The sequence below is a fragment of the Proteiniphilum sp. X52 genome (assembly GCF_003712195.1).
Lineage (GTDB): Bacteria > Bacteroidota > Bacteroidia > Bacteroidales > Dysgonomonadaceae > Proteiniphilum.
Map to the genome: position 1 here is coordinate 1 of NZ_RDSD01000018.1, position 57671 is coordinate 57671.

Consider the following 57671-nt stretch of genomic DNA (forward strand, 5'->3'; position numbering starts at 1 on the left):
ACAAAAGCAGCTTAAAAAATTAGGAAAAACTATCTTAACTAAAAGGAAAAATAGTCCAACTAAGTGGGAGTACTATATAGCACCGGGTTTTTCAGTGCTGCGAAAGCGGGTGAGAACTGAAGAATGATCCCCTCTAATTCCGGATAACTCTTCAGTAGTTCAGCCACCTTTGTGTCGGGTGTGATATCGATTCTATCTCTGCTCATACGATAACAAACGTTGGTCGCCTTCCAGCTTTCGCATGGTGGTGATATCCTGTGTCACCTCCACCACACCGAGGTATTCACCCTCTTTCCCGCGGACGGCGGAATATTCGATGTAAATAAAACGTCCCTGAAAATTCGACATCCAGAAAACAGCCTTGTTCTCTTTCCCGCTTTTGAAATCGGCGAGTATCTGCTCCACTACATGCACGCTGCCGGGCGGGTGGCACATCCGCACATCGCGGCCAATGATGGACCGGTTGCGTTCGAAAACGCGGTTGGGACTGTGCGAGAAGAAACGTACCTTGTCGTTCTTATCTACAAAGGTGATGTCGATCGGTAAGTGCAGGAACAGAGCCTCCAACTCGTCCAGATTGAATGCGCCTGAAGAGAGACGGATGGCATCGGCTGTCACATATTCCTGTTTTTCCACCTTCACACCGCCCGGCGCCCATTCATCCACCGGATCGATCAGGCAATAACCAAATTCCGGCGTCTCCTGATAGATTTTGTACCATTCATCTTCAGTAAGCGTATCCATAGACATCGGCAAGAGAATCTCTTCCTCTTTCATGATCATCCCGGCAATCATCTCTACCGTGTGGTCAAGCACCAACTGTATAATCGATTTTAACTCTTCCGCCCCGGAAATGGGTGATGCAAGCGCTTCATGCGAATTTTTCAGCAGTTCCCGCGTCTCATCATGCTTGCCCCACATCACTTTGGGAGGGCCGGTAATCAGATGTTTTTCCAGAAACGGGAAAAGCTGGTATTCCTTCCGTTTGTAATGCTTGTCAATATCGGAGAAGTTGTTGAAGATGGTGCGCAGTTGGAGCACATATCCGGGCACTTCCGCGTCGGAGATATTCGCAACCTTTTCCTTTACCTCCTCGTAGGCTTTGATCTGTTGCCGGATAGCCATATTCTCTTTCTTGAAAGTGTCTACCGGATGACCTGCAGGTATTTCTTTTGCCCCTTGCTGGTCAATGCTTCCGTCGAGTACGGCCGTATGCAGGTCGCAGAATTCAAGTATCTCCTGTTCAGTAAGTGCATGGCTGTTGATTAGTTCCTGCTCTACTTCCACTACTTCGTGATAGGGGATGCTTCTCAGCACTTCGATCAACCGTTGACGTAATATTTCGGGGTTGTCTCCTTCATGTAGCCTGAGAAGGAGGTGGCGCAGCATCTCTTTGCGCTGCGTTGAGTTATTGATGAATTCGCTCATATATAAAGTTTATTTTACCGGTCAGTTCTTGCCTTCTTATTCTTCTCCGCGGATCATGGTGAGTAACATCTTGAATCGCTCCGCGGCTGTCAGTGCATGCGGTATATTGGCCGGCATAATAATACAGTCCCCTTTCTTCAGGAGATGGGGGGTGCCGTCGATCCGTATTTCCGCCTCACCATCCAGTATTTGTACAAAAGCGTCGTAGTTTGCGGTATGTTCGGTCAGTCCCTGGCCTTTATCGAAAGAGAAGAGAGTGATATTCCCGACTTTGTTTTTTGTAACTTGTTTGCTGACTACCCCGCCGGAAGCGTAATCTATCGATTCTTCGAGGGCGATGACTGTTGATTTTTCGTATGTTGCCATAATTTCTGTTTTTTAGTTGTTAATTATACCGGATATTTTCAGATTGCTGTATATACCGGTAAATCCGATCTATATATGTTAGGTTTTAAAGACTACATGTTTCTTGCAAAAATACTATTTAGAACCACTATAAATTGTAACCGAAGTTACATAAACTGTGGTTTAATGTATTTTAATATGATTTATCGGGTGATTTTGATATAATCTGTCAGGTGATTTTGATTCTTTTTGACAACAATACTGCGCTAGAGGTGAAAAGTAGACTCTTTTCTGGAAGCATAATTCTCATGCTCGTTTCATCCTTGTAGGATTGTCAGTAGTTATGCCCCTATTTTCCGGATGGGAAACTATTTCCCCCTCGATCCATCTATAAATCGATATTTTGTATACATTTGCACACGATATGCATGCAAATCACACCGTATTATGAACGTTTCCGCTTCCGATCATACCAGCTTATTCACAAGATTCAAGAAAGGGGATGATAATGCATTTTCCTTTTTTTATCAATTTTATATAAATGATTTGTACGCTTACGGAATAAGCTTGGGAGGGGAAAAAGAAGTTGTAAAGGATACCATTCAGGATATATTCCTGAAAATATATTTCGAAGAAAAAGATTTTTCTTCTATCGATCACTTGAAGTATTTTTTACTGAAATCTCTTAAAAACAGGCTTTATAACATCTATAAATCTAAAGCTGTTTCGACCACTACCGATATTTCTGAAGATGTTCTCAGCTTTTCCATCACGACAACCGTATTAGATAGGATTATCGATGAAGAAGACCGCGTTATTATTAAACAGCAGATAGATGACCTCCTTTCAAAACTTACTTCCCGCCAAAAGGAAGCTATATATCTCCGTTTTATGCAGGAACTGGAATATGAGGAAATTGCCGAAATAATGGATATAACACAACATGCCGCACGGAAGCTGATTTCCCGTTCCCTGAAACGGTTGAGGGACGACGAACAACTACTATTGATCTGTTTATTTATGCTGATCTTTTCTTAATTTTCATTTTTTTTTGAGAAAATGGGTATAAAAAATTATTCCGTTTGTATATATAGAAACGAGCATGATAACTGTTCTCACACAAGAGCATGATTAAAAGCGAGTTCCATACACCGACAAGAAAAAAATAAAATAATCGTATGAAACGAGCATGATAATCATTATCACAGAAGATCATGACTAAAGCGATGTTGCCTCCGGTTTTGATATCAATGGAAGTCGGCGATTTCGCTTCGCTCAATTCCATATGACAACATTGAAAATAAATATTTTTAGTCAGATGAAAACAGACGGGATAAATGCAGGCAGATAAATATATAAACTATACGGCGACAGATTTCCTCAAAGACAAGGATTTTATCAGGTGGCAGTTCTTAAGTGGTGAAGAAGACATGCTGTTTTGGAACGATGTTGTTGAAAAATATCCGTTTCTGACATTGCCGATAGAGGAGGCTATTATCCTGTATAAGGAGAACATCCGGTTCAATGATTTCAGCATGTCCGATCCGGAAATATCGGCGTGCATCATTTCATTACAAAACCAGATTCGTCTTAAAAAGAAAAGAAGAAACTCAAAGCGTATTGTTTTGAGTATATCCGCCATAGCCGCGAGTGTTGCCATCATCCTATCCCTACCGCTTCTCTTCAACAAAAACAATAACGTGCAGGATATTTCCACCTTTGCCCGGGCATTACCTGACAGGAACGATTTCTATTCATCCGACACTAAACTGATCCTGTCGGAAAACAATACTGTCGCTTTAAATAACAAAGAATCTTCCATCCAATACGAAGAAGATGGGATAAAAGCTGACGACAACCTTATCCTAAAGGAAGAGTCGGCGCCTTATAACCAGTTGATCACACCTTATGGCAAACGCTCCGTCATAACTTTCTCCGACGGGACAAAAGCATGGGTTAATGCGGGCAGCAGGCTTGTGTATCCTGCCGAATTCAGCAAAGGAAAAAGGGAGATCCATGTGGATGGGGAGATCTATATAGAAGTTGCCGAAGACAAGAAACGCCCGTTTGTGATAAAAACGAGGCAGGTGGATATCGAGGTATTGGGTACGAAGTTCAATGTGTCGGCATATCAAGCCGATAAAACAAATAGTGTTGTACTCTTATCCGGCTCGGTAAGCATTTCCTCCAACTCCCGGAAAAATAGTATCATCCTGAAACCGGATCAGATGTATTCCGATACCGGGGGGAGCCATACCGTTGAAAACGTGGATGCCGGCATCTATGTGTTATGGACACAAGGATTATATCAATTCGAAAGCGAGAAATTGACTAATATCGTCACCCGCCTTGAGCGCTATTACGGCATACCGATCGAATGTGATGCCGCCTTGGCGGGCTTGAATTGTTCCGGAAAACTCGACCTGAAAGACGACATGAACAAATTGCTGGAGGAACTATCCCGCGCGTTACCCATAACGTGTCGGAAAAACACCGATGGGAGTTATGCGATAAGCGCGATATCCTGAATTTTAAACAACTGAATTTAAAAGGAAAATGCCTATGAAGAAAATCTGACTTGTAAAAAAGCAACCGGATGATAGGTTCAGTATCATCCGGCCAAGACTTAAATGTAAAACCAGTTAAAGTTTCAAATTTAAATCATGACAAATGTATGACAAAAATCAAACACCTTGGCTTAAAAAAAGCTAATATTAGAAGGACTTGTCGAATTATGAGAGTATTTCTTTTATTCTTTACGTTGGGTATTAGTGTTTGCTTCTCCAATAACAGTTATTCCCAGTCGACAAAGATATCCCTTAACCTAAAGAACAAGACTGTTAAACAGGTCTTCTCCGAAATAGAAAAGAACAGCGAATTTATTTTCTTTTATCAGGACGATATTCTCGACGTGAACAGGAAAGTTACGGTCAATACCGAAAACGGGACAATCGAGCAGATCCTCAACGAGGTCCTCAGCCCTACGGGGAATACATATTTTGTTTCCGACCGTTCCATTTACATTGTGAAAAAAGCCCCGGATAATATTGTGCATGAAGAAGATGTTGTCCAACAACAAAAAAAGACAATTACCGGCACCATTACCGATAAAGATGGAGCAGCCATTATCGGTGCCAATATCGTGGAAAAAGGGACCACAAATGGGACCGTTACCGATGTAGATGGTCGCTACTCGTTGCAGGTGGAAAATAACGCCATACTTCAGGTTTCTTATATCGGCTATCTTTCACAGGAAATTAATACGGAAGGAAAAACTACATTGAATATCACTTTGCGTGAAGATACCAAAGCGTTGGACGAGTTGGTGGTTGTGGGATATGGAATACAAAAAAAAGTTAATCTTACTGGTGCTGTATCATCTGTTGATTTTTCTAAAGAATCAAAATCCCGTCCATTAGTGAATGCCGCACAAGCATTGAGTGGCTTAGCTCCAGGATTGCAAGTCATGCAGGGATCAGGGAATCCTTATTCTGAAAACTTCTCTTTGAATATTCGAGGCATCGGTACACTCAATAACTCCAATCCATTGGTGTTGGTCGATGGTATGGAGCAATCCCTGGGCAATGTAAATCCCGTCGATATTGAATCTGTGTCTATTTTGAAAGATGCTGCTTCTTGTGCTATTTATGGCAATCGGGGAGCCAATGGCGTGATTTTAATAACGACAAAGGCCGGAGGAAAGAAAGATAAAGTCAATATAGATGTCTCTACCAAATTATCCATAAATTCACCAATGAGAATTCCGAGACTGGTAAGCAACTACGCCGATTACATGGAACTAATCAATGAATCCTATACGAATCTGGGACGTCCGATTGCTTTCACCGACGCTACCATCAATTTATGGCGAGAAAAAGAAAAGGACCCTTATGGCTTCGCTGACTCCGGGTATCCCAACCATGTAGCATATCCCAATACTGACTGGTACGATGTAATTTATGATAACAGTCTCATGCAAGAGCATACCATCCAGGCATCGGGAGCAACTGACAAGTCGGGTTATAACTTTTCGTTTGGATATCTTGATAACCCCGGCATTCTGAAAGATTCAGGATTCAAACGTTTCTTCGTTCGTAGTAATGTCTATACAGATATTGCAAAGCGGCTGCGCGTAGGTAGTCGCATATGGGGTTATAACACCGATCGAGATCGTATTGGTACGGGCTCTTTGACCGGTATTGACATGACAAAAGTTGTACCGGGTACCTATCCCTATTACGATGGAAAGTATGGAGCCCCTGAAGCCAACGAAGAAGACCCGCAATCGCATAATCCGCTGTGGGATATGAATTTTGAGCATGGAGACATGAAGTATACTCAAATATTTACCAACTTCTACACTTCTTTGAAATTCCTCAAACATTTCAGCTATGATTTTGGATTCTGGTACAAACATTACATTTATGATGGAAAATATGCTTCAAATGCATTTCCGAAATGGAGTTTTGGCTTGAACGAAATCACAGCGAATCCCATCGACCTGAAAATCGCAACCACCGGTCAGACCTATAATCGTGAGAATTATTGGAAATTAAATCATGTCCTTAATTATGCACAAAGTTTCGGAAAACACGATATTACAGCTATGGCCGGTGTCGAACAAGAACGGTTTTGGAGCCGGACAGCAAACGTTACGCTGCAAGGATTGATCGATCCTGAAATAGATGACCTTGATGTAGGAACAGAGTACAAATCATCCTATGGGGCTAGTAACGAATATACTGCGCAGTCTTACTTCGGCAGAGCAACTTATGCATATGCCAGCCGCTACTTATTTGAAGTGAATATGCGTAATGACGGTTCCTCGAAATTTGCTCCGAATAATCGATGGGGTTTTTTCCCCGCAGTATCTGCCGGATGGAGAGTTTCCGAAGAGTCATTTATGAGCGGTAGTAGAAACTGGTTGGACAATTTCAAGATACGCGTTTCTTGGGGTAAACTTGGCAATAACAGCATTGGTAATTATGAGTGGCAACAGACATATGGTCTGGTGAACTATCCTTTTAATAGCAGTACAAACCTGGGCCTTGCTCCCACAGCACAGGCAAATACTCATTTGCAATGGGAGAGGTCAACGACTACGGACATTGGTTTTGATTTTGGTGTATTAAATAATCGACTATTCGGTACACTCGATTATTATAACAGGGAAACTTCCGGTATCCTTTATCGCCCCTCTATCATGTTGATAAATGGTAATATAACGGCTGCTCGTCAAAATATTGCAGAAGTTACAAACCAGGGGATGGAATTACAACTGACATGGAATGACCGTATTCATGATTTTCATTACAGCATCAGCGGTAACGTTTCATACAATAGGAATCTGGTGAGTAAATATAAAGGAAAACTTGTGCGTGGTTGGCAAACAAATGAGAAAGGGGAGGAAGTATATGTGACGAATCTGGGGGATGTGTCAACAGGAACCACCAACCGTGTATTGGAAGGTCATATGATTAACGAATATTATATGCTGCAACCTTATCATGGCAATCAGAATTATTTCAACCAGGACGGCTCGGTTGATCCAAACGGAGGCCCCTCAACAGGGATGATTCGCACAGAAGATGATATGAAATGGTTGAATGCGATGGCCAATGCCGGTTATACATTTTATCCGAACCAAAAAATAGGTAAAGATGGGATCTGGTATGGTGATTATATTTATGCAGATACCAATGGTGATGGTATTTATGGTAATACCCATGATAACGATTTTGTTGGAAGTTCATCCATGCCCAAATGGAATTTCGGCACACAATTGACAGCGAGCTGGAAAGGGTTCGATATGTCAATGAATTGGTTTGGAGTGGCAGGAAACAAGCTTTATTTTTACCGTAATGGGCACAATGCCAGTACAACGATCAAGGGTTATGCCATAGGGAAAGGTGTCGCTGAGAATCACTACTTCTATGATCCGGAAAATCCTTCAGATCCCCGGACCAATCTGTATTCAGACAACCCTCGTCTGACCAATAATTCCGGTAGCAGCCAAAGTGAATTGACAAATACCAGGTGGTTGTATAAAGGAGATTTCTTGAAACTCAAAAATTTAACATTCGGATATACACTTCCGAAAAGCCTGGTACAAAAGATTTACATACAAAACATGCGTGTCTTCTTATCGGGGGAAAATCTATGGACAATTACCAGTTATCCCGGTATTGACCCCGAGATGCGTGCTTCTATAGGTTATTTGACTTACCGCCAACTCTCATTTGGCGCAAATATTACATTTTAAAAATAAGAGTTATGAAGATTATAAGATATTTTTTATTGGGATTACTTTATACGCTTGCGCTAGTGGGATGTGATTCCAGTTTTTTGGATACAGCTCCCCGTAATGCGGTTAGCGACTCAAATATATGGACAAGTTCCATTTTGGCGAGACAAGCAGTAGCAGGTGTTTACAACTCTTTAGTCGGTTGGTATGCCGCGGGCTATGTCAACAATGCCGGCCGCGTGTGGGATGGCTATTCCTCTGTTATGGACATTGACTTGAACTGGATATCCCAGAATTCTCTCGTCAGAGGGACTGCCACTCCATCCAACAGTCAATTCAGTAATTTATATAAGGCTGGTTATACAATGATTAACCGAGCCAACGATGTAATAACAAATATAAACAATGTACCCGACATGACCGATGCCGAGAAAGCTCGCTATATTGCAGAGTGCAAATTCCTGCGTGGTTGGGCATATAATCGTCTCAATATCCTATTCAAAGGAATACCCCTTATTTTAAAACCAATATATAACGAGGATGAAGCCAAAGTTCCGAGGGCAACTGAAGCGGAAATTTGGGATCAAATTGTGAAAGACCTGACCGATGCAATCAATGAGCCCAATTTACCCAGTAAATATAAAGCGTCGGATGCCAATTATGGTCATGTTACGAAGGGTGCCGCACACGCTTTTCGAGGACAAGTCTACCTTTGGTTGGAGAAATGGGAAAATGCTGCCGACGACTTTAAAGCTGTCGAGGATTGTGGTTACTCACTTTTTACAACCGGGGGATCAATTGCATTTAAGAATCTGTTGAAAATAGCGAATGAGCAATGTGATGAAATGATTTTTTCAGTGCAATGCGAACAATATTCTGTAGCAAACCCTTTGAATGTAAATTACGGAAACCGGAATACAGGAGGTTCTATGTGGAACAACTATTTACCCAATCCTTATTTTGTTGAATCTTTTGAAACTAAGGATGGCACTCCGTTCAATTGGGATGATTATTGCCCCGGATACAGTTCTATGACGCCATTGCAACGTTCCGTGTTTTTCCTTCGGGATGGTATGACCAATGCCGAAATTACTAAAATGGCTACTTACGGAGCTGATATGAGCAAGTATTTACCGAATGGGAATGAAACCCGTATCCGTAAAGCTTATGAAGATAGGGATCCAAGACTCATGATGTCTATAATTACCCCTTATTCCACCTACTTGGGATCTTCAGGAGGCGTAGAGAATACTTACACATTGCGTTGGCCCTATCGTGGCTTTGACGGGCGTGAACCTTTTGATATTCGTACAGATGCAAATAATTATTTTTATTACTTATGGCGTAAATTTGTTCCGGAAGGAAATGAATGGCCATACCGGGATACTTATGGTCTGGATGTAAATTTAATACGTTATGGACAAGTTCTGCTTGGATATGCCGAGGCTTTGAATGAAATGGGACAAACAGACAAAGCCATCCAACAAATCAACAAATTACGCACACGCTGTGGGGCGCAATTACTGAACAGTAATGAGCCGACAACAGTGAAAGGTCAAGCAGATATGCGCGAACGAATCCGTAATGAGTATTATTGGGAGCTTGCAGGTGAAAACGTAATGTATTGGAATGAACTTCGATGGAAAACTTGGAAAGAAAAGAAATTCAGGGATAACAAGAATGGCTTGATGCAAATTTGGGGCACAACTACTTATACTTGGTCTTGGCTAGGTGAACAATGCTGGGTTTGGCCCATTCCCTCTTCCGAGAGAGAAAAAAATCCGAATTTGACACAAAACCAAGGATGGAACGATTAATTTCTTCGGATAATGATATGTGGAACAAGTCGGAAAACATTTTACCGGCTCATATTTTCAGTAAAACAGATCATTAATCAGGAGATATGTATAATATTAGAGAAATAGTTGGAGATAAAGCAAACTTATGGACGGATTAAACTGCCGATTCTTTTAAATGACTAAATATGAAAAAAAACAAGCTTTTAATTTTTTTAATGCTGTTTGTGCTGGCAGCATGCGGCAATATTGATGACGAAAGGAAGAAAGGTTCTGATGGCGACGGAAATTCAGCCACCATTCTTACTTATAAGAATCCCATTATCAATGCGAACTGTCCTGATCCTTCGATCATTAAAGCAAACGATGGTTATTTCTATGTCTATAGTACACAGGACAATTTACCGGGCAATACTCGTTATATTCCCATACACAGGTCTAAAGATCTGGTTAACTGGGATGATGTGGGAACTGTCTTTGATGAGAGTAATCGTCCGACCTGGGTTTCCAATGCGAGATTATGGGCTCCCGATGTGAATTACATTAATGGGAAATATGTGCTCTATTTCTCTATGGGGGTATGGGGTGGAACTTACGACTCAGCTATTGGGGTGGCCACGGCGGATAAACCTGAAGGGCCCTTTACTGACCAAGGCAAAATATTGGATTATGCATCCCATGGAGTGAACAACTCTATTGATCAATTTTATATTGAAGAGAATGGTCATAAGTATTTAGTGTGGGGCAGTTTTTATGGTATTTATGCGATTGAACTGACCAGTGATGGATTAGCGGTAAAGGAGGGGACCGAAAAAGTGAAGCTTGCTGGCAATCAAATGGAAGGATCCTATATTGTACAACGTGACAAATATTTTTACCTGATTGGTTCATCTGGAACCTGCTGTGAAGGAAAAAAAAGCACTTATCATTTGATTTTCGGGAGATCGGAGAATGTATTGGGACCTTATGTGACACAAGAAGGCAAGCGTATGCTTGATGGAGCTGGAGATTTATTATTACAAGGGAATGATGCGTGGGCTGGTCCGGGGCATAATGCCGAATTTGTACAAGACGATGAAGGAAATGATTGGATTATCTATCATGCTTATAAGAAATCTGATGATTCGATGGGGCGTTTACTGATGCTTGATAGGATTTATTGGAATGATTGGGGCCCATACATACAAGGCAATACTCCCTCCATCACAGCCAAATCTCCCGTATTCAAATAAAAAGAAACGGACTCTTACCGGATGGTAAAACAATCAAAGTTAAAACGTACTCCCCTCTATTCGGGATTTCTCCGTCTACTCGCCATTTGGCACACCGCACGGAGCCATATGATCAGTTTGATATCGAATTGAAATAGATTACCCGGGTGAGGAAACAGTTGAGGAAGTGCGCCCTTTTCCCGGATATGTCTCATATACTTAGGCGTTTGAGAGAGAAAGTCGCGATGAGGCGCTGGGTTCTCAGGTGCGAGGTAATCCAGGAAGTCATAAATTCATGAAGGTTTATTGCCGGATTAAGAAGAATTTATAACTTGCCAAAACGTCATTGATCTTAATTTTGGATTTTCTACATTCAAATTCTTTCCGTCCTGTTTTGAGGGTAACTCTATCTCCTGTAAATGGACTTGCTTCTATATTCTGTCTTTCTACTCGCCCGTTTTCAAACAATAAACTCCTTCTTTGGGGAAAGTTGATCCGGTTCTCTTACTCTGGGTTTATTTATCCGGGCAATGCGTAACATATCAAGATCGTATTGCACTTGAAAACGAAACCAATATTCGGCGGAAATGCCAAATATTTCTTCTAATCCGAGGGCTAAAGAGGCATTGATGGCACGTTTCCCATTAATCACCTCGCTCAAATAAGATGGAGTGACACCTAAAGATGAGGCGAGTTCTTTTTGTGTAGTATCACCCATTTCAATGAGTTCATCTTTAATGAGTGTTCCTGGATGGGTGGGATATTTTGGAATATTGTGTTCATAATGTAAACTCCTGATAATGAATAGATCTTCGATTCGATTAGCGGCACGAAGTTTATCCACAGTCTCGATGTATTTACGGACCACTTCAGGCGGAAAACTATATTTTTTCGATTTTGCTTTTCCTGTAGTGTACAACTCTTCCAGATACCCCTTTTCGAAAATAATCTTCACTTTTTGCTCTTTAATGATGCAAAGTTAAAAGGACGATTTCTATTCGCCTGGGCGGTTTTAAAAAGAAAATCATGTAAATTTGTATCAAAACGATGAAACTGTTATGGCTGATTACGACATATCTTCCTGCCCCCTTTTCTCTCGTCTCGCCGAAGAGGAGATAGATGAAATTCTGGAACGCTCCGTATCTGAGGTGCGTGAGGTGGATAAAGGCAATTATGTAGTGAGGAAGGGCGATACCGTCCGCTCCCTTTATCTGTTGATGGATGGCTTGGTGCGTACCGAGATGGTGACGAAAGAGGGCAATGTGCTGGAGATTGAGTTTATCGAGCCGGTGAGACCGCTGGCCCCCGCTTTCCTGGTTGCTACGGAAAATCGCTATCCGGTAGATGTGATCACTGTTGAAAAAAGCACCTTTTATGTGATTCCCAAATCGATGTGGATGAGGGAAATGATGCGGAACGAGACGCTGATGACGAATTTTATGAAGGTCAACTCCAATATGACCGTCTTCCTTTCAAAAAAGGTGCAGATGATGTCTATCAAAAGCCTGAAAGGAAAATTATCCCTCTATATACTGGAAAACACGACCCCGCAGCACGATTCTTTTCTGTTAAGACGCACACAAACCCAACTGGCGGAATATTTCGGTGTACAGCGCCCCTCCTTGGCACGCACCCTCGGAGAGATGATCAGGGAAGGGATGATCTCTCTTTATAAAAGGGAGCTGAAAGTATTGAACAGGAAAAAACTGGAAGAATGGATTTGATTTTTTATTTTTACAATTTTTTCCGTTAAAAATAAGGGATTTGGCAATAAAAGCATATATTTGCACCAGAAAACAACTATTTCGGTAAGCGAATACAGAGGCAAAACTTGTTTTGACTCTGTTGAGTGTGGAAATAGTCTGATGAAATCAAACTATTATCATATTATCTAAAAGTCATGAGTAATCAATTAACAAGAAGGAAGTTTTTGAAAACGGCGGCAATCGGTGCTGTGGGGGTGGCCGTATTCCCGCAGTTCGTAACGTCGTGTCAGAGCAAGAAAGCCGGTGAGGTTGCCGACGGGATTATCCGTCTGGGATTTATCGGCCTGGGACAGCAGGCCATGTATCTGTTGAATGGCTTTATGGGAATGCCGGGTGTGGAAGTGATAGCCGGAAGCGATGTGTACGGTGTCAAAAGGGAGCGTTTTCTGCAACGTGTGAATAAGCATTACGCGGATGCTCAGCTGGAAGTGGCGGTGGAGGTATATGAGAACTACAAGGACCTGATCGCCCGTGAGGATATCGATGCCGTGGTGATTGCCACGCCTGACCATTGGCACGCTTTTATGGCAATTGAGGCGTGCAGGGCCGGGAAAAACGTTTACCTGGAGAAACCGTTGACATTCACCATCAAGGAAGGTCAGGAACTGGTGAAAGCAGTAAGAAACAACGGTGTAATTCTTGCTGTTGGCAGTCAGCAGCGCTCAGATCCCAATTTCCAACATGCCGTGAAGATGGTGCAGGAAGGGAAAATAGGTAAAATCGAGCGGGTGAATGCTTATGTGGGAGCCCCGCCGACACCGTACGACCTGCCTGAAGAACCCGTGCCGGCCGATCTGAACTGGCCGCTGTGGCTGGGTCCTTCCGAATACGTGCATTACAACGCGCAGTTGAATCCTCCCGTTTCCCTTGATCCCGAGCAGAACGAGCAGTTCTGGGGCGCATGGCGCTGGTACAAGGAACTGGGAGGCGGTTTCACCACCGACTGGGGCGCCCACATGTTCGACATTGCCCAATGGGCCTTGGGCATGGATAACAGCGGTCCGGTTGAGATTATTCCCGCCGGATATCAGGACACTCAATATCTCACCTATAAATATGATAACGGCGTGGTAATGACCGAGGAACCTTTTGACGAAAAACTGACGAAGGGGGTGAAGTTCTGGGGCGACAAAGGTTGGATCGAGATCTCGAGAGGACATTTTCTCGCTTCGGACGACAGTCTGCTGCCTCCCACGGTGGAAGCGACGGAAGGTGCCTATGAAACGAAAATACCGCACCTCGAAAATTTCATCCATGCCGTGAAAACGAAGACCGATCCGGTGGTTCCCGTGGAAATAGGACACCGTTCCTGCACGGTTTGTACGCTGGGAAATATTGCGTACGACTTGGGACGTCCAGTTAAATGGGATCCTGCCGCAGAAAAGTTTGTGGATGACCCCGATGCGGAGGCAAACCGCCTGTTCAATAAGACTTACAGTGAAGGATATATCCTTTAAAGTAAAGAGGATTGGACCAAAAAGCTGCTTCCGGGCAGCTTTTTTTATGACAGGGCAATGCCTAACTCTTCCAATTGTCCCTGTTCCACACGAGACGGAGCGTCGATCATCACATCGCGTCCGCTGGTGTTCTTCGGGAAGGCGATGCAATCGCGGATGCTATCCAGTCCCGCGAAGACGGAGACAAACCGGTCCAGCCCGAAGGCGATCCCGCCGTGGGGAGGCGCCCCGTATTGGAAGGCATCCATCAGAAAACCGAATTGCTCCTGCGCCCGCTCCTCGGTGAAACCGAGTACGGAGAACATCTTCTTCTGCAGCCCGCTGTCGTGGATACGGATGGAACCGCCGCCTATTTCCACGCCGTTGATCACCATGTCGTAGGCGTTGGCGCGAACGGCGCCGGGATTGGTGTCGAGCAGCGGGATATCTTCCGGCTTGGGTGAGGTGAAAGGGTGGTGTTTTGCGAAAAAGCGGTTCAACTCTTCATCTTTCTCCAATAATGGGAAATCTGTCACCCACAGGCATTTGTAGTTGTTCTTGTCTCTCAATCCCAGGCGTGTGCCCATTTCCAGTCGCAGTTCACACAATTGTTTTTGTGTCTTTTCCGTTTCGCCGCCCAGTATCAGTATCAGGTCGCCCGGCCGGGCATCGCATCGTTCCGCCCATTTTTTGAGATCCTCTTCACGGTAGAATTTGTCGACGGACGATTTCAACGAGCCGTCTTCATTATATCGCAGGTAGATCAGCCCTTTCGCCCCGATCTGGGGGCGTTTCACGAAATCCGTCAATTCGTCGAGTTGCTTGCGGGTGTAAGAAGCGCATCCCCTCGCGCGGATGGCCCCTACATATTCTGCCGAATCGAATACCCCGAAACCGTGTCCGGCGGTAATATCTTTTATCTCCGTAAGCGTCATTTCGAATCGGGTATCCGGTTTGTCCGACCCGTACAGCCGCATGGCGTCAGCATAACTTATCCGGGGGAAATCGGGTATTTCGATGTCCTTGATCGATTTGAACAGGTGTTTGGTCAATCCTTCAAAGGTTTGCAATACATCTTCCTGGTTGACGAATGACATTTCACAGTCGATCTGGGTGAATTCCGGCTGGCGGTCGGCCCTCAGGTCCTCGTCACGGAAGCATTTCACGATCTGGAAATAGCGGTCGAATCCCGATACCATCAGCAACTGCTTGAACAATTGTGGGGATTGCGGCAGCGCGTAGAATTCGCCCGGATTCATGCGGGAAGGAACAATAAAGTCGCGTGCTCCTTCGGGGGTGGATCCGATCAGTACCGGTGTTTCCACTTCCAGGAATCCTCGCTGGTCGAGGTACCGGCGTGTCTCGAAAGCCATCTTGTGACGTAGTTCCAGGTTCTGCCTCACCACATTACGGCGCAGGTCGAGGTAACGGTATTTCATCCGCAATTCGTCCCCCCCGTCGGTGTCGGTCTCGATGGTGAAGGGAGGTGTCCTGGAAGCGTTTAGTACGGTCAGGGTGGAGACGATGATCTCGATGTCGCCGGTGGGGATATGAGGGTTTTTGCTACTGCGTTCCCTGACGCCACCCGTGATCCGGATCACCCATTCACGTCCCAGCTTGTTGGCCCGATCGCACAGGTCCGGATCCACTTCCTGGTTGAATGACAATTGTGTGATGCCATACCGGTCGCGCAGGTCGATGAAGGTCATCCCCCCCATCTTGCGGATTTTGGACACCCATCCGGCCAAAGTAACCTCTTTCTCTACGTCGGCCAACCGCAGTTCGCCGCATGTGTTGCTTCTGTACATAAGATATTTTCGTTTGATGTATTGGACTGCAAATTTACACAATTCTCGCGTGAATCACGCCGTTAAATAAAAAAACCGCTGAGATGTCGAGATTATCGGGAAAATAGTTGTACTTTTGCATCCGATTTCGGGGTGTAGCACAGTCCGGTTAGTGTACCTGCTTTGGGAGCAGGGGGTCGCGAGTTCGAATCCCGCCACCCCGACGAAATCTAAAGGGCTTATATATAGCCGAATACTCAGAAGGCGAGTTGGTGCCATGGAGCAAACCGGAGTAAAACCAGGACGCAACGGTTTCGAAAAAGGCGAAGACCCCGAGGCAAAACGCTTATGTAAGTTTGTCTCACTCGTTTTTGGAAAAGAGGTTATTGCACGACCTCCGCAAAATCTTCCAGATTCTCATCCACGTATTGCGCGATAAGGGAGATCTCTTCCTCTTCCATATAGAAGAACTTCTCCTCCAATTCATCGAACTGTTCAAAGTCGGTATACATCGCCATGAATTCTTCCTCCGTTGTTTCCCGTTCCAGTTCCGTACGATGGGCGTCGTATATTTCTTTGGCCTTATAGAGTATCTTTGAAAATCCTTTCGCGCCCATCTGTTTCAACGCTTTTGCGACCGGATTATCAAAAATATACCCTCCGTAGCCATTCTGGATGAGCTGTACGAATCCGCCTTCATTCACTTCTTCGGTAAAGAAACGAAGCGCCAGCAGTGTGTGCTGGTACCCGTTCAGACGATCCATGTTTTCCGCTGTGATCTCCCCGTCCAACGCTTCAAGATAAGCGTCGGTAAATATCTTCAGAAATTGGTCCATCCCTTTTTCAGCAGCCTCAATAAGTTTGTTTTCGTGAATCTGTATCATGTGACCCTTGTTTAATGGTTGTGTGAGAAGCTTATCATGCGGGAGTTAACCTGTTTGCGTCGTACACCCTGTTTCTCCCCGACAAATGTAACGGTTTTTTCTTAAATGGCTTTGTGTTGTTCCTTTATTCGGTAGAAAATAGCTATATTTGTGCAAAAATCTTTTAAGAATGAACCTAAGATGAAAGTAAAACCTTTTAAGGGTATTCGCCCGCCGAAATCACTGGTAAAAGAGGTGGCATCCCGTCCCTATGATGTGCTGAATTCAGAAGAGGCCCGTAAAGAGGCCGAGGGAAATGAGAAATCACTGTATCGTATCATCAAGCCGGAGATCGATTTCCCCGTAGGAAAGGACGAGCATGATGCGGATGTATATGAAAAAGCCGCCGAAAATCTGAAGCTGTTCCGGGATAACGGGTGGCTCGTGCAGGACGACAGAGAGATGTATTATGTGTATGCGCAGACAATGAATGGAAAAACCCAGTACGGTTTGGTGGTGGGAGCTTACGTGGAGGATTACATGACCGGGAAAATCAAGAAACATGAGTTGACACGCCGCGATAAGGAAGAGGACCGTATGAAACATGTGTGGGTGACCGATGCCAATATGGAACCTGTTTTCTTTGCCTATCCTGACAATAAGGAGTTGAATGAAATCGTGGATAAGGTGAAGGCCCGTGAGCCTGAATATGATTTTGTTTCGGCCGACGGGGTAGGGCATCACTTCTGGTTGATACCGGATGAGGAAACTATCCGGCGGGTCACGGAGATATTCGAAGCCGTTCCGGCAATGTATATTGCCGACGGTCATCATCGTTCTGCCGCTGCGGCGTTGGTGGGAGCCGAGAAAGCAAAGAACAACCCCAACCACAGGGGAGATGAGGAGTACAATTATTTTATGGCGGTTTGCTTCCCCGACAGTCAACTTACCATTATCGATTATAACCGGGTGGTGAAAGATCTCAACGGACTCACTCCCGATGAATTCATACAAAAATTAGAGAAAAACTTCGTGGTGGAGCCTGCCGGATCGGAGATACGGAGACCGCAAAACCTCCATCAATTTTCTATCTATCTTGACGGACGTTCCTTTAGCGTCACCGCAAAACCCGGTACATACGACGATAATGACCCTATCGGTCAACTCGACGTGACCATTACTTCCAACCTGATACTGGATGAGATATTGGGTATCAAAGATCTGCGGAGTGATAAACGGATCGACTTCGTGGGAGGCATCCGTGGCCTGGGGGAACTGAAGGAACGGGTAGACAGCGGCGAAATGGCGCTTGCCATCGCTTTATATCCTGTCTCAATGAAACAGTTAATGGATATTGCCGATACGGGTAATATCATGCCGCCCAAAACGACCTGGTTTGAACCGAAATTGCGCTCGGGACTGGTAATACATCAATTACACTAATAATATTCAATTCAAAACGATCTATGGCACATCATGAATTAGACGAACTGGATGAGAAAATCCTCAGGATGATAGTGGATAACGCGCGTATTCCTTTTCTGGAGGTGGCACGGGCATGTGGTGTCTCGGGTGCGGCTATCCATCAACGGGTACAAAAACTTACCGGATTAGGCGTGCTCAAAGGTTCGGAGTTCCTTCTGGATGCCGAAAAGATCGGTTATGAGACCTGCGCTTATGTGGGGATATTCCTTACTTCTCCCTCCACTTTTGAGTATGTTGTAAAAGAATTGGAAAAAATACCTGAAGTGGTGGAGTGTTATTATACTACCGGCCAATATGATGTTTTGATCAAAGTGTTCGCGAAAAACAACAAAGATCTGTTGCGCGTCATCCATAGCGAGTTGCAACCACTTGGTTTGTCAAGAACCGAAACATTGATATGTTTTAAAGAAGGATTCCGCAAAAAACTGCCGATTCAATTTATTGAAAAGGGGTAATGTTTTTTTCGTGACAGGGCTAACTTTCACATGTTTTCCATAATCCCGGCAATAATTGTCCGGGATTATGGTACGACGGTAATATTCGGATAGTTATAAACAATATTTCCGTTATTGAGTTTTTCTATTAATTTCCCATCTTCGTCCCTTCACGTCTTATTCTCTATTTTCAGCATCGTATTCTCCGCGACCGGTTGCTTCACCTCCTCTATTAACCTGTTGACGGTTTTAATCTGATATCTCTTCTTCCCGGAGTGGTGTTGATCCCAACATCGCACCTCTTCCGGCGATCAGCCCTATGGAATGAGGCCCGTTGAAGATCATCTTCTCATCCTGCCGATTGGGGAAAGAGAGCATGTCAGGTGACTTTCTCTGATGCGTATCGGGGAGTAGATGTTTTAAAATCTTAATAAATACAATCAATAATGAATATAGAGATAAAATAGTTGCATACCTTCTCAGGAACTTCTATTTTAGTCCTCCGTTTTTCAAATCGTTTCAGTAACAGGAATCACGATACAACCCTTTTATTGTTTTATAGCTTCCAAATCCGATCAGAATAGTATAATAACTAACATAATTATGACAACGCGTAGAAATTTTATTAAAAAAACCGCTGTAGGGCTGACGGCGCTGGCTGTTCGTCCTGCTTGGGCAGCCTCACCGGTAAGAGGCGCATCCATGAAGGAGAAATTTGTTTCCAACCGCCCCGCAACGGGTGACCGGCATTTTACTTCGGCAGCCGTGGAACAAACCATTACAAGGGTCAAGGCAAAGATAAAAGACCCCAAACTGGCATGGATGTTTGAGAACTGTTTTCCCAATACGCTGGACACAACGGTAAGTTTCAGCATGAAGAACGGCAAACCGGACACCTTTGTGATCACCGGCGATATCGATGCCATGTGGCTCCGGGATTCGTCGGCACAGGTATGGCCTTACTTGCCGCTCACCCAATCCGATGCGAGGCTGAAGCAATTGATCGCGGGATTAGTCAACCGCCAAACACAATGCATTCTGATCGATCCTTATGCCAACGCCTTCTACAATGAACCCAGGCCGGAGGGTTCATGGCAAAAAGACTATACCAAAATGACGCCAATGCTGCATGAACGCAAATGGGAGATAGACTCGCTCTGCTATCCTGTGAGACTTGCATACCACTACTGGAAGACTACCGGCGACACTTCCGTGTTTGACGCTGATTGGAAAAAGGCAATGGGCCTTGTGATACAGACGTTCAAAGAGCAACAGCGTAAGGATGCTCTTGGCCCTTACAAGTTTCAAAGGGTGACGGAGCGTCAGTCAGACACGGTGAACAACGATGGATATGGTAATCCTGTAAAACCGGTGGGGTTGATTGTTTCCACTTTCCGTCCTTCCGATGATGCTACCACCTTTCAGTTTCTAGTGCCATCCAACTTTTTTGCCGTGACTTCACTCAATCAGATTGCTGAAATAGCGGAGAAGGTGGTCCGTGATAACGCACTCGCGGCTGAAAGCAAGGCCTTGGCCGATGAGGTGTATAATGCCCTTAGGCAATATGCCGTTGTGGAGCATCCCAAATATGGGAAAGTGTATGCCTTTGAAGTGGATGGTTTTGGTAACGCCTACTTCATGGATGATGCCAATATACCCAGCCTGTTGGCGCTACCTTATCTGGGTGGAGTGGAGAAAAGCGATCCTGTTTACCGGAATACGCGTAAGCTGGTATGGAGCGAAGATAATCCTTACTTCTTTAAAGGAGCTGCGGGAGAGGGTATCGGAGGCCCGCATATCGGATATGATATGGTCTGGCCGATGAGCATCATTATGCGGGCGCAAACCAGCAACAGCGACGAAGAGATCCGGGATTGCCTGCGGATGCTGCGCGACACCGACGCCGATACGGGCTTTATGCATGAGTCGTTCCATAAGGACGATCCGACTCAATTTACCCGGAAATGGTTTGCGTGGGTAAATACCCTGTTCGGCGAGCTGATCGTGGATCTGGAAGGCAAAGGAAAAATGGATTTGGTCAATTCGATATAGTCCGATAATCAATAAAAAGGAATGATAAGAAAATTATTTGTCATTGCGGCTGTATTGTCGCTGTATGCGGGGTACGCGGGAAAGGCCGCGACACAATCAGAGAACACGCCGGTGGATTACGTGAATATCCTGATGGGAACCATGTCCGAGTTTCCCCTGTCTCACGGGAATACCTACCCGGCCATAGCGGTCCCCTGGGGGATGAACTTCTGGACCCCCCAGACCCGCAAGATGGGCGATGGCTGGCAATATGTATATACCGACTATAAGCTGAACGGATTCAAGCAAACGCACCAGCCCAGCCCGTGGATGAACGACTACGGGCAGTTCTCCATCTTCCCGATGACCGGCAGGATGGAGTTCGACCAGGAAAAGCGGGCCAGCTGGTATTCGCACAAGGCGGAAGAGGCAAAGCCTTATTACTATGGCGTTTATCTTGCCGATTATGACGTCACCGCGGAGATTACACCGACCGAACGGGCTGCCGTTTTCCGTTTCACGTTTCCCGAAACGGAAAAAGCCTATGTGCTGGTCGACGCATTCGACAAGGGATCGGCAGTGGAGATCCTGGCTGAAAAGAATGCCATCATCGGTTATACAACACGCAACAGCGGAGGCGTGCCGGAAAACTTCAAGAATTATTTTGTGATCGTGTTCGATAAACCGTTCCAATACAAACATGTGGTGAAAGACGGCGAGATCCAGCAGCAGGGCGATAAGGCCGAAGCCAATCATGCCGCTGCCTTTATCGGCTTTGCCACCCGAAAAGAGGAAAAGGTAATTGCAAAAGTGGCATCTTCCTTTATCAGTCACGAGCAGGCCTGGCAGAACCTGGGAGAGGTGGCCGAAAAAGATTTTGAAACAGTGAAGCAGGAAGGACGTGAGGCATGGAATGAGGTGCTCGGCAAGATAGAGATAGAGGGTGGCGACCTCGACCAGAGACGCACGTTCTATTCCACCTTTTACCGCTCCACGCTGTTCCCCCGCAAGTTCTACGAGATCGATGCGGCGGGAAATATCATCCATTACAGCCCCTACAACGGGGAAGTCCTTCCCGGATATATGTATACCGATACCGGATTCTGGGATACCTTCCGTGCCCTTTTCCCGTTCCTGAACCTGGTCTACCCGTCGGTGAACGTGGAGATGCAGGAGGGGTTGGTGAATGCGTACAAGGAGAGCGGATTCCTGCCGGAGTGGGCAAGTCCCGGTCATCGCGGAGTCATGATCGGCAACAATTCGGCGTCGGTAGTGGCTGACGCCTATTTAAAGGGTTTGCGCGGATACGATATCGAGACGCTTTACGAGGCGATGCTGCACGGTGCCGAGAATGTACATCCCCAGGTTTCCTCCACAGGGCGTTTAGGCCATGAGTATTACAATACGTTAGGCTATGTTCCCTATGATGTGAATATCCACGAAAATGCCGCGCGTACGCTGGAGTATGCCTATGCCGACTGGGCCATTTATAAGCTGGCCAAGGCGCTGAACCGCCCGCGGGAGGAGATCGACCGGTTTGCCCAACGGAGCCGGAACTACCGGAACCTTTATTCGCCGGAGCATAAGCTGATGCGCGGACGCAATAAAGACGGCTCGTTCCAGTCCCCTTTCACTCCCACGAAATGGGGAGACGCCTTTACGGAAGGGAATAGCTGGCACTACACATGGTCGGTCTTCCACGACCCGCAGGGATTGATCGACCTGATGGGTGGCAAGAAGGAGTTTGTGAATATGCTCGATTCCGTGTTTGTGACGCCTCCTGTTTTCGATGACAGCTACTATGGGGGAGTGATCCATGAGATCCGTGAGATGCAGGTGATGAATATGGGACAGTATGCGCACGGCAATCAACCCATCCAGCACATGATCTATCTTTATAATTATGCCGGAGAACCCTGGAAAGCCCAGTATTGGGCGCGGGAGGTGATGGATAAGCTCTATAGCCCTCATCCTGACGGTTACTGCGGGGACGAGGACAATGGGCAAACCTCAGCGTGGTATCTCTTCTCCGCTCTCGGATTTTACCCGGTTTGTCCCGGTACCGACCAGTATGTGATCGGCTCCCCGTTGTTCAGCAAGATGACCGTTCATCTGGAAAACGGGAATACCATCGAGATCAATGCGACGGATAACGGCAAGGAAACAAGGTATGTTTCCGGCATCACCATCAACGGAAAGGAGTATTCCAAGAACTACTTTACGCATGGCCAGTTGATGAACGGAGCCAAAATCGATTTCTCCATGTCCGCCACACCCAATAAAACACGCGGCATCAATGAGTCCGATTTTCCCTATTCGTTTTCTAACGAAAAGGAGTGAGTTATGTCAGCTATCAAATGGAAAAAGTGTCGCCGGATTTTTTTCGGTGGCGCTTTTTGCATGTGAAGAGGGTCTTCACCATAAAACCAGCCATATCAACTTTTTTCCTTATTTTCGCGGCGGCCCGATTGTCACAAGGTTACGGACAATAACAGCGGGTGTTGTTGGATTGCGGCAGGAGAGATAAATTTAAGAATCAAATCGGGATCACAAATGTTGTTTTCAGTATTGGATATAATCGGCACGATAGCTTTTGCCATTTCAGGAGCGCTTACCGCCATAGAGAAACGGTTCGATATTTTCGGGATTGCTATTATCGCGGCCGTGACGGCTATAGGTGGCGGAACATTGAGAGATATGCTTATCGGGAATACTCCGGTAATGTGGTTGCTGCATCTTGAATATCTCTACATCGTGATCGCTACCATTATTGTCACGGTCTTTTTCCGGAAGAGTTTGAATAAACTTCGGACATCCCTTTTACTGTTTGACACAATGGGGATCGGTATTTTTACGCTTATCGGGATACAAAAAGGGTTGTTAATCGGATTGCACCCCGTAGTATGTATCCTCTTGGGTACGGTGACAGCCTGTTTTGGTGGGGTGATCAGGGATACACTTTGTAACGAGGTGCCTATTATCTTTAAGAAAGAGATATATGCTACTCCCTGTATTATCGGTGGAGGTGTGTTTTTTCTGGTTCAATACATCGGATTCACCCAGGATATCGTCTATTTGGCCACCATTATATCCATTATTACCATTCGCCTTTTTGCCGTACGTTTGCATTGGTCATTGCCCGTGGTGAAACTATAGGAAGTGTCAGGACCACTAACGGCTCGACCCGTATGGACACAAATAAGCCTACAAAAAAAGCCGGCTCTCTGTCGCGAAAGCCGGCATCTATTTGATTGTTGCGGAGACAGGACTCGAACCTGTGACCTTTGGGTTATGAGCCCAACGAGCTACCAACTGCTCCACTCCGCGATCTGTTTTTTTCTTAATTGGACTGCAAAGGTAAATCTTTTTATTCAGAAAACAAAATATTCCCCGAACTTTTTTATTTGTGGCCGAAAAATCGTACTTTTGAAAAAATTTCCCCTTTATGTCAGATAGTGCAGATAGTATAGTACTTATACCTACCTACAATGAGAAAGAGAATATCGAGAACATCATCAGGGCGGTCTTCGCCCTGGGGAAGGATTTTCATATTCTGGTAATTGATGACGGATCGCCCGACGGAACGGCTTCCATCGTCCACGATTTAATATCGGAGGAGTTCAGCGGCCGCCTGTTCATTGAGGAAAGAAAAGGAAAACTCGGCTTGGGTACGGCTTATATTCATGGATTTAAGTGGGCGTTGGCTCGTGCTTACAGTTATATCTTTGAGATGGATGCCGATTTTTCACACAATCCCGAAGATCTTCCCAAGTTATACTCCGCCTGTCACGACGAAGGATACGATGTTTCCGTCGGATCAAGGTACTGCACCGGCGTGAACGTGGTGAACTGGCCGATGGGGCGTGTGCTGATGTCTTTCTTTGCATCCAAATACGTGCGTTTTGTTACCCGGCTGAATGTGAAAGATACGACTGCCGGTTTTGTCTGTTACCGGAGAAAAGTATTGGAAACCATTGATCTTGACCGTGTCAAGTTCAAAGGATATGCGTTTCAGATTGAAATGAAATATACGGCACATGTGCTCGGATTCAGGATCAAAGAGGTGTCGGTGATCTTTGTGAACAGGAGGCTCGGTGCCTCAAAAATGAATTCGAGCATTTTCGGCGAGGCATTTTTCGGTGTGATCGATCTGCGCTGGCGTAAAATTACCGGGAAAATAAAACCCCATCCCGAACGAATGGCCCACACATCATGATTCTTATCCACAAAGCTACCATAATCAATGAGGGAAGCAGCTTTCCCGGATCCCTGCTTCTGGAAGGTGATCGTATTTCCCGTGTTTTCAGGGAAGAAGTGCCGGAAGCGGTATTGAATGCTTGTCGCGAGGTGATCGATGCCCGCGGTTTGTGGCTGATGCCGGGTGTGATCGACGACCAGGTGCATTTCCGGGACCCGGGATTGACCCATAAAGGAGATATTCACACGGAAAGCCGCGCGGCGGTGGCGGGAGGAGTGACCTCCTATATGGAAATGCCCAATACCCATCCGCAGACGGTCACATGGGACGCCCTTTGCCAAAAGATGGAGCTGGCTGCCCGAAAATCGGTCGCCAATTTCTCATTTTACCTGGGAGCTACCAATGATAATATGGCGGAACTGAGAAAAGCGGATCTTAAAAAGATTTGCGGAGTGAAAGTCTTTATGGGTTCTTCCACCGGAAATATGCTGGTTGATAACGATAAAGCCCTCCAACGGATCTTTGCCGAAGTCGATACGCTGATCGCTACCCATTGTGAGAAAGAAGAGATCATCCGGAAAAATATCGATACTTATAAAAAAGAGCACGGAGAGTTTATTCCCGTCAAATATCATCCGCTGATCCGCAGTGCGGAAGCATGTTATCAATCGTCGGCACATGCCGTGGAACTGGCTGACAAATATGGTGCAAAGCTGCATGTGCTGCATCTCTCCACTGCCCGCGAACTGAGCCTTTTTGATACGAAACCGTTGGGAGAGAAGAAGATCACGGCGGAAGCATGCGTGCATCATCTCTGGTTTTCCGATGGTGATTATGAAAGGCTGGGGACACGGATCAAGTGGAATCCTGCCATAAAGACAGCGGAAGACAGGGATGCCTTGCGGGAAGGATTGAAAACCGGTAAGCTCGATGTGGTGGCTACCGATCATGCGCCCCACTTGTTGAGCGAGAAAGAGGGTGGGGCGTTGCAGGCGGCCTCAGGAGGGCCGCTGGTGCAACATTCGCTTCAGGTGATGCTTGAGCTGGCGAGAAAAGGACTCTATACCAAGGAGCTGGTGGCGGAAAAGATGTGTCATGCGCCGGCGCAACTCTTTCAGGTGCACAAAAGAGGTTATATCAGAGAAGGTTATTATGCTGACCTTGTACTGATAGATCCTTCCACGCCATATACCGTCACTCCGGAAACCCTTTTCTACAAATGCGGCTGGTCGCCTTTTGAAGGTGAGACCTTTGGTTGTTCCATCCATGCCACTTTTGTCAACGGCAATATTGTTTACCGGAACGGGGTTGTGACCGAAGGTCTGTTTGGAAAAGCGCTTGAATTCGACAAGTGAGAAAACATTCAAACAAGTTTGTCTTTTCTCCCGGCTTTCACTATTTTTGTACTGAAGTTCCTATTTAAAAATCTTGACGAGTGAGGTTTCTGTTTACTGTGCAGGGTGAGGGGAGAGGCCATTTTACACAGGCACTTTCCCTGGCTGCCGTACTTCGTAAGCATGGCCACGAGGTGGTTGCCGTGCTGATCGGGAAAAGTGATTCCAGGCAAATCCCCGCTTTCTTCATCGACAAGATCGGAGCGCCCCTCTTTGAGTTTGATAGTCCCAGTTTCACCTCCTTCTATAAGCAGAAACGTCCCAATATCCTGGTCAGCATGGCGAATAATATCTCCCGCCCGTTTGTCTTCAAGGACAGCCTGCAATTTATCAAACACAAAATTGAGGAGTTGAAACCCGATAGGGTGATCAATTTCTATGAGATGATCACCGGTATGGCGTATGGTGTCTACCGTTTCGACAAGAGAATGGGAATAGAGATGATTACCATCGCGCACCAGTATGTCTTGCTCAATCCCCATTATAAGACGACTGCCGAACAGGACGTGAAATTCTATTTTCTTCGAATGCTTTCCAAAATCACTTCTACACGGGCATCTAAGATTTTGGCTCTCTCTTTCAGGGATATGCCGGGCTCGAAAAAGAATAGGATTGTCACCGTTCCTCCTTTATTGCGGTCCGAGGTATTTGAAGTGGAACCTGCCAAAGGTGATTATATTCACGGTTATATGCTGAATGCCGGTTACTTCGACGAGCTGTTGGAGTGGCACACACAACATCCCGCCATTCCTTTGCGTTTTTTTTGGGATAAGAAAGATGCGGAAGAGGTGACGCTTGTCGACGATAACTTCTCGTTGCATAAGTTGAACGACAAGAGTTTTTTGCAAAGTATGGCCGGCTGTATGGGATATGCTACCACCTCGGGGTTTGAATCTCTATGCGAAGCGCTTTATTACCGGAAACCCGCCCTTATGGTGCCCGTTCATGTGGAGCAGGAGTTCAACGCCTACGACGCGAGCCTCTCGGGTGTGGGTGTTTCGGCCAAGAAGTTCAAATTGAGCAAGTTGATCGAATTTATACCCCACTATGCACCCGATGAGCATTTCAGGGAATGGGTTCACCAGGCAGAAGAGCGGTTTATCCGCGAGATTGCAGACCCCAAGAACAAAGATTAATTCAATTTGTATGGGTTTGTTTGATACTGCTTTCCACTTGTAGCTGATCCCTTAGTATTTTATTTTCTTCCTTCAGGTCACTAATCTCTTTTTCATGCTGAATTAGGTAAATGGGTCATCATTCAAAGCAAGAATTAAACAATGAGCAATAACAGCAAAATATCCATCCGTTTTTTCAACGACTGCGAAGTTCGTGCCGTTTGGGACGAGGAAAACAACAAATGGTGGTTTAATGTTGTAGATATAGTTGCTGTACTTTACGGTCAAGAAGACTATACAAAGGCAAGTAATTATTGGCGCTGGTTGAAGCGCAAATTTATCAAAGAACAAAATCAACTTGTGAGTGCCACTCACAGTTTCAAATTCACGGCACGAGATGGGAAGAAACGTTCAGCCGACACTCTTGATAGTGAAGGGGTTATTGCATTGGCGAAGCATTTCCCAAACACCAAAGCAGTAGAATTTCTTGATTGGTTCACGTATAGCGATAATAGCATTGACGGACAAAGCAAGAAAAAAGCATATTCCTTTTTTGAAAATAACTTGATTGCTAATGAAGAAATCGGCACAACCAAAAGCCTACAACAAATCCACGCCTACCTTTTCGGCGGACTTTACGACTTTGCCGGACAGATAAGACAAAAGAATATTTCGAAAGGCGGTTTTCAATTTGCCGTGGCGCACTTTTTAGGCAACACGTTGAGACAAATTGAGCAGATGCCCGAAAACAATTTCGAGGAAATTGTAGATAAATACATTGAGATGAACCTTGCGCATCCGTTTATGGAAGGCAACGGACGCAGTACCCGAATTTGGTTGGATTTGATTCTTAAAAAACGATTGGAACGACGCGTGGATTGGAGTAAAATCAGCAAAAAAGATTACCTGAACGCTATGGTTAAAAGTTCCACAAACAGCGTCCAGTTAAAAGAATTACTTCGCAATGCCCTTACGGATGAAATAAACAGTCGCGAAATGTTTATGAAAGGCATAGACTACTCGTATTATTACGAGGAAAATGAATGATTAAAGTGTCCTTTTTCAAACTTTAAAAGTTGAGTGAAGGGGGAATAGAATCATCCGAAGAGGCCCATTGTTTGTTAGGTGTATTTCCCATTTCAAAGATTAGTTTGCCACCACGGATAATATCATTGTGGTGAATATAACTTTTATTATAAGGCTCTCCATTGAATGTGGCAGATTGAATGTAAATATTTTCCTTATTGAAATTATCCGCCTGAATGATAAACTTCTTACCATCCTCCATCGTTATTGAACTTTTTTCAAACGACGGACTTCCTATTACATAATAAGGCGTTCCCGGACAAACAGGATAAAACCCCAGCATACTAAATACCAGCCATGCGGACATCTGTCCGGCATCTTCATTACCGGATAATCCATCTGGACTTATAAGATATTCATTTTCAATGATTTCGTGGATCCATTTTTGAGTTTTCCAAGGTTCCTGCACATATGCATAAAGATAAGCAATATGATGTCCGGGCTCATTTCCATGCCAATAATGACCACCTTCGAAAAATTTGTCGAGTTGGTTTGTAAATCGTTTTTTTCCTCCTATATGGTCTATAAGACCTGCCACATCCTGCGGTACATACCATGTGTAATGATAGGGTGTTCCTTCACAGATAAACGGGGCGAAGGCAAAAGGGTTGAAAGGTTCGATCCAACGTCCGTCACTATGGCGACCGCGGGCATATCCTGTTTCAGGATCAATTACATTTTTGTAATTAAGCGCCCTTTCTTTAAGTTGAGTGTAATCATTTGCCTTATTTAATTTTTTAGCCACTTGTGATAAGACAAAGTCATCATAAGCATATTCCAATGTTCTTGATACCTGTTCTTGTTTATGGAATGCGTCTTTTACCGGATCTTCCAGGGGTATGTAATTATGTTTCAGATAGGATTCCATTGCCCGTCTGCCTTTTCCATCGCGGTAACTTGTTGAATCTGTATTAATGTCAAAAGCATTTTTGCGCATAACCTCATATGCTTCTTCATAATCAAATCCGGGTGTGTCTTTTATGATGGCATCACCAATCATAGAAATGCAATGATCACCAATCATGGCGGCTGTATAGCTATTCCATGACGGAAAGATAGGCAGCCATCCGCCTTGCTTGGCTTTCAGAACAAGAGAATTGGCCATGTGTCCGTTACGGGTTGGATGAAGGAGGGAAAATAATGGATGTACGGCACGATAAGTGTCCCATTGTGAAAAATCGCAATAATACTCCCCATCTTCTATCGTCAAAATCGATTCTGCGCCATCAAATTTCGGGTAAGTCCCATCGACATCACTAAATACGCGTGGAAGAAAATGAGTTTCATATAAAGCGGTGTAAAATTTTATTTTATTCTCGTGAATGTTGCTTTCTATTTCAATTTTCCCTAATGTTTTATTCCAAATATCTGAAGATTGCTGCCTGACACTATTAAAATCCCAATGCGGAATTTCAGCCTGGAGATTTTTTCTCGCATTTTCAATATTGGTAAAAGATGTTCCGATCTTTACTCCGATTTTTTTTGATTTTGAGGTGGAGAGCTTAATCCATGCTCCAATAGGATAATCATCTCCCTTGGCTTCCCTTTTTCCTTTATGACTATTTTTCCCCTCCCATATTCCGAACTCTTCAATATCATCATTCAACTGGATTACAAAGTGACCCGAAAAACCAGCGGGCATACCATATCCCTGATATATCCTGTGAACCGGGTTATATCCTATAATTTCTTTTTTCTCAGGATTTATTTTGATATAAGCTAATCCCTCATCACTGTTGGGTTCAATAACAATATAATGGTTTCCTTCTTGCCTGAAGTCAAATTGCATAATTCCGGAACGCGATAATCCTGTGATTTCTGCTTTAATATTATAATCTTTCAGCTCTACAGAATAATACGAGGGAGTAGCAGTTTCATCTTCATGTGAGAAAGCCGATGCTCGTGCGGCCGGATCAAGTTCAAGAATATTATTCAGGGGCATAATGGTTACGCTTCCATAATCCTGGGTACAAGATCCATTCATCCAGTGACTGGCTCTGAAGCCCTGGAAATGGGATTGAAAATAATAATAGGGTGGATGGCATTTCTGTTCCGTTGCCTGCGTTTGAGCAACCCAGTTTGTCATTGCGTGAGGAACTCCCACCGCAGGAGTTACCTGCCCTCGTTCCTCGGTAGAATTTTTATCTTTTCCCTCTACAACTCTTGCATCTGTTCCGATAAGCGGATTTACATAATTTTCAAATTGTTGAGAATTTGAAAACTGTGAAATGGATAAATAAAAGATTGCTATAAATAAGATTCTTATTTTCATGTGATTATTTTATTTCGGCATATGGAATTTTTGATTTGCAAAATATTCATTCCCTTGGGGTGTGTAATGATTCTTGTAAACATTTCGGTTTCATTTAATTATAATGAATTTATGATCAATTCTATTCAGGAGAAATTGCCAATATAGTTAATTATTGGCAATTTCTGCCGTATTATTTGGTGAAGATAGAAAATATGGCGGATATGACTAATAAAAAAATACTATTATTTAGGTTCTATTCTATAATCATTTTGAGTTAACTTAGGATTTACATCAATCTGTTTTTGAGGAATTGGGCAAATAAGATTTGTTTCATTTAAGGAAAAACCTTTACTCTTCATTACTTCAACAGCCCGACCAGTCCGGATTAAGTCGAACCAGCGATGGTTCTCAAAAGCTAATTCCACCCGGCGTTCTTGTTCAATCAACAAAATGAATTCTTCCTTGCTGGCCGTATATAAATCTACAGGACTAGATTCTGTCGTCTGGTAACCAAATCCGCGTCTTCTGGTCATATTCAGATAATTGCACGCCTGGGCGGTTTTTCCATTCATATTAAGAGCTTCTGCATACATTAATACCACATCAGAATATCGTATTACAGGATAATTGTTGCTTGCATCGTTATTCTGATAAGGGACATCCATGAATTTGCTGATATAACGGGAGTCTACCCACTCACCGTCCTTGCGGTTATCATAATACCCTAAAGCCATTGAAAAATCGCGACGCAAATCACCTTCCTCAAAAGCATTATAAATATCCATTTCCGGGATATTATTTCCTCCGGTACTTCCTACTGCAACAACATTCGTCCCGGAGTTCTCAGGAGCAAAATTATTGGCAAAGTTTGAACCTTCACCGTATCCTCCTTTCAGATATTGTATCTCAAACACACCTTCTCTGCTGTTATGATTTACAGGACTAAAAACACTTTTGTATCCGTCGATATTCAGGCTGCCGGCTGTATTTTCCAAAAGGGCATAGATGCCACTATTTATCACTTCACCCAAAACTAACTCTGCTTCTTCATATCGGTGTAAAGTCAGGTAAATCTCTCCTAAAAGAGCTTTGGCCGCACCTTTTGTGGCACGTCCGCTTTCTTCCGGAGGATAAGAATCGGAAAGATTTTGTGCCGCTTCTTTTAAGTCTGCAATTATTTGATTATAAATATTCTCTTTCAAATCCCTTGAATAATCATAGGCTTCACTAATGGTTATTTCTTTTAGTACAAGTGGGACATCTCCATACACACGAACAAGATTGAAATACATCAATGAACGAATAAATTTACACTCTAACTTATATTGTGTTGCAAGTGCTTCATTCATATCAATACCATCAATTCTTCCCAGTACCGTATTGGCCCTGTTGATCACATTGTAGGCTGCAGCCCAAAAACTGCTTATATAACTATTTTGGGTGTCAATATAGAACTGATCGAATTCATTTTGACTAGTAACTGAACCGGAAAGTTGGTTGCGTGTGTTGTCAGAAGGAATTTCAGCAAACACGTACCAATTACCATAAATATCCGATTCTTGTAATCCGGAATAAATCCCATTTACTGCGGATGTTATATCATCGGCGGTCTTATAGAAATCATTTTCACTTAAATCTGTTAAAGGATTCAATTCTAAAAAATCACTGCAAGACCACAACAAGAAAATTGTCAGGACAAAGTTTAGAATAGTATATTTTAGTTTCATATGAATTATTTTATTGTTTTATTTCGGTATATGGAACCTTTGATGTGCAAAATATTCACTAAAGTTAGATATTTGAGTCGCCTTCGCTCCTCGATTTTCAATTGAGTCGCCTTCGCTCCTCGATTTTCAATTGAGTCGCCTTCGCTCCTCGATTTTCAATTCCTCGCTATGGCATAGTCCAAACAAGTTTGTCCTTTGCTCATTGAACTTATCGGAAATACTCATTCCCTTGGGATGTGTAATGATTCTTGTAAACATGTCGGTTTCATATTCCATGAACTTTTAGAATGTTAAATTAATTCCAAGCATGTAAGTGCGGTATAATGGATACATACCGTAATCAGTTCCCGGAGCTGTCACATTATCTTCCCTAAAACTTGTTTCAGGATTATAACCGCTATAATTGGTTATGGTAAAAAGATTTTGTGCTGCAATATATATTCTCGTGTGCTGTAAATGATATTTTTTTGTAACTAAAGAAGGAAGAGTATAACCAAAAGAAAGGTTATTTAATCTAAGGAAACTTCCATCTTCAACCCAGCGGGAGGAAATGGCATTATTTTGACCGGTTGGCTGTGAATTGGCCCTGGGAATTAATCCATTACCAGGATTGCTCACGGATTGCCAGCGATTAAGCATTTCCCGCAACTGATTTTGATTTCCCTCACCCTGAGTATAAAAACGCCGTCCTAAGTGTAACACCTCATTTCCTACCACGCCTTGTAATGAGAAACTTGCATCGAAATTACCAAAAGAGAAGCTATTTATTAATCCCCAAGTGAAATCAGGCATATTATTGCCCAGGATTGTTCTGTCATCGGCATTCATTTCGCCATCTTCATTCACATCCTCAAATTTGACATCTCCCACCCGTGTATTCGAAAAATGAGGATATTTATCCAACTCTTCCTCAGTCATGAAAATACCAATCATCCTGTATCCGTAAAAAGCACCAATAGGTTTGCCAATCATGGTAATATGAGTAGTTCCTGCGCCTCCATCGCCAAAGACAGGATCTCCTGTCGGACCTAAGGCTAATACTTTGTTTCTGTTAATAGATAAATTTCCAGAAATATCCCATGTGAAGTCTCTGGAATTGAAAGGAATTCCTGTGACAGTGATTTCAACCCCTCTATTTCTCATTTTACCGATGTTTTGCATTGCATTGCTGAATCCTGTAATGGTGGGGATATCAACATTCATCAGCAAATCTGTGGTTAACCGGTTGTAATAGTCGACAAATAAAGACAACCGGTTATTGAAAGTCGATACATCTATTCCGATATCTGTTTGACGGGTCTTTTCCCATGTCAAATCAAGATTTGAGAAACTTCTTTTTGAAGCTCCATTCACAATATTTCCCGTCCCTGTTCCCAAAACATAATTTGAGTTTTGCATTATACCTATCGCTGCATAATCTCCAATATTATTGTTACCGGTAGTACCATAACTCGCGCGTATTTTCAAATCTGTCAACCAACTTGCATCTTTCATGAAATTCTCCTGAGAAATTCTCCATGCAACTGATGCGGAAGGGAAATATCCATATCTGTTGTTACTTCCAAATCTGGAAGAACCATCAGCACGAATTGACGCGGTGAAATAGTATTTATTATCATACCGATAATTTGCGCGGGCTAAATAAGAGAGTAATGTCCAGGAAGCACGGGATGAGGTGCTACTTTTTACTGTAGCATTATTAATCGTCTGAATCTTATCGTTAGGGAAATCAGAACCGTTTGCCTGTGTGTATCTGTATAGATTTTTCTGGGCGGTGATTCCAGCAAGGGCATCAACTTCATGTTTATCCCAGTTGCCGAAATAGGTGATTGTGTTTTCGTTCAACCAGTTGAGGGTCTCGTATGAAGTTTCAGTGGCACTCCTTTTGGTAGAAGGCAATGGGGCTATATTACCATTGTCGGGAATAGTGGATGGCCTAAAGTATTCATTCCTGTATTCCCTGATATCTGTCCCGATTGTTGATTTGATTTGTAAATTTTTCAAGGGACTAATTTCGACATATCCGTTTGTAAATAAACTTAAATTTGTATTATAATTACGTATGTGCGTTAATGCAACGGCGTTTGGTACTCCGGTCAATCCGTCACTTGCTACTGCATACATCGCTTGTGATGCCCAACTCCCGTCTTCATTTCTCACGGGTACGGCGGGGCTTGTCGCCAAGGCGGCATTCACAACTCCATCACTGGCCCAATGTCCTTGTGTTGTCTTATTTGCATTATTATATGAGGGCGCCACATTAATACCCACTTTCAGCCAGTTATTTAATTCACTGTCAATTTTTGCCCTTGCCGAGTACCGTTTGTAATTACTATTGATAATAATACCTTCCTGATCAAAATACCCAAGTGAAAATAAGAATTTTGATTTTTCACTTCCTCCGGATACGGAGAGTTGATAATTCTGGACAGGTGATGTTCTGAATATTTCATCTTGCCAATCAGTCCCCGCTCCTAATGAAGCAACATACGAGGCATCGTCATAGAAAGCAGGATATCTATAACGATATCCGGAAGGACGACTCCCCACCGGATCATTAATTGAGGCATTGGGGAAATCATCAAGATAGTGATTGTTGAATGCTTCACGGCTAAATTCAATAAATTCTTGGGCATCCATCAAGTCCAGTTTTTTTGTTACATCCTGCATCCCCCAATACATATCGAGTGATACGTTTGTACGACCCTGTTTTCCTGATTTTGTGGTGACGAGAACAACTCCATTTGCTGCCCGTGAACCATAAATTGCCGCTGCGGATGCATCTTTTAAGACTTCGATTGATTCGATGTCATTGGGATTTACCATATTTAAATTTTGTTCTCCAAGCGGATACCCGTCAACTACATACAGAGGCGCGCTGGATGCGGTGATTGAACCGGAACCCCTAACTCTTATGGTGGCGGATTGACCAGGCTGTCCCCCTACTTGCTGTATCTGTACTCCGGCTAATTTTCCAGCCATCGCTTCAGTTGGATGAGAGACTCTCAAATCTTTAAATGATTTATTGCCCAATTGTGCCACCGAACCTGTTAAATCCTTTTTTCTTACAATACCATACCCAATGACAACTAATTCCTCAAGAGATTCCATATCCTCCTGTAATACAATATTTATGGTTGTTTTGCCTACAGAGGAGACATCTTGTGTTACGTACCCGATATACGAAATACGAAGGGTGGCATCTTCTTCCACACTTAACGAAAAGTTTCCATCTACATCGGTTACGGTACCATTGGTTGTGCTTTGTTCCACAATATTGGCACCGATAATCGGCTCTCCTTGCACATCGGTAACTTTTCCCGTAATTGTCTTCTTTGTCTGTTGTTGAGGTTGAAGCGATCGAGCCGGGGCCATTTCCTTCCGTTTATTGATCAGGATATACCGGTCGTTGATCTTGTATTCATAGATAGCGGGAAGCGCTTGCTCCAACACAGTTTTAATGTCTGCATTTTTTGCTTTGACACTCACTTTCACCGATGTGTTTACCTGATCGTTGTTATAGAAGAATTCAAATTCGCTTTGCCGGCGGATAGCATCGAAGACCTCTTCCAGTTCCACATTCCTGAGATCCAGATCCAACGATGTAATCTGGGCGTAGGTCTGTCCGGCCCACACTAAATTGGAACTCAACAGCAAAAAGAAAAAAACCAGTTTCATGATACAAAATAGTTTTTTTAATTCCCGCAGGGGGAATTTTTGTTTAAGTCTCTTTTTTTTCATACGATTAATTAATTTTTTCTTGTGGGTGTATGGAACCTTTGATATTTAAAATAATCCTTTCCTTCGGATGTTGAATGATTATTTTAAATATGTCGGTTTCATACATTTGAGCGCTTTAAATGAATTGTTGATTGATAATTTTAAAAAGGTAACAGTTTTTTTAATGCACCACACTGCCCGAAAGGCCTAAGATCGGACAGTCTTTTATCTTATTTGTACAGGATTATTTTATCTCCTTCAGATTTGTATTGGATATCTGTAACCGCCTGTATCTGATCCAGCAGATAATTAAGCGGCCTTGCTTTCTCGGCGCTTCCGGTAAACCGCATTTTCCCTATCTCCGGGCTTTCATAGATGATCCTGAAGTCATACCATCTTTCCAATTGGGCAAATATTTCGGTTAAGGGCTGGTTCCTGAACACGAACTCTCCTTTTACCCAGGCTGTGTAAATATCCGTATTTACCTGCCGGACGGATATTTCGTCGGATGATTTATCCAGCCGGAAATTGTGCGCGGGTTGTAGCAAAAAGGGTTCCTGGTTTTCAGGCAAACGGATACGGATGCTGCCTTCCACTAAGGTGGCATTGACATACGGATTTGTCTGGTATGCGTTGATATTGAACGAGGTTCCCATCACTTCGATAGTAAGATCCGGAGTCTGTATAATAAATGGTTTCCCGTCTTTTTTGACTTCAAAATAAGCTTCGCCCGACAACTCCACGTGGCGGGTGTCCCCTTCAAAATAAGAGGGAAATGTCAATTGCGACTCTGAATTAAGAAAGACTTTAGATCCATCTGACAATATCAGTTCATATTCACCGCATTTAGGTACATATATTGTTTGGTGTTCTATTCTCTTTTTAAAAGGTGTTGTCTTTTGGAAACTTATAACCCCTTCGCTATTATTTGAAATAATGGTGCCATCCTCTTTTCTCACTTCAAAAGATTCGGACAGGTCGATCTTTTCACCTTGCATTGAGAGAAGATATGCTTTTTTAGACCCAGGATCAAAAATATTTTTTTCCACTTTTTTGGGGAGCCTGTCTTCCTGAAAGCTGAAATAATTTAGTGCCATAATAAATAGCGCGATGACTGCGGCAGAAGAAACAGCGTATTTAAACCCTTTTTTTTGATATAAGGGCGTTTTCCTCTCGATATTCAGGCAGAGCTTACCGGAAATAGTATTGAAAACCTTATCCTTATCAAATAGTTCGTCATTTTCTCTTCCTTCTTTTAATGATCGGTAAAGCTTTCTGTTTTCTGTATCTTCATTAAGCCAATGTTGAAAATGTCTGTCATCTTCAGGTATCTCTTCACTTAATACCTTTAATAACAGTTTCCATTTATCAATGACGTTTTTTTCTATCTTCAACATATTGCTTGCTTGTTTACCCTATAACACAACGATTTTTAAAAAGTATTATTTACATCCCGAATCTTTATCCTATTTTTTCTTTTAAAATCCGATAAGCCTTGGATACCTGCACTTTAACAGTATTGACGGAGATGCCCAACAAATCGGCCACCTCGACGTATTTCTTCTTTTCCAGGGTTGTCATCACAAATATTTTTTTGCATCTGTCCGGTAATTCGTCAATGGCTTTCAGGAGTAACCTTTTCAATTCTTCAATATCTTCGTCGTGCACATCGTCGTCAATCAGATCTATTGTGATTTCATAACCGTACACGAAACGTTTATTATCCCTGAGGTAATTCAATGACGCGTTGAAAACGGATTTATAAGCGTAGGCTTTAAAAGAACATTTGTCAGGTAGTATATCCCTCTTTTCCCAGCAACGGATAAAAAAATCCTGTACGATATCGGCCGATGCCGGGGAGTCGCCGGTTATGTTGTATGCCCAGACGAAAAGCCTGTCGCTATAGCGATAGAAGATCTTCTTAAAGGCTTCTTCATCACCGGTCTTTAATTTTTTTATCAACTTGTTCTCTTCGTTTTTCATACGATTAAAATTATTTATTTTAAAGGTATCGTATGGAACTCGCTTTTAATCGTGTTCTTGTGTGAGAACAATTATCATGCTCGTTTCATATGACTAAAATATTTATTCTCAAAGGTATCGTATGGAGCTCGCTTTGATCATGTTTTTGTGAACGAACAATTCTAGTGCTCGTTTCATAGATACTTTCCGCAAAAGATATGTAAAAGGAAACACGGGTAGAAGTGAAAAGTGTTATTTTAAAATTAAATTTAACGTTTTTTAGGTGGTGGGGTGTTCCAGAGGCTTGGAACAATGTAGCATGTTCGTTTCAAAATGTCCGGAGCGGTAAATGATTATCCGGCCAAAATTTTGACTTTTCTTATGTGATCTATTAGGGTTTCATTCCCCGCTAGTTCTTTTCCAGATTACATCATCGTTTTTGAATAAATCCAGCCCTCATTGTTTGATAATTTAGAAGCTGTTTTGAATTTTTTCATCCATTGTTTTTTAGCCATTTTTTGATGGATTTGGATTTTCATTGATTGAAATGTGGCGGGCCACTTAAAAGAAATGAAAGTTCAAAGGCGCGAAAAAGGGCAAAAAACAAGATGAAAGAGTCGAAAAATAAGCGTAAAATAATTATTCGTAAAATTCAAAACAGTTTCTTAAATTAAAATCAGGGATCATTACAATCCCGCCGAATCCCTGTAGAAGTCGAGCGCTTCGAAAAGCAATTCCTTGTTCGTTGTGCGGTCGATACGCACATCCCCTATATCGCTCAACAGTGTGAAATGGATGGTGTCGCCTATATTTTTTTTGTCGTGCCGGGCTATTTCGTACAATGCCTCATAATCGTCGCAGGAGATGGGGAATGCGCCGTAGTGCTCCTGAATGAAACGGACGCTCTTTTGTAATTTTTCTTTGGGGAAACCACAGAGCCTGTATGAGAGCCAGAGTTCCACAATCATCCCCCAGGCCACGGCATAACCATGCGGCACAGGCTTCTCGCGGTTCATGGCAAAACTCTCAAAGGCATGGGCTGTGGTGTGGCCGAAATTCAATGCTTTGCGGATATTTTTTTCGTACGGATCTTTATCCACCACACCTTGCTTGATATTCACCGACCGGAAAACGAGCTCATTCAGCTTTGAAAAATCCGCCTCATGGAAAGGATAAGCAAGCACCTCTTCCCATTCCGCCGTTGAGTGGATCAACGCATGCTTGATCATCTCCGCGTATCCCGATAAAATGTCGGGGTGACCAAGTGTATGGAAAAAATCGGACGAGATGATCACAGCCTCGGAGGGATAAAAGGAGCCTATCTCATTTTTATATCCTTCGAAATTGATACCGGTCTTCCCGCCCACGGCTGCGTCCACGGCTCCGAGCAGCGTGGTGGGGATATTGATATAGCTGATGCCCCGCTTAAAGGTCGCTGCTGCAAATCCTCCCAAATCGGTGACCATGCCTCCTCCCAGATTTACCAGTAATGAATGGCGTGTCGCACCGTTTTCAGTGAGGAGTTGCCATACCCTGGTGAGGTTTTCAATGGTTTTGTTGGTATCGCCGGCAGGGATTACAATTTCTTTGGCATCGCGCATGAATGGTATGCCCGCAAGCAGGGGAAAACAACGCGTATGCGTATTTTCATCCGTGAGAATAAACAGTTTGTCGTGCCTGATGTTTTGAATGGCTTTTTCCACATCGGTTACAAGATGGTCGCTTTTGATGATTTGCTGCATAGCTTATATTTCTAATCGGTTGTTATCGGGCTTTTTATTGTCTTCAAGGCGTGATATAACTCTTCCTGGATACGCTCTCTGATGCTAAGAGTAGAAAAGCGGTTGGGACTCCTTGAAGGATTTACCCTATTGGAGAGAAAGATATAAATCATATTGTGGGTGGGGTCGACCCAGAAGCTGGTGCCGGTGAAGCCGGTGTGGCCATATACTTCGATGGGGGTTCCCGGGCTGGCCGGGCTGTATCGGCTGTTGGTGGGATCGGGTTTGTCGAATCCCAAACCGCGGCGGCTGATGCTGCTTTTCGTCGTGGTAAAGAGCCTGACCGTCTCTTCACTCAAATAACGCTCTCCTCCATATTCGCCTCCGTTAAGCCACATCTGATAGAGTTTGGCCAGGTCGTTGGCATTGGAAAAAAGACCTGCATTACCCGATATGCCGCCGAAAAGGGCGGCGCCTTCATCATGGACGTACCCCCGTACGTGTTGTTTGCGGAAAAAAGGATCATTTTCAGTCGCAGGAATTCTTTCAATGGGTATATGCTTTAACGGTTGGAAAGTAGCAGATGCTCCCAGCTTATGGTAGAAATTCTGTTTCACGTAAGTATCCAGATCGGTTCCCGACACAGACTCCACCGCTTCCTTCAAAAGCATGAAATTAAGGCAGCTGTATCGGTAACTCCCTTTCCGGCTCAACGGAGTATCGATGACCTCTTTCAACAGTTTGTCGCGCATCTCGTTGCTTGCATACAGTCCTTTGGCGACGGGAAGATGAAATTGCTCCGATTCACGCGTGGAGATCAGTTCGGGTAGGAACTTATAGTCAGTACGGCCCCAGGCTCCCGCATAACGGACATGATAGATTGCCGATTGCTTGCCGAACAGGGAACCGGAGTAGCTCTTTTCGTCAATAGCTGCGGCATAGTAAGGGATAAAAGCACTTACCCCTGTTTCATGCAACAGCAGTGAGCGTATGGTAAGATTCGCCTTGTTGCTGCCCTTAGTCTGCGAGACGAATTTACCGAGCGGATCCTGAAGGCGTATTTTTTTCTCGTCATACAATTTCATGATAGCAGGGAGGGTCGCGGTTGCCTTGGTAACCGATGCCAGGTCGTAGACTGTTTCGTCCGTCACGTCAGGGCTTTCCCCGTAATCGAATTTGCCGAACTCCCTTTCATAGATCACCACCCCGTCTTTTGCCACCAGGATCTGACATCCGGGATAGGCCCGCTGTCTGATCCCTTCCATTGCGATACTCTCTATCTCACTGAATCTTTCCGAAGCCAACCCTGTCTCTTCGGGCATGGAATAGCCCAGGCGTATCTTTTTTGTGTTAAGGCCTGTGCCTTCCTTGATAGCAGTAGTCGATACCGGAAGCTTACCACTGATACCAATTCCTCCGAAAATACCTTGGGCCACACTCATCTGCGCGAAATCAGCAGCATCGTAGCCTATGAGGGTTGCTGTGGTGTTGTTGAATGATGCTTGAAAATGATCTATCCTGTAAGGAGAGGTGAAAAATGCAAGTATGGTCTTCCGGTTTTTTGTCAGTTGTTGTAACGCTTCCGCGTCAACGGCATTGCTTGAGTGGATGGAGATAATAATCAGGTCATACTCTTTCAACGCTTTTATTTCGGAGAGTGCTGCTGTGGATTGAGCGTTGAAAGTGGTTAGGGGGGCGTATTTTTTCAGATACTTGTGGAACGTGTTGTCGGCAGGAGCACCGATGGAGACGGCGGCGATCTTTGTCTGGTCGAGTTTCCTCACCGGGATCAACTCATTCTCATTTTTGAGAAGCGTGACAGCCCCGTCATAAATCTTCCGCCGTATCCATTCTGCGGAAGGGGCATTCACTTTGTTATGAATGGTGGAAGTATTGATAGGTGTAAACTTGTTTGCACCCAGGATATATTTGTAAGACAGTATTTTCCGTACTTTTTCTTCGAGGAGTGAAGTTGGAATCGTACCCTCTTCGACTGCTTTTTTCACCGATGCGAACTCTTTTCCCTGGTTCACCACTCCTAATATGATGTCATTGCCGGCCAACAGGGCTTTTATGCTTGCTTCGGGTTGATCAGAGACGCCCTTCATGGCCATACCGTCGGTAAAAGTGAGTCCGGTGAACCCCATTTCCTTTTTGAGAAGGTGCGTGCCTACTTCAGGGGAAAGCGACGCGGGCATACCTTTTGTCTGTAATGCCGGCACGTTCAGGTGACCTGTCATCATTCCCGACAATCCGGCACGGATATACTCACGGAATGGAAAAAGTTCTATCTGTTCCAATCGTCCGCGGTTATGCGGGATAGTCGGCAATGTCTTGTGAGAGTCTTCAGAGGTGTCGCCATGACCGGGGAAATGTTTCGCTACAGACATCACGCCGTTTTCCTCCAATCCTTTTGCATAGGCAATTCCTTTCTTTGCCGTATTGAGCGGATTTTCTCCGTAGGAACGGGTACCGATAACGGGATTTTTAGGATTAGTATGGACGTCGAGAGAAGGGGAGAAATTTACATGAATACCCATTTCTCTGCATTGGCGTGCTATTTCCTTTCCATAGAGTTTCACTATCTCTTCATCCTGTATGGCTCCGATGATCATATTCCTGGGATATTTCGGGGCGTCAGTCAATCGCATGGACAAACCCCACTCACCGTCGAGGGAAATCAAAAGCGGTATGTCGGCAAGTTGTTGGGCATAATTAGTGATATCGGCCTGCTGGGCCAATGTTCCCTTTGAAAAGAGTAATCCTCCCACTTTCTGATTCCGGATATACCCCGATATTCTATCCTTCCAACCACTATTGGGTTCTACTATGGGCATAAAAAGCTGCCCAACCTTTTCGTCGAGGGTCATTTTCGTATATACCGAATCCACCCACCGGGTCATTCCCCCTTTATCCGTCTGTTCATACAGGTTGGTAGGCACCTGCGCTGACAAAAGCACCGGATATATAATAGAAATGCATAAAAAAATTGTCTTCTTCCTCATAGGTCTCTTCATAAAGCTCTCTACTTGAACTTGGAACTTGGAACTTGGAACTTGGAACTTAGAACTTGGAACTTAGAACTTAGAACTTGGAACTTGGAACTTGGAACCGGGAACTGGAAAGTGAAGAAATTTAAAAGTCTTGGTTCTTGGCTCTTGGTTCTTGGTTCTTGACTCTTGGCTCTTTGCTCTAATATTTACTTTCACTTTTAGATTCCCACTTTTCCATCTTTCCATCTTTCCACCTTTCCACCATTTCACCATTTCACCATTTCACCGCTTTGTTTTCTCCAATTTCACATCTATTCTCCCTACATAGATTCCTCGACCGCTGGTCTGGTAAATCATTACCTCCTTATCATCCAGGTTTTTGCGTATTTCCGGCTCTTTCATATAAGTGTGGCTGTGCCCGCCAATGATCAGGTCGATATTTCGGGTTGATTCCGCTAATATGAGATCCTGCGGGTAACCCAGGTGGGAGAGGCAAATCACCATGTCGCATTTATGTTGTGACCGGAGTTGTTCGGCCAATTGGTTGGCTGTCTTCACCGGATCAAGGAATTCCATTCCCTTATAATTCTCTGCGGCGATCAATCCCCGGGGACGCACGCAGATACCGATGACCCCTATACGAACGCCATCTTTTTTCAGGATAATATAGGGCTTGACGAGTCCTGCCAATGCTGTCCGGGAAAAATCGTAATTGCTGGAGACAATGGGGAAATCGGCTTTACGTACCACCTCTTCGAGCACTTCCATCCCGTAATCGAACTCATGGTTACCCAGCGTGGCGGCATCATACTTCATCAGGTTCATTGCTTTCACTTCCACTTCTCCTTTGAAGAGGTTGAAATAGGGTGTGCCTTGCAGGAAATCACCCGCGTCGAAGAGAAGCACGTTTTTATTCTCCTTCCTGACTTTATCCAGAAAGGAGGCGCGTCGCACCACTCCTCCTTTGTCGGCAGCTGTCCCGTCAGTCTCAGGCAGAGGGTCTATTCGACTGTGGGTGTCGTTGGTGTGAAGGATCACAATCTTCTTTTGCGGGAATGCCTGAAAAGAAAGAAACAGGGAGAGGGCGAATATGACAAGTCGGTTTGTTGAATGCATGTTTTTAGAGTGAAAAGTGAAAAATTAAAAAAGAATTCGGTTTCTGGGGATGGACGATTTTAATTTTTAATGACAATGCGTCCATCGAGTTGGGATTTGATCTCTTCTCCACGGCGGGTCTGTTCCTTTATCCAGTCGATCATCACATCACGCAACGTAATGCCAGTGTTGACGCTGCTGACAGCATCGCGGAAGGCGCCCATATTGTCGTTCCCCTCAGCCAGATAGTCGAGTGTGACGATGTGGTAAATTTTGTTCCTGTCAATGGGTTGCCCGTCGATGGTCACACTCTTTACTTTTCTCTTGTCGATGACCAGTTTCACGTTCGAAGAGATGCCAGCCCCTCCTATGCGCGCATAGGCGTCGAACATCTTCTCCAGGTCACTTCCCTTCAGCTCCAGGAAGGTGATGGTATTGTCGAAAGAGTATATTTCGTAAAAGTTGCCTATGGTCACCTCTCCCGCGGGGAGGGTCGCGCGGTGTCCGTGGACATTCATCACTCCCATGTCCGCTCCACCCTGCAAATGTTCATCTCCATATGATTTCATAACATCCGAAGTGAGGTTGGTCAGCAGGCTTTCAGGCCTCTTGTAATCCATGAATTGCGCGGATCTGCCGATTGCCACGTTCATCTCCCGGTCGAGTTCTGTTTTATAGGATTGCACGAGCTCCTCCATCTGCCGGTGAGGGTATGTGTCGAAAGAAGAATTCATCTCGACAATAGTGCCGGACATCTCAGTGATCCGGTATTGCTGATTACAAGAAAGAAGCAAGATCGCCATGCAGGCAATCCACATTGTTTTTAGTCGCATGTTGTATGTAATTGTAGAAAACAGGTCAAAAGTACATTTTTTTACCTTCTGCGTCAAGACGTAGATCAAAAATAAACATTAAATTGTGTTTTGTGCGGAAAATTATGGAAAATTTCCTACCTTTGCATCCGCTTTGCGCAATCTCTGTCGGCCACAGGCCGTTATATTGCGTTCAAAAGGGTTAATTATTAACATAAAGCTTGACAAAAATGGATTTAATAAAAATCGCGGAAGAGGCTTTCGCGGGAGAAAAAAAAGAATTTCCCAAATTCAAGAGCGGCGACACCATCACAGTGGCTTATCGTATTGCTGAGGGGAACAAAGAGCGTATACAGCAGTATCGCGGAGTGGTGATCAAAATCGTCGGTCACGGAGACGCCAAGCGTTTTACCGTAAGAAAGATGTCTGATAATATCGGTGTGGAACGTATCTTCCCGATGAACTCCCCCTTCATTGATAGTATTGTGCTTAACAGCGAAGGTAAAGTACGCAGAACTAAATTGTATTACCTGCGCAAACTGCGTGGAAAAGCTGCCCGTATCAAGAAAAAACTATATTGATATACCACAGTGTAAGATATATGAGCTCCGGATTTTTCGGAGCTTTTTATGTTTTTACATCTGACAAATTATCAGGGTGTTGTGCTGTTTAATAATGGTAGGCCATATTTCTTTCTTTACCGACACCCTGAATTTCCTTATTTTTTGAGAACATGGCATGCGCCCAAGCATCCCCACGAAAAAGGTAATATCAGTGTGACCAAATTCCCTTAATTTTAGAGAACATGGCATGCGCCTCTGAAAACTCAAGCAAGCTTGGCTTTTCTCTCGGCTTTCACTATATTTGTCCTGCTATTCTATAAACGGTAACCTGTAGCATGTTATTCAAGACAGAAGGCATAGTACTCGGCACTACTTCCTATAGCGATACTTACTCTATTACGCATCTTTTCACGCGTGATTTCGGTAAGGTCTCCTACCTGTTGCCCATATCGCGCGGGAAAAAGACGAAAATGCGCTCTTCGCTTTTCTTTCCATTGTCGGTACTGCGCCTGGAAGTAGAGCATATGCCGTTGCGCGATGTGCAGAGGCTGAAGGAGGTGGAGAGGCAGTTTCCGTTATATGAATTGTGTACCAATATGACCAAGGTGTCGATGGCTTTTTTTATTTCGGAATTTTTATCGTTTGTGCTCCGAGAGTCAGACAATAATGAGTTGACATTCGATTACCTGAAGAACTCGATCGAGACGCTGGAGGCAGCCGAAAACGGGATCGCGAACTTCCATCTGGCGCTTATGATGGGATTGACACGTTTTCTGGGAATCTATCCCAACACGGAATTTACAGGGAATTATTCTTTCTTTGATCTGCAGCATGGAGAGTTCGTGGTGAATGAACCGACGCATTCTTATTATCTGGACAGGAGAGGGAGTAATTACCTGCGGGATCTGTACCGCATCAACTACAGCAATATGCATCTTTTCAAACTATCACGGAATAACCGCAATGAGATCATAGATCAGTTGCTGGACTACTACCGGTTACACGTCTATAACTTCCCGCCGCTGAAATCGCTGGAAGTCCTACGTGAAATGGGGTGATAAAGTTGGTTTCAATCCACTCACTGAGAGTGGGTGGATGTCAACTCCCGGGATTCCGGGTCAAATTAGGGTAAATGAACGCGGCGGGAATTATCTATGTGCTTGGAAAACAATGACTCTTCCTTCGGGGTCAATGCTGAAAGAATCTCCCAACGACTCATTTAATGACCCCTGCCACCAGTTTGTCAATATCCTTCCCTCGACCGGATATTTGAGATTGTGTGTGGTGAGCTTTTTAGGGTCGATGGAGAAAATGGAAACCTGTTCTCCCTTGTAACTTTTAAACACCGTGGTAGAGTGAATGGGAGTGAAGATGCCCCAATTGGTCAGCATGATGACCTCTGCTAACTCTGCATAGTCGGCCAATAGCGATATGTTCCCAAGGGTGTGGTCTTCACGTTTTCCGGTTCCACCTACAATAATAATTTCCCGTCTGCCGTTTTCCACACAAAACTGTACTGATTTGGTGAGATCATTTGTTTCCTGGTCGGGGTTGGGATGAAGGATATCCGCAAAACGGATCCTGTTCTCTTCCGAGATCGAATCACAGTCGCCCACAATGGCATCGGGTACCCCTCCCCGGGCGATGAAGTCGTTGGCCGCTCCATCGCAGCAGATAATAAACTCTGCCTCTTTGATGCAGGATAGGGGAACGGGGTGGCTGGGAAACCGTCCGTTGGCAATAATTACCGTTGTGGCTGTCTTGTTTTTGTTCATCTTTTACAACTTTGGCTCCATTTCCATTGAATGCAACAGTTACCGCAAAGGTATAAAAGATGTGCCAATGAAAGATAACCGCCGGCATGAATTCTCCCGCTAACACAAAAGACTCATGACTATCTTTCCTAGTACGGCAAACCATATCCCTACCGCCAGTACAAATGCAATCCATAATTTCATCTGTGTCATACTAAATCATTTTTAAGTTGGAGCTTTTATGATATGATGCGGATTGATCTTAAAAAAAGAATACCTGTGATGATCAGGCAGGCAACCTTGACTACTTCTGTTGCCACATAGTAAAAATGGAGAGGTGATGACGGTACTTCAAGCCCTTGTTGGTAAAGCGGAATGCGTGCGTCGAGTGCGGGTAGTAGCCAAAGGGTTTGTATGATGAGTATCAGTAGTGCGGTCAGGAATAATATCCCGGGTGGGTTTATCCCTATTCCACGATGAAGCAGGAACAGATCCACCGCCATAAGAATGGCAAATACCCATTCTACTTTGTTCAACGCTTTAAATATCAGGCTCCCGATACCCAGCCCTAACGGGAGGGTTACCCCCGGCGCCCTGAATTTTAACCACGCCTCCATGAAACTGATGGCACACACAAATCCTATCCAGAGAAAAACAATAGGGAATGCCAGCATGTAAAGTTGAATCTCTTTCGTTTGCATCTTTTCTGATTTTAGCTGTGATTATGAATGTTGTTTGACTATTCTGTTTTTGGTATGCCTGGTAAAACCAGGCGGGTTGATCTTCTTTTTATTTCAGATAATTTTGTCGTAAATTATCTGAAAAAATTATCGCTTCAGCAGGGTTTCCCTGTTTTTAATTTCCATTGCCAGCTCGTAAGCTGTGGTATTTTGCAGGACAACTCTCATCTCTTTCCTGATCTCTTCCACAGGATAATGCATGGGACAGGGTCGTTTTTCATCACATTGCTCCAATCCCAGTGCGCAACCTTCGGAAAAAGTATTTCCATCGATAGTCCTGACGATATCGGCTACAGTGACAGAATGAAGATTTTCACGTTTGATCTCAAAGCCGCCCTGTTTTTGCCAAAGATATATTATTTTTATTTACGACAAAAATGTCGTAAATATTTTTATAATCCTGAATTTTTCCCTCTTCCCTCTTCATTCTTCCCTCTTCATTCTTCCCTCTTCACTTTTCATTCTTCATTCTTCATTCTTCATTCTTCATTTTTCATTTTTCATTTTTCATTCTTCACTTTTCATTCTTCATTCTTCACTTTTCATTCTTCACTTCAAAAAGTCTTGATTCCTGATTCAGGGCTCTATAGCCAATAAATATTTAATAAAACATAAAAGCAGGGCTTTTTCAAACAATAGGATTGAAAAACTGTTCTTATGTAGAATTGTTCTAATTATTAAAGGATACACAAAGACATATTTATAGAGCGTTTTCGTTAAGCTAAATGAGCGGAAGACAGCTGACGACAAGCTGGAACCCAACACAAACTTCTTTGAGTTTTGGGGAGGTGCGAAGGAGGAAGACGAAGTCAACCTTGCTTGGAGTATGCATTCGCGGGAACTATTTCTTTAAGTGGGTACAGAGGCAAAATCTGCTTTAACTATGTCGAGGGAAGAGGACTAATTTTAATGAAATGAAAGTAAGCTGCTATGGCCAGAACAAAATCAAAAGAAAGTGAATTAACAAAAGAGAAAATGTTGCACATGCATCGGTTGATGCTGGATATCCGGAATTTCGACAGCAAGGTGAACCGGCTTGTGAAAAAGGGGAAGATACCCGGGATGACGCATTTCTCCATAGGGGAGGAAGCTGCTAATGTGGGTGCGATTGGCGCGATAAAGGCCGGATTTGACCTGATTACTTCCAATCACCGCGGACACGGGCAAAGTATTGCCTTGGAGATAGACCTCAACGGAATGATGGCTGAAATCATGGGGAAAGCTACGGGAACCTGTAAAGGGAAAGGGGGCTCCATGCATATTGCCGATCTCGACGGAGGGAATCTAGGTGCGAACGGGATTGTAGGCGGAGGGATGGGAATGGCCGTCGGCGCCGCACTCACTCAGAAAATGAAAAAAACGGGAAAGATCGTTCTCTGTTGTTTTGGCGATGGTGCCTGTAACGAAGGAACTTTCCATGAGACATTGAATATGGCCTCCATCTGGAAGTTGCCGGTGATTTTCTATTCCATAAATAATATGTATGGGATCAGTACCCCGATTAAAGATGTGATCAACATCGATTACAATTATCAACGCGCGTGTGCTTATGGAATTCCGGGACACTTTATTGAAGATGGGAATGATTTGCTTTCTGTCTACCATAAATTCGAGGAGATAGTGCAGTATGTACGTGATGGCAATGGTCCGGTACTGGTGGAAGCGGTCACCTACAGGTGGTTAGGGCATTCCACCTCGGATCCCGGAAAATACCGGACTAAAGAAGAGGTGGATGAATGGAAACAAAAAGATCCGATTGAGCGTTTCAAGAGATACCTTCTTGAAAACAAAACAGCTACCGCGCAGGAGATCGAGGCGATAGAGAAAGCATCCGAGGACGCGGTGGAAGAATCTGTGAAATTTGCATTAAGCAGTCCGGAACCGACACTGGAATCGGCATTTGAAGACATTTTTGCAGATTAATTTTAGAAGCTGTTTTGAATTTTTTCATCGATTGTTTTTTAGCCATTTTTTGATGGATTTGGATTTTCATTGATTGAAATGTGGCGGGCCACTTAAAAGAAATGAAAGTTCAAAGGCGCGAAAAAGGGCAAAAAACAAAATGAAAGAGTGGAAAAATAAGCGTAAAATAATTACTCGTAAAATTCAAAACAGTTTCTTACAATGGACCCCAATAAAAATGACAGTATGCGGAGACTTCATCGTCTTTGTCGCTTATACAAAATAACAACAGCAGAAAAAACAGATGGAAAATAAAACAAAGCTCATGTCTGTCCGCGATGCCATTATCATGGCAATGTCGGAAGAGATGCGTCGTGATGAGAACGTGTTCCTGATGGGAGAAGATGTGGGTATTTTCGGAGGCGATTTCGGAACATCGGTAGGGATGCTCGAAGAGTTCGGCAAGGAACGTGTGCGTGACACGCCTATTTCAGAAAATGCCATTTCCGGCGCAGCCATAGGGGCGGCCATGACCGGGATGCGACCCATTGTGGATGTCACATTTATGGACTTTATCGTCTATATGATGGATAATATTGTGAATCAGGCTGCCAAAACAAGATATATGTTCGGTGGGAAAGGGCGGATACCGGTGGTGTTCCGCGCCGCCGCGGGAGGCGGCGTTGGTTCGGCCGCGCAACACTCTCAATCGCTTGAGGCCTGGTTTACCCATATCCCCGGGCTCAAAGTGATTGCCCCGGGTACGCCGGCCGACGTGAAAGGATTGCTCAAGGCGGCTATCCGCGATAATAATCCGGTCATCTTCCTCGAATATAAAGCACAATATAATATGAAAGGTGAAGTGCCCCTTGATCCGGACTTTGTATTGCCCATCGGGAAAGCTGAAATTAAGAAGGAAGGGAAAGATGTAACGGTCATCACCTATGGGCGTATGCTGGAGAGGGTGATGCAGGCGGCCAAAGAGGTAGAAGAAGGCGAAGGGGTTAGTGTGGAGGTGGTAGACCTGCGTACCTTGGCGCCGCTTGACAAAGAGGCGGTACTTGAGTCGGTGAAGAAGACCGGGAAGGTGTTGCTGGTAAACGATGCGCATAAAACAGGCGGTTTCATCGGCGAGATAGCCGCCATGATTGCCGAAAGCGACGCGTTCGATTTTCTGGATGGACGGATATTGCGTCTTGCCGGTGAGGATGTGCCCATCCCCTATAACCAGACACTGGAGGCCGCCATGATACCCAATGTGGCGCGGATCAAGAAATACATCCTCAAATTAGTGAATAACCGATAAAAGGGAGTGATGGAAAATAAAAGATTGAGAGCAACACCGGCGGCCAGGGCTTTGGCGAGACGTCTGGGAGTGGATTTGCTCAGTGTGACCGGCACAGGTTACAAGGGACGTATCCATAAGGACGATATAGCCAATTTCAATTACGAGGAGAAAACACATATTTCTCCGCTTGCCCGCCATATTGCCGAAGTGCACAATATAGACCTGAAAGGGGTAAAAGGATCGGGACACCGCGATAAGATCATGAAAGATGATGTCTTGCAACTCATTTCCGATCCCGACCTGAAAACCAGATTCACGCTCAATGATTTTGGAGAAGTGTCCGTCTCCCAACCAGATCAGGTTACGGCCAAACCCACAACAGAGGCATCACAGAAGGCGCCTGCCGCGTCACAGGATGTGCCGGTTGCGGGAGAAACCGAGACTGTGCCGATGACCCAGATGCGGAAAATCATCGCCAAACGGATGTCGGAAAGCTATTTCGGCATACCCACTTTTATCCAGACATGGGAAGTGGACATGACCGAGATGCTGGCGTTACGTAAACGGTTGATCGAACCCATACAGGAGAAAACCGGGAAAAAACTGACCGTGACCGACCTGATCTCGCTGGCGGTAGTGAAAACGCTGTTGAGACACAAGTATATCAATGCCAGTCTCAATCCCGAAGGAACGGAACTGACCTTCCACAATCATGTGCATCTGGGAATGGCGGTCGGCCTGGACGAAGGTCTGCTGGTGCCGGTAGTGAAGAACGCCCACCAAATGTCTCTCAGCGAATTTGTGGTCGCATTGAAAGATTTGACGGAACGCACTTTTTCAAAGAAACTGTTGCCCGACGAGCAGGCCGGAAGCACATTTACGATCAGTAACCTGGGGATGTACCCTGTAGATGAATTCACTGCCATCATCAACCAACCCAACGCCGCCATTTTGAGTGTCGCCTCGACAAAGGAAAAACTGGTGCCGGTGAACGGCGAGGCGGTGGTGCGGCCCATCATGAAGATGAGCCTTACCAGCGATCACCGTATCATCGACGGGCTGACAGCAGCGAAATTCATGACCGAGCTGAAAAAATTGATGGAAGATCCGATCACTTTATTGATTTAAGAGTGGCAATAGGAAATACAAAAAAACAGATATATGGCTTATGAAATAATCATGCCCAAGGCCGGTATTGACATGACCGAAGGGCAAGTGGTGAAATGGTTGAAGAAAGAGGGTGATCCGGTAAAAGAAGGCGAGATTATTCTTGAGATAATGACCGACAAAACCAGTATGGAGATCGAAGCGGAAGCATCGGGTATCCTGTTGAAGATCGTGCATCCCGATGGTGATACCGTACCGGTAACAGAAGTGATCGGCTATATCGGGGCGGAGAACGAGTCGGTTGACACGCTGATGCCCGAAGTGATTGAGGATACCGGAGAGAAGGAGAGTGAGGAAGACAAGCGGATGATCCGTCTTGAGGACAATTACAATGTGGTGGTGATAGGAGGAGGCCCCGCCGGATATGTGGCCGCCATTAAGGCGGCGCAATTGGGAGCCAGGGTGGCCATTGTGGAGAAAGGCGAGTTTGGCGGTACCTGTCTGAATGTGGGATGTATCCCCACCAAAGCATATCTGAAGAATGCCGAGATCATCGAACATATCCGCGAAGCATCCACAAGAGGGATTCTCATCGACAGTTCACAGATCAAAGTGGATATGGAGAAAGTGCAGGAGTACAAAAACGGGGTAGTGAAAAAACTGACCAGCGGTGTTGTGGCACTCCTCAAGAGCAATGGTGTGGACATTTATCAGGGCATTGGCAAGATCAACAAGAATAAAGATGTGGTAGTGAACGACTCGCAGATCCTCAAAGCCGACAAGATTATCCTGGCAGGTGGCTCCAAAGCATCCAAGATCAATATCCCCGGTATCGAGAGCGACAAGGTGCTCACCAGCGACGATCTTCTCGCTATCAAGGAGGTGCCCGAGACACTGGCTGTCATTGGCGGTGGCGTGATCGGCACTGAGATGGGACAATCGTTTGCCGGCCTCGGATCCAAAGTGATTATCATCGAGATGATGGATCGTATTGTGCCGCCTCTTGACCATGAGGTTTCTGCCGAATTGACCAAGATCATCAAGAAGAAAGGCATGACAGTAATTACCTCTGCCCGTATTACTGAAATCGTGGATAAAGGTGATAAACTGGAGATCAAGATCGACGGGAAAGAGTCGGTGATCGCCGATAAGGCGTTGATCTCTATTGGCCGTGTACCCGATCTGGAAGGGATGGGTGAGATGAAATTCGAAACCGAGCGGGGCAAGATAAAGGTGGACAAATACATGGAGACGAGCGTGAAAGGGATTTACGCGCCCGGCGACGTAAACGGCATCAAGATGCTTGCGCACGTGGCTTTCCGCATGGGTGAGGTAGCCGCCGAAAATGTGGTAAAGGGCAATCATCGTTCCATCAAGTTGCTTTCAGCTCCGTCGGTGGTCTATACCTCTCCGGAGGTCGCGATGGTCGGCCTGACCGAAGAAGAAGCGCGGGCGAAGTATGACGATATCCGTATCGGGCGGTTCAACTTTGCCGCCAACGGTCGTGCTTTGGCGTCAAGTGAAGCGTATGGTTTCGTGAAAGTGATTGCTGATAACCGCTATGGTGAAGTGCTGGGGGTGCATATCATTGGCCCGTCTGCCGCGGAAATCATTACCCAGGCGTCGTTGATCATGGAAATGGAGATTACCGTGGATGAAGTGATAAAGACCATCTACGGGCATCCCACCTATTCCGAAGCGTTGTTCGAGGCATTTGCCGATGTGCTGGGTGAAGCGGTGCATATCCCCAAAAAGAAGAAGTAAATAAATTATATATTGCTTGTGGCGGGTTCCGGCAGAAAGATGACCGGGGCCCGCTCTTTTTTATCCTTTTTCCCCTTTCATCATCCGTTTCCATTTGAAATAACCGAATACGGAGATCACCGAATAGATCGCGAAGAGAATGGAAGTGGGGTAGAGTCCTTTCCATATATAAAGTCCGCAGGAAACAATATTCACCAAGAACCAAAACCACCATTGTTCCACATGTTTGTGGGCAAGCAACCACATTCCGAGGATGCTAAGCGCTGTGGTGAAGCTGTCGCCGTAGGGGACGGGACTGTCGGTGAAACGGATCAGTATAAAGGCGATAACTGCAAAAACAACAGTGCCTATCAACGACAGAGGCAGGATATAGTGTCGGGGGGTGTGGCTGATCGGCAGCTCCGATCCTTCCGATTGATGCTTTGTCCATCGCATCCAGCCGTAGATAGTGGCGAAGAAGTAGTACACATTAATTCCCATGTCGGCATAGAACTTGCTCTGGAAGAATATCCACACATAGACGACAGGCATCAGCACACCCACCGGCCACAACCATTTGCTGGCATTGTATTCCAGATACAGATAGAGTAGTCCGATCACCGCGCCGATAATTTCAATGGTCTGCATGATTTGGTTTTTATGTAAAGGCAAACGGATTTCCCCGGTGAAGGGAGAAAATCCGTTTACTATGTATATGATTTCCTAGAAACTTAACGTAAGCCGCGCCGTATAATTCCTGGGTGCCTGAGGATAGTATCCAGTCCGATTGATGGTGCTTCCGTTCTCAAAAGCATCTGTGGATGCCCATCCATTGGCTACATATTTCTTGTTGAACAGGTTATTGACAAAAACCTGGAGGTTGAGAGTTCCCAGGGCCGATGGCTTAAAGGTATAACCGGCGGAAAAGTTACTCACGAAATAGGCGTCGATCGATTTTGCATCGTCCGATGTGTTGTCGAGATACTGTTTGCTTACATATTTCCCTATCAGGTTTAGGTAGAGAGCGTTTGTGGGCTGCCAGGTAACTCCTATGGCACTCACCAGGCTGGGTGAGAATGAAATGTCGGTCGTCCCGTAATCTTCGGATATCTGTCCTATCCTCTTGCTATCCTCCTCGTTATGATACAGGTCAAAGTAGGCCGTGTAGTTGTCGATCTTGTTCCGGCTGAGTGTGGTGTTGGCGTCCAAGAAGAATGTGTTGTTAAAGAGGGGTATGGCTGCTTCCAGTTCAATGCCGACCCGGTAGCTGTCTTTTACATTTTCCATCAATTTGTATCCTATGTCGCTGAGCTTTCCGGTCTGTACCATTTGGTTATGGTAATCCATGTAATAGAGGTTTGCTCCTAATCGGATACCACTCTCTCCCTGATGTCGGTACCCCAACTCATAGTCGATCATCCGTTCTGGCTTGATGGGATTGACAGCGCCTCCTTTTATCCCATCTTTCAGGTCGGTTCGGAGAGGTTCGCGTTGTCCTACGGCGGCCGAGGCATAGAACCGGTTATGGTCGTTCATCCGGAACGAAAGGCCGGCTTTCGGGTTCACGAAGTTGTAATTGAATTCTCCCGTCAGATCCATCAAATCGTCATCGACACCGCGGAAACGGTAGCCAATGCGGCGGTATTGCAGGTCACCGAAAAGAGAGAGTTTCCCGTTCAGTTGGTATTCTGCCTTGGCAAAGAGGTTCATTTCCGATTTTTCACCCACGTTGCGGTACCACTCGTAATTCTCGGGTATATTCTCCGAGTGTTTTATCCAGGGGAGCCTTCCGTAATGGTCGCCGTCATAGAAACTGTACATTCCGCCAAAGGTCACTTCCAGGTTATTCTTTGTATAGTTGAAACTGAGGTTGGCCACGTAAAAATCATTTTTCATCAACTTTTGCCGTACGAAGTCGGTGCGGCTATAGGTGCTGTCGCCAATTGTCTGCGGCTTTAACCCGAAATCGGAATATTTTCTGTTGTAGCGGTAATTTTCGTAGTAGCCGTAACCATGGTTGTAGCTGAGTCCCGCGTTCATCGTTAGATTCCGGCCCAGTTCCCTTGCAAGGGTGAGTTGCAGGATATCGGAGTAATAATTGTCGGTTTCATTGTCATAGTAGAGCCTGTTGCCCGCGTCGTCTTTGTATTCCCCGGCCGGATTGTAACGCCGTCCATACTCTTGGTCCTTCATTTGCTTTTCAGAAACACCCACCCAGGTGATGCCGGTATGTTGAATCCCTTTCATGTAGATCATACGAAACAGCTGCTTGTCAGTGTAATGGGATAATGCGGCATACAGGTTGGTGTGGTCCACCTTCCCGTTTCTTATATAGCCATCGGCCAACACACGGGAATAGCGGGTGTCGAACGAAAATCCATTCTTCAATATCCCTGTTCCCGCGGCTATATTGGACAAGAATGTGCCATAACTGCCTACCGCGGTAGAAGCTTCCCCATAGGCCTCGGAACGCGCCCCGGCCGTTTGCAGGGAGATGCTGGCTCCAAAAGCGGCCGATCCATTGGTGGATGTTCCCACCCCCCGCTGTATCTGGATGTTCTGTAATGAGTGGGATAGATCGGGCAAGTTTACCCAATAGACCTCCTGGCTTTCGGGATTGTTCAACGGTACCCCGTTGAGGGTCACGTTGATGCGCGTGGCGTCGGTGCCCCTGATCCTGAATGCCGCATTGCCTACGCCTAATCCGTCCTCGGTAAAAGAGACCAATGACGGGGTAGTTTGCAGGATAGCCGGAATATTTCGGGCCGCATTCTGTTTCCGTATCTCTGACGAAGAGATGTTGGAATAGGCCACCGGTGTGTTTTGCCCGGCGCGGGTGGCGGAAACAATTACCTCTTCCAGTTGAATTTGACTAAGAGTGTCGGATGGCACCTCATGTGCCTTTGCTTGATAGACCAATGCCAACAGGATTGCCGGCAATAAAAAAACCTTTTTCATTTACTTTTACTTTAAATTTTAGGATGGACAACGCGACTTGCATCGTGCATCGTTAATGAGTGAAATAAAAAAGGGGATTTGTGAAGATGTATACCAGAAAAACCACGAAGTGTGGACTATTATTCCCTACGCCGGCATTACCCGGATCAGGTGATTTGGGTATGATCTCAGCCCGTTTACTTGGGCACCCCCTGTCGAATGAGTAAACAAAGATAGGCCAATTTTGTTCAGAAGGAGAGTCATCTGCTGTTTTTTAACATCCGAAATAGTTGTCAAGGCAAAAATAACCGGTTGGATAGGTGTTGTTTTTGGATTTATTTGTAATTTCGTTCACTTAAGTCAGACTATTTCCCGCAATGGCATGATCCAAGCAAGCTTGTCTTCTGCTCATCTTGCTTAACGAAATAGTTTGCTGAAGGGAAATTTCCGGATTTTCATCGGGCTTTTTCCATACCTGCCGTATATGGCCGATGATCATACATTGATGAATGGTGAAAAAGCGGTTAAACGGCTCATTTTAATGAACGAGCATAAACAGGGTCAAAGAGGTATATGAACGAGGAAGAAAAACTGGTTGCGGAAGACCAGATGATTGAGGATGAGTTTCAGGCTCTTCTGAGCGATTATCTGAATTCGAATCACCGGCGGAAGGTGGACATCATCACCCGCGCGTATAACATGGCGAAAGAAGCGCATAAAGGCGCGCGCCGGCG

At 44.7% G+C, this 57671-nt stretch carries 43 protein-coding genes, 2 tRNA genes, 1 pseudogene and 1 riboswitch (1 of these 47 running past the window's edge); of the genes and pseudogenes, 25 read left to right on the forward strand and 21 right to left on the reverse strand.

Features of this window, described 5'->3' with window-relative positions; genetic code table 11:
* Positions 1-59: 59 nt before the first annotated feature.
* The 3 genes from D7D25_RS13105 to D7D25_RS13115 are packed head-to-tail and all read right to left on the reverse strand — an operon-like array spanning position 60 to position 1794.
* Complete coding sequence (locus D7D25_RS13105) at positions 60-206, reverse strand: hypothetical protein (protein ID WP_158602621.1); 147 nt, start codon at positions 204-206, stop codon at positions 60-62.
* Complete coding sequence (locus D7D25_RS13110) at positions 193-1428, reverse strand: DUF438 domain-containing protein (protein WP_122969404.1); 1236 nt, start codon at positions 1426-1428, stop codon at positions 193-195. The genes D7D25_RS13105 and D7D25_RS13110 overlap by 14 nt, the downstream gene beginning before the upstream one ends.
* 36 nt (positions 1429-1464) lie before the next feature.
* Positions 1465-1794 carry a cupin domain-containing protein gene (locus D7D25_RS13115; RefSeq protein WP_122969405.1) on the reverse strand — a complete coding sequence of 110 codons (330 nt, stop codon included), beginning with the start codon at positions 1792-1794 and terminating at the stop codon, positions 1465-1467.
* 426 nt (positions 1795-2220) lie between these two features.
* Between D7D25_RS13115 and D7D25_RS13120 the strand changes: the two genes are divergently transcribed.
* The 6 genes and pseudogenes from D7D25_RS13120 to D7D25_RS18565 all read left to right on the forward strand — a co-directional run.
* Positions 2221-2811, forward strand: coding sequence for an RNA polymerase sigma factor (locus D7D25_RS13120; RefSeq protein ID WP_122969406.1), 591 nt, complete (start codon positions 2221-2223; stop codon positions 2809-2811).
* Positions 2812-3110: 299 nt separating this feature from the next.
* Positions 3111-4301 carry a FecR family protein gene (locus D7D25_RS13130; RefSeq protein ID WP_122969408.1) on the forward strand — a complete coding sequence of 397 codons (1191 nt, stop codon included), beginning with the start codon at positions 3111-3113 and terminating at the stop codon, positions 4299-4301.
* Positions 4302-4507: 206 nt separating this feature from the next.
* The gene (locus tag D7D25_RS13135) at positions 4508-8035 is read left to right on the forward strand and encodes a TonB-dependent receptor (protein WP_122969409.1); all 3528 of its coding nucleotides are present in this window, start codon (positions 4508-4510) and stop codon (positions 8033-8035) included.
* 11 nt (positions 8036-8046) lie between these two features.
* Entirely contained in the window at positions 8047-9834 is a 1788-nt protein-coding gene (locus D7D25_RS13140; RefSeq protein WP_122969410.1) for a RagB/SusD family nutrient uptake outer membrane protein, read from the forward strand.
* 167 nt (positions 9835-10001) lie between these two features.
* Positions 10002-11045 carry a family 43 glycosylhydrolase gene (locus D7D25_RS13145; protein WP_122969411.1) on the forward strand — a complete coding sequence of 348 codons (1044 nt, stop codon included), beginning with the start codon at positions 10002-10004 and terminating at the stop codon, positions 11043-11045.
* Between the two features lie 14 nt (positions 11046-11059).
* Positions 11060-11182: pseudogene (locus tag D7D25_RS18565) on the forward strand (serine/threonine protein phosphatase); the annotation flags it as partial.
* 302 nt (positions 11183-11484) lie between these two features.
* Here D7D25_RS18565 and D7D25_RS13155 read toward each other — a convergent pair.
* Positions 11485-11979: a HigA family addiction module antitoxin gene (locus D7D25_RS13155; RefSeq protein WP_122969412.1), complete on the reverse strand. Its 495-nt coding sequence runs from the start codon at positions 11977-11979 to the stop codon at positions 11485-11487.
* 103 nt (positions 11980-12082) lie between these two features.
* Here D7D25_RS13155 and D7D25_RS13160 point away from each other — a divergent pair, with 103 nt between their 5' ends.
* Together D7D25_RS13160 and D7D25_RS13165 are read left to right on the forward strand one after the other, a co-directional pair.
* The gene (locus D7D25_RS13160; protein WP_122969468.1) at positions 12083-12748 is read left to right on the forward strand and encodes a Crp/Fnr family transcriptional regulator; all 666 of its coding nucleotides are present in this window, start codon (positions 12083-12085) and stop codon (positions 12746-12748) included.
* A gap of 176 nt (positions 12749-12924) precedes the next feature.
* A complete protein-coding gene (locus D7D25_RS13165) occupies positions 12925-14247 on the forward strand; it encodes a Gfo/Idh/MocA family oxidoreductase (RefSeq protein ID WP_122969413.1) in 1323 nt (440 codons plus the stop codon).
* Between the two features lie 44 nt (positions 14248-14291).
* Here the strand turns inward: D7D25_RS13165 and aspS are convergent, their stop codons facing one another.
* Positions 14292-16034 (reverse strand): aspartate--tRNA ligase, encoded by a 1743-nt coding sequence (gene aspS / locus D7D25_RS13170; RefSeq protein ID WP_122969414.1) that lies wholly within the window; start codon positions 16032-16034, stop codon positions 14292-14294.
* A 128-nt stretch (positions 16035-16162) separates the two neighbouring features.
* Between aspS and D7D25_RS13175 the strand changes: the two genes are divergently transcribed.
* A tRNA-Pro gene (locus D7D25_RS13175) sits at positions 16163-16237 on the forward strand.
* A gap of 159 nt (positions 16238-16396) precedes the next feature.
* On the opposite strand, the gene D7D25_RS13180 is transcribed toward D7D25_RS13175, so the two are convergent.
* The gene (locus D7D25_RS13180; protein ID WP_122969415.1) at positions 16397-16897 is read right to left on the reverse strand and encodes a DMP19 family protein; all 501 of its coding nucleotides are present in this window, start codon (positions 16895-16897) and stop codon (positions 16397-16399) included.
* A 180-nt stretch (positions 16898-17077) separates the two neighbouring features.
* On the opposite strand from D7D25_RS13180, the gene D7D25_RS13185 reads away from it, so the two are divergent.
* Together D7D25_RS13185 and D7D25_RS13190 are read left to right on the forward strand one after the other, a co-directional pair.
* The gene (locus tag D7D25_RS13185) at positions 17078-18319 is read left to right on the forward strand and encodes a DUF1015 domain-containing protein (RefSeq protein WP_122969416.1); all 1242 of its coding nucleotides are present in this window, start codon (positions 17078-17080) and stop codon (positions 18317-18319) included.
* A 23-nt stretch (positions 18320-18342) separates the two neighbouring features.
* Positions 18343-18816 carry an Lrp/AsnC family transcriptional regulator gene (locus tag D7D25_RS13190; protein ID WP_122969417.1) on the forward strand — a complete coding sequence of 158 codons (474 nt, stop codon included), beginning with the start codon at positions 18343-18345 and terminating at the stop codon, positions 18814-18816.
* Between the two features lie 228 nt (positions 18817-19044).
* Here D7D25_RS13190 and D7D25_RS18570 read toward each other — a convergent pair whose 3' ends face one another.
* Entirely contained in the window at positions 19045-19173 is a 129-nt protein-coding gene (locus D7D25_RS18570) for a hypothetical protein (RefSeq protein ID WP_255417305.1), read from the reverse strand.
* 225 nt (positions 19174-19398) lie between these two features.
* Here D7D25_RS18570 and D7D25_RS13200 point away from each other — a divergent pair, with 225 nt between their 5' ends.
* The 3 genes from D7D25_RS13200 to D7D25_RS13210 all read left to right on the forward strand — a co-directional run bounded on the left by D7D25_RS13200 (position 19399) and on the right by D7D25_RS13210 (position 23982).
* Positions 19399-20847 (forward strand): glycoside hydrolase family 125 protein, encoded by a 1449-nt coding sequence (locus D7D25_RS13200; protein ID WP_122969419.1) that lies wholly within the window; start codon positions 19399-19401, stop codon positions 20845-20847.
* A 24-nt stretch (positions 20848-20871) separates the two neighbouring features.
* The gene (locus D7D25_RS13205) at positions 20872-23166 is read left to right on the forward strand and encodes a GH92 family glycosyl hydrolase (protein WP_255417308.1); all 2295 of its coding nucleotides are present in this window, start codon (positions 20872-20874) and stop codon (positions 23164-23166) included.
* A gap of 213 nt (positions 23167-23379) precedes the next feature.
* Entirely contained in the window at positions 23380-23982 is a 603-nt protein-coding gene (locus tag D7D25_RS13210; RefSeq protein WP_122969421.1) for a trimeric intracellular cation channel family protein, read from the forward strand.
* Positions 23983-24080: 98 nt separating this feature from the next.
* Here D7D25_RS13210 and D7D25_RS13215 read toward each other — a convergent pair.
* Positions 24081-24153, reverse strand: a tRNA-Met gene (locus D7D25_RS13215).
* A 118-nt stretch (positions 24154-24271) separates the two neighbouring features.
* Here D7D25_RS13215 and D7D25_RS13220 point away from each other — a divergent pair.
* The 4 genes from D7D25_RS13220 (at position 24272) to fic (ending at position 28580) form a co-directional block, all read left to right on the forward strand.
* Positions 24272-25042: a polyprenol monophosphomannose synthase gene (locus D7D25_RS13220; RefSeq protein WP_122969422.1), complete on the forward strand. Its 771-nt coding sequence runs from the start codon at positions 24272-24274 to the stop codon at positions 25040-25042.
* Positions 25039-26379, forward strand: coding sequence for a dihydroorotase (locus D7D25_RS13225; protein ID WP_122969423.1), 1341 nt, complete (start codon positions 25039-25041; stop codon positions 26377-26379). The genes D7D25_RS13220 and D7D25_RS13225 overlap by 4 nt, the downstream gene beginning before the upstream one ends.
* A gap of 80 nt (positions 26380-26459) precedes the next feature.
* Positions 26460-27554: a glycosyltransferase family protein gene (locus D7D25_RS13230; protein ID WP_122969424.1), complete on the forward strand. Its 1095-nt coding sequence runs from the start codon at positions 26460-26462 to the stop codon at positions 27552-27554.
* A gap of 141 nt (positions 27555-27695) precedes the next feature.
* Positions 27696-28580: a protein adenylyltransferase Fic gene (gene fic, locus D7D25_RS13235; RefSeq protein ID WP_122969425.1), complete on the forward strand. Its 885-nt coding sequence runs from the start codon at positions 27696-27698 to the stop codon at positions 28578-28580.
* A 22-nt stretch (positions 28581-28602) separates the two neighbouring features.
* On the opposite strand, the gene D7D25_RS13240 is transcribed toward fic, so the two are convergent.
* The 9 genes from D7D25_RS13240 to D7D25_RS13285 form a co-directional block, all read right to left on the reverse strand.
* A complete protein-coding gene (locus tag D7D25_RS13240) occupies positions 28603-30891 on the reverse strand; it encodes a GH92 family glycosyl hydrolase (protein ID WP_122969426.1) in 2289 nt (762 codons plus the stop codon).
* Positions 30892-31115: 224 nt separating this feature from the next.
* The gene (locus tag D7D25_RS13245; protein ID WP_122969427.1) at positions 31116-32600 is read right to left on the reverse strand and encodes a RagB/SusD family nutrient uptake outer membrane protein; all 1485 of its coding nucleotides are present in this window, start codon (positions 32598-32600) and stop codon (positions 31116-31118) included.
* A gap of 282 nt (positions 32601-32882) precedes the next feature.
* Entirely contained in the window at positions 32883-36179 is a 3297-nt protein-coding gene (locus tag D7D25_RS13250; RefSeq protein WP_255417306.1) for a TonB-dependent receptor, read from the reverse strand.
* Positions 36180-36550: 371 nt separating this feature from the next.
* Entirely contained in the window at positions 36551-37717 is a 1167-nt protein-coding gene (locus D7D25_RS13255) for a FecR family protein (RefSeq protein ID WP_122969428.1), read from the reverse strand.
* 64 nt (positions 37718-37781) lie between these two features.
* Complete coding sequence (locus D7D25_RS13260; protein WP_122969429.1) at positions 37782-38303, reverse strand: RNA polymerase sigma factor; 522 nt, start codon at positions 38301-38303, stop codon at positions 37782-37784.
* 665 nt (positions 38304-38968) lie between these two features.
* A complete protein-coding gene (gene aroB, locus D7D25_RS13265) occupies positions 38969-40024 on the reverse strand; it encodes a 3-dehydroquinate synthase (protein ID WP_122969430.1) in 1056 nt (351 codons plus the stop codon).
* Between the two features lie 11 nt (positions 40025-40035).
* Positions 40036-43008: a glycoside hydrolase family 3 N-terminal domain-containing protein gene (locus D7D25_RS13270; RefSeq protein WP_122969431.1), complete on the reverse strand. Its 2973-nt coding sequence runs from the start codon at positions 43006-43008 to the stop codon at positions 40036-40038.
* 270 nt (positions 43009-43278) lie between these two features.
* Complete coding sequence (locus D7D25_RS13280) at positions 43279-44112, reverse strand: bifunctional UDP-sugar hydrolase/5'-nucleotidase (protein WP_122969433.1); 834 nt, start codon at positions 44110-44112, stop codon at positions 43279-43281.
* Positions 44113-44171: 59 nt separating this feature from the next.
* The gene (locus tag D7D25_RS13285; protein ID WP_148038927.1) at positions 44172-44924 is read right to left on the reverse strand and encodes a 5'-nucleotidase C-terminal domain-containing protein; all 753 of its coding nucleotides are present in this window, start codon (positions 44922-44924) and stop codon (positions 44172-44174) included.
* Between the two features lie 209 nt (positions 44925-45133).
* Here D7D25_RS13285 and rplS point away from each other — a divergent pair, with 209 nt between their 5' ends.
* Both rplS and recO read left to right on the forward strand, forming a co-directional pair.
* Positions 45134-45484: a 50S ribosomal protein L19 gene (rplS, locus tag D7D25_RS13290; RefSeq protein WP_122969435.1), complete on the forward strand. Its 351-nt coding sequence runs from the start codon at positions 45134-45136 to the stop codon at positions 45482-45484.
* A gap of 317 nt (positions 45485-45801) precedes the next feature.
* Complete coding sequence (gene recO, locus D7D25_RS13295) at positions 45802-46524, forward strand: DNA repair protein RecO (protein ID WP_122969436.1); 723 nt, start codon at positions 45802-45804, stop codon at positions 46522-46524.
* A 90-nt stretch (positions 46525-46614) separates the two neighbouring features.
* Here recO and D7D25_RS13300 read toward each other — a convergent pair whose 3' ends face one another.
* Both D7D25_RS13300 and D7D25_RS13305 read right to left on the reverse strand, forming a co-directional pair.
* Positions 46615-47241, reverse strand: coding sequence for a thiamine diphosphokinase (locus tag D7D25_RS13300; protein ID WP_122969437.1), 627 nt, complete (start codon positions 47239-47241; stop codon positions 46615-46617).
* 218 nt (positions 47242-47459) lie between these two features.
* The gene (locus D7D25_RS13305; RefSeq protein ID WP_122969438.1) at positions 47460-47921 is read right to left on the reverse strand and encodes a hypothetical protein; all 462 of its coding nucleotides are present in this window, start codon (positions 47919-47921) and stop codon (positions 47460-47462) included.
* A 969-nt stretch (positions 47922-48890) separates the two neighbouring features.
* Here D7D25_RS13305 and D7D25_RS13315 point away from each other — a divergent pair.
* The 4 genes from D7D25_RS13315 (at position 48891) to lpdA (ending at position 54021) form a co-directional block, all read left to right on the forward strand.
* Entirely contained in the window at positions 48891-49883 is a 993-nt protein-coding gene (locus D7D25_RS13315; protein ID WP_122969439.1) for a thiamine pyrophosphate-dependent dehydrogenase E1 component subunit alpha, read from the forward strand.
* Between the two features lie 283 nt (positions 49884-50166).
* Positions 50167-51168 carry an alpha-ketoacid dehydrogenase subunit beta gene (locus tag D7D25_RS13320; protein ID WP_122969440.1) on the forward strand — a complete coding sequence of 334 codons (1002 nt, stop codon included), beginning with the start codon at positions 50167-50169 and terminating at the stop codon, positions 51166-51168.
* Positions 51169-51177: 9 nt separating this feature from the next.
* Positions 51178-52278 (forward strand): dihydrolipoamide acetyltransferase, encoded by a 1101-nt coding sequence (locus D7D25_RS13325; RefSeq protein WP_122969441.1) that lies wholly within the window; start codon positions 51178-51180, stop codon positions 52276-52278.
* A gap of 33 nt (positions 52279-52311) precedes the next feature.
* A complete protein-coding gene (gene lpdA, locus D7D25_RS13330) occupies positions 52312-54021 on the forward strand; it encodes a dihydrolipoyl dehydrogenase (RefSeq protein WP_122969442.1) in 1710 nt (569 codons plus the stop codon).
* A gap of 60 nt (positions 54022-54081) precedes the next feature.
* On the opposite strand, the gene pnuC is transcribed toward lpdA, so the two are convergent.
* Together pnuC and D7D25_RS13340 are read right to left on the reverse strand one after the other, a co-directional pair.
* A complete protein-coding gene (pnuC, locus tag D7D25_RS13335) occupies positions 54082-54648 on the reverse strand; it encodes a nicotinamide riboside transporter PnuC (protein ID WP_122969443.1) in 567 nt (188 codons plus the stop codon).
* Positions 54649-54723: 75 nt separating this feature from the next.
* Positions 54724-56958, reverse strand: coding sequence for a TonB-dependent receptor (locus D7D25_RS13340; protein ID WP_255417307.1), 2235 nt, complete (start codon positions 56956-56958; stop codon positions 54724-54726).
* 105 nt (positions 56959-57063) lie between these two features.
* Positions 57064-57160, reverse strand: a riboswitch (TPP riboswitch).
* 350 nt (positions 57161-57510) lie between these two features.
* On the opposite strand from D7D25_RS13340, the gene D7D25_RS13345 reads away from it, so the two are divergent.
* Positions 57511-57671, forward strand: partial view of a bifunctional (p)ppGpp synthetase/guanosine-3',5'-bis(diphosphate) 3'-pyrophosphohydrolase gene (locus D7D25_RS13345; protein ID WP_122969444.1) — the 5' end (the start) only. 2140 nt of this gene lie beyond the right edge of the window; only the first 161 of its 2301 coding nucleotides appear in the window; it begins with the start codon at positions 57511-57513; its stop codon lies beyond the right edge, outside the window.

What these genes read in the sequence shown, in the direction of transcription:
- D7D25_RS13105 (WP_158602621.1), bottom strand. Translation starts at nt 206, where the DNA reads ATGAGCAGAGATAGAATCGATATCACACCCGACACAAAGGTGGCTGAA.
- D7D25_RS13110 (WP_122969404.1), bottom strand. Translation starts at nt 1,428, where the DNA reads ATGAGCGAATTCATCAATAACTCAACGCAGCGCAAAGAGATGCTGCGC.
- D7D25_RS13115 (WP_122969405.1), bottom strand. Translation starts at nt 1,794, where the DNA reads ATGGCAACATACGAAAAATCAACAGTCATCGCCCTCGAAGAATCGATA.
- D7D25_RS13120 (WP_122969406.1), top strand. Translation starts at nt 2,221, where the DNA reads ATGAACGTTTCCGCTTCCGATCATACCAGCTTATTCACAAGATTCAAG.
- D7D25_RS13130 (WP_122969408.1), top strand. Translation starts at nt 3,111, where the DNA reads ATGCAGGCAGATAAATATATAAACTATACGGCGACAGATTTCCTCAAA.
- D7D25_RS13135 (WP_122969409.1), top strand. Translation starts at nt 4,508, where the DNA reads ATGAGAGTATTTCTTTTATTCTTTACGTTGGGTATTAGTGTTTGCTTC.
- D7D25_RS13140 (WP_122969410.1), top strand. Translation starts at nt 8,047, where the DNA reads ATGAAGATTATAAGATATTTTTTATTGGGATTACTTTATACGCTTGCG.
- D7D25_RS13145 (WP_122969411.1), top strand. Translation starts at nt 10,002, where the DNA reads ATGAAAAAAAACAAGCTTTTAATTTTTTTAATGCTGTTTGTGCTGGCA.
- D7D25_RS13160 (WP_122969468.1), top strand. Translation starts at nt 12,083, where the DNA reads ATGGCTGATTACGACATATCTTCCTGCCCCCTTTTCTCTCGTCTCGCC.
- D7D25_RS13165 (WP_122969413.1), top strand. Translation starts at nt 12,925, where the DNA reads ATGAGTAATCAATTAACAAGAAGGAAGTTTTTGAAAACGGCGGCAATC.
- aspS (WP_122969414.1), bottom strand. Translation starts at nt 16,034, where the DNA reads ATGTACAGAAGCAACACATGCGGCGAACTGCGGTTGGCCGACGTAGAG.
- D7D25_RS13180 (WP_122969415.1), bottom strand. Translation starts at nt 16,897, where the DNA reads ATGATACAGATTCACGAAAACAAACTTATTGAGGCTGCTGAAAAAGGG.
- D7D25_RS13185 (WP_122969416.1), top strand. Translation starts at nt 17,078, where the DNA reads ATGAAAGTAAAACCTTTTAAGGGTATTCGCCCGCCGAAATCACTGGTA.
- D7D25_RS13190 (WP_122969417.1), top strand. Translation starts at nt 18,343, where the DNA reads ATGGCACATCATGAATTAGACGAACTGGATGAGAAAATCCTCAGGATG.
- D7D25_RS18570 (WP_255417305.1), bottom strand. Translation starts at nt 19,173, where the DNA reads ATGCTCTCTTTCCCCAATCGGCAGGATGAGAAGATGATCTTCAACGGG.
- D7D25_RS13200 (WP_122969419.1), top strand. Translation starts at nt 19,399, where the DNA reads ATGACAACGCGTAGAAATTTTATTAAAAAAACCGCTGTAGGGCTGACG.
- D7D25_RS13210 (WP_122969421.1), top strand. Translation starts at nt 23,380, where the DNA reads ATGTTGTTTTCAGTATTGGATATAATCGGCACGATAGCTTTTGCCATT.
- D7D25_RS13220 (WP_122969422.1), top strand. Translation starts at nt 24,272, where the DNA reads ATGTCAGATAGTGCAGATAGTATAGTACTTATACCTACCTACAATGAG.
- D7D25_RS13225 (WP_122969423.1), top strand. Translation starts at nt 25,039, where the DNA reads ATGATTCTTATCCACAAAGCTACCATAATCAATGAGGGAAGCAGCTTT.
- fic (WP_122969425.1), top strand. Translation starts at nt 27,696, where the DNA reads ATGAGCAATAACAGCAAAATATCCATCCGTTTTTTCAACGACTGCGAA.
- D7D25_RS13240 (WP_122969426.1), bottom strand. Translation starts at nt 30,891, where the DNA reads ATGAAAATAAGAATCTTATTTATAGCAATCTTTTATTTATCCATTTCA.
- D7D25_RS13245 (WP_122969427.1), bottom strand. Translation starts at nt 32,600, where the DNA reads ATGAAACTAAAATATACTATTCTAAACTTTGTCCTGACAATTTTCTTG.
- D7D25_RS13255 (WP_122969428.1), bottom strand. Translation starts at nt 37,717, where the DNA reads ATGTTGAAGATAGAAAAAAACGTCATTGATAAATGGAAACTGTTATTA.
- D7D25_RS13260 (WP_122969429.1), bottom strand. Translation starts at nt 38,303, where the DNA reads ATGAAAAACGAAGAGAACAAGTTGATAAAAAAATTAAAGACCGGTGAT.
- aroB (WP_122969430.1), bottom strand. Translation starts at nt 40,024, where the DNA reads ATGCAGCAAATCATCAAAAGCGACCATCTTGTAACCGATGTGGAAAAA.
- D7D25_RS13270 (WP_122969431.1), bottom strand. Translation starts at nt 43,008, where the DNA reads ATGAGGAAGAAGACAATTTTTTTATGCATTTCTATTATATATCCGGTG.
- D7D25_RS13280 (WP_122969433.1), bottom strand. Translation starts at nt 44,112, where the DNA reads ATGCATTCAACAAACCGACTTGTCATATTCGCCCTCTCCCTGTTTCTT.
- D7D25_RS13285 (WP_148038927.1), bottom strand. Translation starts at nt 44,924, where the DNA reads ATGCGACTAAAAACAATGTGGATTGCCTGCATGGCGATCTTGCTTCTT.
- rplS (WP_122969435.1), top strand. Translation starts at nt 45,134, where the DNA reads ATGGATTTAATAAAAATCGCGGAAGAGGCTTTCGCGGGAGAAAAAAAA.
- recO (WP_122969436.1), top strand. Translation starts at nt 45,802, where the DNA reads ATGTTATTCAAGACAGAAGGCATAGTACTCGGCACTACTTCCTATAGC.
- D7D25_RS13300 (WP_122969437.1), bottom strand. Translation starts at nt 47,241, where the DNA reads ATGAACAAAAACAAGACAGCCACAACGGTAATTATTGCCAACGGACGG.
- D7D25_RS13305 (WP_122969438.1), bottom strand. Translation starts at nt 47,921, where the DNA reads ATGCAAACGAAAGAGATTCAACTTTACATGCTGGCATTCCCTATTGTT.
- D7D25_RS13315 (WP_122969439.1), top strand. Translation starts at nt 48,891, where the DNA reads ATGGCCAGAACAAAATCAAAAGAAAGTGAATTAACAAAAGAGAAAATG.
- D7D25_RS13320 (WP_122969440.1), top strand. Translation starts at nt 50,167, where the DNA reads ATGGAAAATAAAACAAAGCTCATGTCTGTCCGCGATGCCATTATCATG.
- D7D25_RS13325 (WP_122969441.1), top strand. Translation starts at nt 51,178, where the DNA reads ATGGAAAATAAAAGATTGAGAGCAACACCGGCGGCCAGGGCTTTGGCG.
- lpdA (WP_122969442.1), top strand. Translation starts at nt 52,312, where the DNA reads ATGGCTTATGAAATAATCATGCCCAAGGCCGGTATTGACATGACCGAA.
- pnuC (WP_122969443.1), bottom strand. Translation starts at nt 54,648, where the DNA reads ATGCAGACCATTGAAATTATCGGCGCGGTGATCGGACTACTCTATCTG.
- D7D25_RS13340 (WP_255417307.1), bottom strand. Translation starts at nt 56,958, where the DNA reads ATGAAAAAGGTTTTTTTATTGCCGGCAATCCTGTTGGCATTGGTCTAT.